Origin of the sequence: Amycolatopsis dongchuanensis, assembly GCF_039542405.1 — a bacterium.
GTDB lineage: Bacteria > Actinomycetota > Actinomycetes > Mycobacteriales > Pseudonocardiaceae > Amycolatopsis_E > Amycolatopsis_E sacchari.
Genome location: NZ_BAABIB010000116.1, coordinates 111176 through 154963, shown reverse-complemented (window position 1 = coordinate 154963; position 43788 = coordinate 111176). Strand labels below are relative to the sequence as shown.

General features: G+C 72.4%; 37 protein-coding genes (1 of these 37 running past the window's edge). 16 read left to right on the top strand and 21 right to left on the bottom strand.

The genetic code is table 11. The features are described from left to right. The first annotated feature begins 136 nt into the window (after positions 1 to 136). Positions 137 to 481, top strand: coding sequence for a YybH family protein (locus ABFX51_RS29900; protein ID WP_091504071.1), 345 nt, complete (start codon positions 137 to 139; stop codon positions 479 to 481). Between the two features lie 225 nt (positions 482 to 706). Then, on the top strand, positions 707 to 5998 hold the full coding sequence (locus ABFX51_RS29895) for an RHS repeat-associated core domain-containing protein (RefSeq protein WP_346055654.1): 5292 nt from the start codon (positions 707 to 709) through the stop codon (positions 5996 to 5998). Positions 5999 to 6318: 320 nt separating this feature from the next. Here the strand turns inward: ABFX51_RS29895 and ABFX51_RS29890 are convergent, their stop codons facing one another. From ABFX51_RS29890 to ABFX51_RS29870, 5 genes are all read right to left on the bottom strand, one after another. Further along, positions 6319 to 11565: an RHS repeat-associated core domain-containing protein gene (locus ABFX51_RS29890; protein ID WP_091504073.1), complete on the bottom strand. Its 5247-nt coding sequence runs from the start codon at positions 11563 to 11565 to the stop codon at positions 6319 to 6321. 138 nt (positions 11566 to 11703) lie between these two features. Beyond that, positions 11704 to 14091 carry an ATP-binding cassette domain-containing protein gene (locus ABFX51_RS29885; protein WP_091504074.1) on the bottom strand — a complete coding sequence of 796 codons (2388 nt, stop codon included), beginning with the start codon at positions 14089 to 14091 and terminating at the stop codon, positions 11704 to 11706. A gap of 2 nt (positions 14092 to 14093) precedes the next feature. Continuing rightward, entirely contained in the window at positions 14094 to 14504 is a 411-nt protein-coding gene (locus tag ABFX51_RS29880; protein ID WP_091504332.1) for a VOC family protein, read from the bottom strand. Positions 14505 to 14509: 5 nt separating this feature from the next. Further along, on the bottom strand, positions 14510 to 14944 hold the full coding sequence (locus tag ABFX51_RS29875) for a helix-turn-helix transcriptional regulator (RefSeq protein WP_245782854.1): 435 nt from the start codon (positions 14942 to 14944) through the stop codon (positions 14510 to 14512). A 36-nt stretch (positions 14945 to 14980) separates the two neighbouring features. Continuing rightward, on the bottom strand, positions 14981 to 15343 hold the full coding sequence (locus tag ABFX51_RS29870) for a hypothetical protein (protein WP_091504076.1): 363 nt from the start codon (positions 15341 to 15343) through the stop codon (positions 14981 to 14983). A 67-nt stretch (positions 15344 to 15410) separates the two neighbouring features. Here ABFX51_RS29870 and ABFX51_RS29865 point away from each other — a divergent pair, with 67 nt between their 5' ends. After that, positions 15411 to 16187, top strand: coding sequence for a glycerophosphodiester phosphodiesterase family protein (locus tag ABFX51_RS29865; protein ID WP_091504077.1), 777 nt, complete (start codon positions 15411 to 15413; stop codon positions 16185 to 16187). Here the strand turns inward: ABFX51_RS29865 and ABFX51_RS29860 are convergent. Then, positions 16184 to 17002, bottom strand: a complete 819-nt coding sequence (locus ABFX51_RS29860; RefSeq protein ID WP_091504078.1) for an NAD(P)H-binding protein — start codon at positions 17000 to 17002, stop codon at positions 16184 to 16186. The two genes, ABFX51_RS29865 and ABFX51_RS29860, sit on opposite strands and share 4 nt — an antisense overlap. Before the next feature lie 87 nt (positions 17003 to 17089). Here ABFX51_RS29860 and ABFX51_RS29855 point away from each other — a divergent pair, with 87 nt between their 5' ends. Continuing rightward, positions 17090 to 17470 (top strand): winged helix-turn-helix transcriptional regulator, encoded by a 381-nt coding sequence (locus ABFX51_RS29855; RefSeq protein ID WP_177228508.1) that lies wholly within the window; start codon positions 17090 to 17092, stop codon positions 17468 to 17470. Positions 17471 to 17474: 4 nt separating this feature from the next. On the opposite strand, the gene ABFX51_RS29850 is transcribed toward ABFX51_RS29855, so the two are convergent. Further along, complete coding sequence (locus ABFX51_RS29850; RefSeq protein WP_091504079.1) at positions 17475 to 18152, bottom strand: transglycosylase family protein; 678 nt, start codon at positions 18150 to 18152, stop codon at positions 17475 to 17477. A 212-nt stretch (positions 18153 to 18364) separates the two neighbouring features. On the opposite strand from ABFX51_RS29850, the gene ABFX51_RS29845 reads away from it, so the two are divergent. Beyond that, a complete protein-coding gene (locus ABFX51_RS29845) occupies positions 18365 to 19108 on the top strand; it encodes a thymidine kinase (protein ID WP_091504080.1) in 744 nt (247 codons plus the stop codon). Positions 19109 to 19356: 248 nt separating this feature from the next. After that, positions 19357 to 19704 carry an RNA polymerase-binding protein RbpA gene (locus tag ABFX51_RS29840; RefSeq protein WP_091504081.1) on the top strand — a complete coding sequence of 116 codons (348 nt, stop codon included), beginning with the start codon at positions 19357 to 19359 and terminating at the stop codon, positions 19702 to 19704. A gap of 78 nt (positions 19705 to 19782) precedes the next feature. Here ABFX51_RS29840 and ABFX51_RS29835 read toward each other — a convergent pair whose 3' ends face one another. Genes ABFX51_RS29835 through ABFX51_RS29825 form a run of 3 tightly spaced genes read right to left on the bottom strand, consistent with a single transcriptional unit; the run spans position 19783 to position 23786 of the window. Further along, positions 19783 to 20547: a polyprenol monophosphomannose synthase gene (locus tag ABFX51_RS29835; RefSeq protein WP_091504082.1), complete on the bottom strand. Its 765-nt coding sequence runs from the start codon at positions 20545 to 20547 to the stop codon at positions 19783 to 19785. Between the two features lie 25 nt (positions 20548 to 20572). Further along, positions 20573 to 22174, bottom strand: coding sequence for an apolipoprotein N-acyltransferase (lnt, locus tag ABFX51_RS29830; RefSeq protein WP_346055653.1), 1602 nt, complete (start codon positions 22172 to 22174; stop codon positions 20573 to 20575). 10 nt (positions 22175 to 22184) lie between these two features. After that, the gene (locus ABFX51_RS29825) at positions 22185 to 23786 is read right to left on the bottom strand and encodes an amidohydrolase (protein WP_346055652.1); all 1602 of its coding nucleotides are present in this window, start codon (positions 23784 to 23786) and stop codon (positions 22185 to 22187) included. A 98-nt stretch (positions 23787 to 23884) separates the two neighbouring features. Between ABFX51_RS29825 and ABFX51_RS29820 the strand changes: the two genes are divergently transcribed. The 3 genes from ABFX51_RS29820 to ABFX51_RS29810 are packed head-to-tail and all read left to right on the top strand — an operon-like array spanning position 23885 to position 27192. Then, the gene (locus ABFX51_RS29820) at positions 23885 to 25252 is read left to right on the top strand and encodes a KamA family radical SAM protein (protein WP_346055651.1); all 1368 of its coding nucleotides are present in this window, start codon (positions 23885 to 23887) and stop codon (positions 25250 to 25252) included. A gap of 24 nt (positions 25253 to 25276) precedes the next feature. Beyond that, positions 25277 to 26344, top strand: coding sequence for an FAD-dependent oxidoreductase (locus ABFX51_RS29815; RefSeq protein WP_346055650.1), 1068 nt, complete (start codon positions 25277 to 25279; stop codon positions 26342 to 26344). Between the two features lie 14 nt (positions 26345 to 26358). Further along, positions 26359 to 27192 (top strand): pentapeptide repeat-containing protein, encoded by an 834-nt coding sequence (locus ABFX51_RS29810; RefSeq protein ID WP_346055649.1) that lies wholly within the window; start codon positions 26359 to 26361, stop codon positions 27190 to 27192. On the opposite strand, the gene polX is transcribed toward ABFX51_RS29810, so the two are convergent. The 4 genes from polX to ABFX51_RS29790 are packed head-to-tail and all read right to left on the bottom strand — an operon-like array spanning position 27128 to position 31396. Next, entirely contained in the window at positions 27128 to 28861 is a 1734-nt protein-coding gene (gene polX / locus ABFX51_RS29805; protein WP_346055648.1) for a DNA polymerase/3'-5' exonuclease PolX, read from the bottom strand. The two genes, ABFX51_RS29810 and polX, sit on opposite strands and share 65 nt — an antisense overlap. Before the next feature lie 5 nt (positions 28862 to 28866). Beyond that, the gene (locus ABFX51_RS29800; RefSeq protein ID WP_346055647.1) at positions 28867 to 29994 is read right to left on the bottom strand and encodes a glycosyltransferase; all 1128 of its coding nucleotides are present in this window, start codon (positions 29992 to 29994) and stop codon (positions 28867 to 28869) included. Then, positions 29991 to 30911 (bottom strand): DMT family transporter, encoded by a 921-nt coding sequence (locus ABFX51_RS29795; RefSeq protein ID WP_346055646.1) that lies wholly within the window; start codon positions 30909 to 30911, stop codon positions 29991 to 29993. Before ABFX51_RS29795 ends, ABFX51_RS29800 begins: the two co-directional genes overlap by 4 nt. A 53-nt stretch (positions 30912 to 30964) precedes the next feature. Then, the gene (locus ABFX51_RS29790; protein ID WP_245782856.1) at positions 30965 to 31396 is read right to left on the bottom strand and encodes a hypothetical protein; all 432 of its coding nucleotides are present in this window, start codon (positions 31394 to 31396) and stop codon (positions 30965 to 30967) included. Between the two features lie 155 nt (positions 31397 to 31551). Between ABFX51_RS29790 and ABFX51_RS29785 the strand changes: the two genes are divergently transcribed. Genes ABFX51_RS29785 through ABFX51_RS29770 form a run of 4 tightly spaced genes read left to right on the top strand, consistent with a single transcriptional unit; the run spans position 31552 to position 36553 of the window. Then, positions 31552 to 34131 carry an FtsX-like permease family protein gene (locus ABFX51_RS29785; RefSeq protein ID WP_346055645.1) on the top strand — a complete coding sequence of 860 codons (2580 nt, stop codon included), beginning with the start codon at positions 31552 to 31554 and terminating at the stop codon, positions 34129 to 34131. Between the two features lie 52 nt (positions 34132 to 34183). Then, positions 34184 to 34801 (top strand): ABC transporter ATP-binding protein, encoded by a 618-nt coding sequence (locus ABFX51_RS29780; protein WP_346055657.1) that lies wholly within the window; start codon positions 34184 to 34186, stop codon positions 34799 to 34801. Continuing rightward, positions 34798 to 35451 carry an ABC transporter ATP-binding protein gene (locus ABFX51_RS29775; RefSeq protein WP_346055644.1) on the top strand — a complete coding sequence of 218 codons (654 nt, stop codon included), beginning with the start codon at positions 34798 to 34800 and terminating at the stop codon, positions 35449 to 35451. Before ABFX51_RS29780 ends, ABFX51_RS29775 begins: the two co-directional genes overlap by 4 nt. Before the next feature lie 22 nt (positions 35452 to 35473). Continuing rightward, complete coding sequence (locus tag ABFX51_RS29770; RefSeq protein WP_091504337.1) at positions 35474 to 36553, top strand: GDSL-type esterase/lipase family protein; 1080 nt, start codon at positions 35474 to 35476, stop codon at positions 36551 to 36553. On the opposite strand, the gene ABFX51_RS29765 is transcribed toward ABFX51_RS29770, so the two are convergent. The 6 genes from ABFX51_RS29765 to ABFX51_RS29740 are packed head-to-tail and all read right to left on the bottom strand — an operon-like array spanning position 36550 to position 39888. Beyond that, positions 36550 to 36975: a pyridoxamine 5'-phosphate oxidase family protein gene (locus ABFX51_RS29765; protein WP_091504092.1), complete on the bottom strand. Its 426-nt coding sequence runs from the start codon at positions 36973 to 36975 to the stop codon at positions 36550 to 36552. The two genes, ABFX51_RS29770 and ABFX51_RS29765, sit on opposite strands and share 4 nt — an antisense overlap. A 40-nt stretch (positions 36976 to 37015) precedes the next feature. Then, positions 37016 to 37315 (bottom strand): hypothetical protein, encoded by a 300-nt coding sequence (locus tag ABFX51_RS29760; protein WP_091504093.1) that lies wholly within the window; start codon positions 37313 to 37315, stop codon positions 37016 to 37018. Beyond that, positions 37302 to 37535, bottom strand: coding sequence for a hypothetical protein (locus ABFX51_RS29755; protein WP_091504094.1), 234 nt, complete (start codon positions 37533 to 37535; stop codon positions 37302 to 37304). The genes ABFX51_RS29760 and ABFX51_RS29755 overlap by 14 nt, the downstream gene beginning before the upstream one ends. 25 nt (positions 37536 to 37560) lie before the next feature. Next, entirely contained in the window at positions 37561 to 38028 is a 468-nt protein-coding gene (locus tag ABFX51_RS29750) for an Lrp/AsnC family transcriptional regulator (RefSeq protein WP_091504095.1), read from the bottom strand. Beyond that, positions 38025 to 39170, bottom strand: a complete 1146-nt coding sequence (locus ABFX51_RS29745) for a M24 family metallopeptidase (RefSeq protein ID WP_091504096.1) — start codon at positions 39168 to 39170, stop codon at positions 38025 to 38027. Before ABFX51_RS29745 ends, ABFX51_RS29750 begins: the two co-directional genes overlap by 4 nt. Before the next feature lie 10 nt (positions 39171 to 39180). Continuing rightward, positions 39181 to 39888 carry a TetR/AcrR family transcriptional regulator gene (locus ABFX51_RS29740; protein WP_091504097.1) on the bottom strand — a complete coding sequence of 236 codons (708 nt, stop codon included), beginning with the start codon at positions 39886 to 39888 and terminating at the stop codon, positions 39181 to 39183. Positions 39889 to 39978: 90 nt separating this feature from the next. Here ABFX51_RS29740 and ABFX51_RS29735 point away from each other — a divergent pair, with 90 nt between their 5' ends. From ABFX51_RS29735 to ABFX51_RS29725, 3 genes are read left to right on the top strand one after another with little or no spacing between them, the layout of a single operon-like run. Continuing rightward, positions 39979 to 40974 carry an aldo/keto reductase gene (locus tag ABFX51_RS29735; RefSeq protein WP_346055643.1) on the top strand — a complete coding sequence of 332 codons (996 nt, stop codon included), beginning with the start codon at positions 39979 to 39981 and terminating at the stop codon, positions 40972 to 40974. 41 nt (positions 40975 to 41015) lie between these two features. Continuing rightward, the gene (locus tag ABFX51_RS29730) at positions 41016 to 42146 is read left to right on the top strand and encodes a glycoside hydrolase family 3 N-terminal domain-containing protein (protein ID WP_346055642.1); all 1131 of its coding nucleotides are present in this window, start codon (positions 41016 to 41018) and stop codon (positions 42144 to 42146) included. A gap of 21 nt (positions 42147 to 42167) precedes the next feature. After that, positions 42168 to 43685 carry a CHAD domain-containing protein gene (locus tag ABFX51_RS29725; protein ID WP_346055641.1) on the top strand — a complete coding sequence of 506 codons (1518 nt, stop codon included), beginning with the start codon at positions 42168 to 42170 and terminating at the stop codon, positions 43683 to 43685. Here ABFX51_RS29725 and ABFX51_RS29720 read toward each other — a convergent pair. After that, a protein-coding gene (locus tag ABFX51_RS29720) for an MFS transporter (protein ID WP_346055640.1) crosses the window boundary here: on the bottom strand, positions 43621 to 43788 show its final stretch. Its footprint extends 1221 nt past the window's final position; the window shows 168 of its 1389 coding nt (coding positions 1222-1389); its start codon lies off the right edge, out of view — the gene reads right to left on this strand; the stop codon is at positions 43621 to 43623. The genes ABFX51_RS29725 and ABFX51_RS29720 overlap by 65 nt on opposite strands.

The following is a 43788-nucleotide window of genomic DNA, read 5'->3' as shown; positions in this document are numbered from 1 at the left end:
CCCGTCCCCTCACCTCAGGCCCTCACCCACGTCACCAACGTCACGACCCGCAACACCTAGCTCCATAACTCTTGCTTCTAGTCGCCAGCAGAACCAGCTCTTGGATTTCTGATTCGAGCCGTCGCACAGTGAGGACATGAACGCGAAAGAACCCGAAGACCTCGCCCGGTTGTTCGTCGAGCGGGCCAACGACCGCGACGCCGCAGGACTCGCCGAGCTGTACGCACCGGACGCCGTGCTGGCCTACCCGCCCGGCGCCACCACCGTGGGGCGGGACGCGATCCGGGCGGTGTTCGAGCAGATGCTGCTCCAGGACATCCGGTTCCGGCTGGAGGACCCGCTGCCCACCCTCCGCTACGGCGACCTCGCGCTGACGGCCACCCGCCCTGCCGACGGCACCGGCGGCCGGGTCCAGGTCGCCCGCCGCCAGCCCGACGGCACGTGGCTCCGCATCCTCGACCGGCCGGAGGCGGGGGACTGACCATGGCCACCTTCGTCCTCGTGCCCGGATGCCTGGTGGTTCGAACCTCGCCGACCAGCCCCGGAAGGCGCAGGCACCCTGCCGCCGCCCTGACCGCCCGGAAGGGCAATCGACCACGTCCTCGCGGGCAGCAACACGGCCGAGAGGCAACGGCGCTTCAGAACGAGCGGTCGGAGCGCTGATAACGTCCGGTGGACGCGAAGATCGAGAGGACGAGGTGTTCGCTTGAGCAACCCGCTGGTCGCACAGGAACAAAGCTCCACCAAGGCGTACTCCGGAGTGTCGCTGCTGGAGACCGCCTTCGACCTGGACAGTGCGATCAAGAGCGGGGACTGGGCCGCCGTCGCGCTCGGCGCGGTCGGCACCGCGCTCGACGCCCTCTCCATGGCCATGGACCCCTTCGGCGCGATCCTCGCCGCCGGGGTGGGCTGGCTGATGGAGCACGTCGGCCCGCTCAAGGAAGCGCTCGACGCGCTCGCCGGCAACCCCGACCGCATCAACGCCCACTCCGAGACGTGGGGCAACATCTCCAAGGAACTCGGCGAGATCAGCCAGGACCTCACCAGCCTGGTCGAGGCCGACCTCCAGGGGTGGACCGGCCCCGCCGCCGACACCTACCGCGCACTCGCCGCCGACACCGGCAACCTGCTGACCGCGGCCCAGAAGGGCGCCGACGGCGCTTCCTCCGGCATCAAGACCGCGGGCGAGGTCGTCGCCGCCGTGCGGTCACTGGTGCGCGACATCATCGCGGAACTCATCGGTCACCTGATCAGCTGGGCGCTGCAGGTGCTGTTCACCCTGGGCATCGCCTCGGCCTGGGTCGTGCCGCAGGTGATCGCCGAGGTCGCCAAGGTGGCGTCCAAGATCGCGGACCTGACCAAGCGGCTGGTCAAGGCGCTCAAGGCGCTGGGCGACCTGCTCAAGCAGGCCGGCAAGCTGTTCGGCGACGCCGGCAAGGCCTTCCGCAACCTCAAGGCCGGTGGCAGGTCCACCGCGGGCAAGCCGAGCGACCTCGGCGGCGCCACGAAGAGCGGCCCGAAGGACAACGGCTCCACCACGCCGTCGTCGAGCCCGAACACCGACCCCGGCGGCAACACGAGCCCGTCGTCCACCTCCCACGACGGCGCCGGCAACGGCACACCCCACGGCGACCCGGGGCCGGCCCCGAGGTCCGATCCCGGCAGCGACACCACGGGGTCCGGTGGCACGGGCGGCGGGGCCAAGGGCGGCGACGGCACCACCACGTCGTCCGCGACGAAGGGCGGCCAGGACGACGGCTCCCGCATCGCGAACAACAACTCGAATCCCGACGAGCACACGACGCCGAGCGTCAACCGCTGCCTCAACGGTGACCCGATCGACGTCGCCACCGGCGCGGTGCTGCTGGAACAGCAGGACGTCTCGCTGCCCGGCGCGCTGCCGCTCGTCGTCGCCCGCACGCACCTGTCCTCCTACCGCGCGGGCCGCCACTTCGGCCCCACCTGGGCGTCCACCCTGGACGAACGGATCGAGGTCGAGGACGACGGGCTGCACCTGGCGCTCGCCGACGGCACCCTGCTGCGGTACCCCGTCCCGCGCGGGATGGAGCCGGTGCTGCCCGAACGCGGCCCCTACCTGGCCCTGCGCCGCGTGCGGCACGGCTTCATCGTGGGCGACCCGCAGTCCGACCGGATGCGCTACTTCGCCGCCGCTCCCGGGCAGCCGACGCTGCCGCTGCGCGCCATCGTGGACGGCGCCGGCAACCGGATGGTGCTGCGGTACCGCGCCGGAGTGCCCGCGGCCATCGAGCACTCCGGCGGCTACCGCATCGAGATCGACACCGCCGACGGCCTCGTGACCGCCCTGCGCACCCCGGACTCGCCCGTTCCGCTGGCCGAGTACCGCTACGACTCCGCCCGCAGGCTCGTGGAGGTCACCGACGCGGCCGGCACCCCTCTGAAGTTCAGCTACGACGCCGACGGCAGGCTCCTGCGCTGGGAGGACGTCAACGGCCGCTGGTACCGCTACGGCTACGACTCCCAGGGCCGCTGCGTGCGCGCCCAGGGCACCGACGGCTACCTCGACACGGAACTGGCCTACGACTCCGAAAACCGCGTCACCACCGTCACCGACTCACTCGGCCACGTCACCCGCTACCGGCTGGACGAACGGCTGCGCGTCATCGGGCGGACCGATCCGCTCGGCCACAGCATCAGCATCGACCTCGACCGCTTCGGCCGCGTGCTCGCCGAAACCGACGAACTCGGCCACGTCACGCGCTGGGAGTACGACGAGGTCGGCAACCTCGTGTCGGTCACCCGGCCGGACGGCAGCCGCATGGTCGTCGAATACGACGCTCGCCGCCGGCCCACCGCGGTGACCGGGCCGGACGGCGCCGTGTGGCGCTACGAGTACGACGCGCGCGGCAGCCTCGTCCGCAGCGTCGATCCCACCGGGGCGGCCACCTCCTACACCTACGACCCGCACACCGGCACCATCGACTCGGTGACCGACGCACTCGGCGGCGTCACGAGGGTCCAGGCCAACGCCGCCGGCCTCCCGGTGGCCATCACGACCCCCGACGGCGCGGTCACCCGCTACGGCTACGACACGCTGGGCAACACCGCGAGCATCACCGATCCGCTCGGCGGCACCACCACGATGGTCCGCGACGCCGCGGGCAACCTCGTGCAGGCCCGCGACGCCGACGGCGTGGTCGAGCGCTTCACCACCACCGCGCGCGGCAACGCCGAGGAACGGACGGACGCGCGCGGCGGGGTCAGCCGCGTCGAGTTCGCCCAGTTCGACCTGCCCGTCACCGAGAAGCGGCCCGACGGCAGCACCCTGAAGTACGGCTACGACACCGAACTGCGGCTCACCTCGGTCACGAACGAACGCGGCCTGGTGTGGCGCTACGAGTACGACGCCGCAGGCCGCATGGTGGGGGAGACCGACTACAACGGCCGGGTCCTCCGCTACGAGTACGACGCCGTGGGCAGGCTCGTGCGCCGCACCAACGGCGCCGGGCAGACGATCACGCTGGAACGCGACAGCCTCGGGCGCGTCGTCCGGCGCAGCAGCGCGGACGAGGTCGCCGAGTTCGCCTACGACGCCGCCGACCGCATGGTGGTGGCCCGCAACGAGCACAGCGAAGTCCGGTTCACCTACGACGCGCTCGGCCGCGTGCTGTCGGAGTCGATCAACGGGCGCGTCGTGTACTCCCGCTACGACCGGCTCGGCCGCCGCACCAGCCGTCGCACCCCCTCGGGCGCGGAGTCGGTGTTCGGCTACGACACCGAGGGCCGTCCGACGGCACTCACCACCGCCGGACGCACCCTGCGCTTCACCTACGACGCCGCCGGCCGCGAGACCCTGCGCACGCTCGTCACCGCCGCCGGCCCGGTGGCCGAACTGCGGCAGACCTGGACCCCCACCGGCCAGCTGGCCGCGCAGACCGTGGTCCGCGGCACCGACACCGTGCAACGGCGCGAGTACGGTTACCTGCCCGACGGCTACCTCGGCACGGTGTCCGACCTGATCTCCGGGCCCCGCACGCTCGACGTGGACCCCAACGGCCGCGTCCGTGCCGTGCGCGGCGCACGCTGGCAGGAGAGCTACGACTACGACGTGACGGGTGCGCTCACCCGTGCGGGCTGGCCCGGTTCCCCGGAGGCGCACGGCCCGCGTTCCTACACCGGGACACTGCTCACCGCCGCCGGTGCCACCGCCTACACCCACGACGCCGAAGGCCGCGTCGTCGCCCGCGAACGGGGTGGGCGGCGCTGGACGTACGAGTGGAGCGCGGAGAACCGGCTGGTCGGGGTCCGCACCCCGGACGGCGCGGTCTGGCGCTACCGCTACGACGCTCTCGGCCGCCGCATCGCCAAGCAACGCCTGGACGACACCGGCACCGTCGTCGAGCAGGTCGAGTTCGCCTGGGACGGGCAGCTGCCCGCGGAACAGGTGCACAGCGGTCACGGCAAGCCGCTGGTCGCTACGGTGTGGGAGTGGGCGCCCGACAGCGAACTGCTGCTCACGCAGCTCGAACGGGTTCTCGGCGGCCCGGGGCCTGAACGGTTCCACGCCGTTGTCGCCGACCTCGTCGGCAGCCCGTCGGAGCTGCTCGACGAGACCGGCGCGCTGGCCGGGCACCAGCACACCGCGCTGTGGGGGCCGGTGATCTCGGCCGGGGGAGCGGCCGGTACTCCGTTGCGGTTCCCGGGCCAGTACCATGATCCCGAGACCGGGCTGCACTACAACCGGCACCGGTACTACGACCCGGAAACGGGTCGCTTCCTCTCGCACGACCCGCTGGGGCTGACGCCGGACCCGGACTCGCTGGCCTACGTCGGCAACCCGACCGCGATGATCGACCCGCTGGGGCTGGCCAAGGTCGCGCCGCCGTGCTCGGCGGGCGGTTCCGGGGGAGGGAAGAAGCCGGACCGGTTCCACCCGTACCAGAAGCCCGCCGACTCGGCCGCCGGGAAACCGGGGAAGAAGCGCAAGTACCCGGAAAGCACGTACGGCGACAAGGACGCCGAGCGGAAGCGCCTGGAGAACAAGTACAGCAGCAAGATCAACGGGAACAAGACGCACCAGTCGGAGCACGTGGCCGGCTACGACATCCTGGCCGACAACGGTGGCGCGAAGGGCTCGCGCGGGGACAAGGAAAACAAGCCGCTGGAGAACAACGCCTACGCCTACTTCGAGGACTGGGCCAACCACCGGTACCACCCGGGTACCGGCAAGGGTCCGGCCGCGCACGAGTCCGGGTGGTCCAAGGGCGGCGTCGAAGAGGGGCCGAACACGAGCCCCGGTGACCTGTCCTACCGGGAACGCCTGGGTTCCTACCGGCACGACCAGCGCACCGCGATCGAGAACAACGACCCGAGCACCGCGATCCAGCTCAACCAGCTCGGTTACGCGCACCAGCAGGCTTTCCAGACGCCGGAGACGCTGGACAAGTACACGCACCCGCACAGCTTCTCCGAGCGCGTCTACCACGGGGACGACCCCAACCACGTCCACTTCGCGGGGGACCCGGAGAAGAACCTGGACCCGCATCCGTTGTACGACAAGGAAAAGGCCGACTTCGCCAAGAGGGAGCAGGAGCGCAGGGACGCCATCGACGCCAACCCGAACCACCCGGACCGCGCGGCACTGGAGTACGAGCGGTTGCGGATGCGGATGGCCGACGACTCGTACCACAAGATGATCGACGACATGCGCGAGAGCGGCGAGGGCATCCGGTACAACCCGCGCCCGGGCCAGCCGGTCCCGACGGGCGGGCACGAGGTGCCGGTCAGCGGGGGCGGCAACCACGTGACCACGAGGCCGATCGACGACCTGGACGCGTTCGAACTGCACGAGGCGCGCAACGCGGCGCGCACGGGCCAGTGGCCCGGCGACGACGTCTGGCAGCGGTACTACAAGGACCCGACCCCGGAGGACTGGGCGAAGCTCGAGCGCGGCGACTTCGACCCGCCGCAGCTGTCGCCGATCTCGCCGGGGAGCCCGATGGACCTCGATTTCTCCTGAGGACGGCCTGAGCCGACGTGGCTCACGGGCTGGCGCGAGGCCGCTGGGTTAGTGACGTGCTCGAACCCAGCGGCCTCGTCCGTGACCCAGTCCAGGAGGCGGTGACTGAGGTTCGCGCCTGCGGCCCGGCGGCTCATCGTCCCCGGGGACGGGCCGATCATGCCTACTTAACATAATGTACATTATCGGCGCTTGGGGCGCGCCGCTGTGAGAGGGGTGGCCGAGCACGGTCACCAGTGCTCGGCCGCCGCTGTGCCGCACAGGCGATCGAACTGCGGCGTCCGATCGCGAACCCCATCAGACGCCGGACGCGAACCGCCTCAGTCCAGATCCATCCAGTCGCGGGTGGCCCGTTGCTCGGCGATCAGCCGCTCCTGGTGCTCGCGCATCTTCGCCGCCGCGTCCTTCGCGTCCGGGTCCTGGATCGGCGTGGGCTTGTCGTCGAACGTGCGGCCGAGCTCCCTGTCGAGGTAGGTGTCGCGCTTGTCGTTGAGGTACTTCTCCATCTGGTCCTTCGGGATGGGGCCGTCCCGCACCATGTCGCGGGCCGTGTGCATCCCGAGCGCGTCGTCCTTGGTGATCTCGGGTGTGAACCGGAAGCCGCCCTGGCCGTCGCTGAACTCGATCTTCTTCCCCACCATGTTGTCGACCATGTGGTGGTACGAGTCGTCGGCGACGTTGCCCTGCGTGGTGCCCTTGGTGGGCCGGAAGCTGTCGGACGTGGGCACTTCCTTGAGCTTGTCCGGGTCCTGGGAATCCCTCGCGTAGAGCTTCTCCGGCTCGTTGGGCGTGCTGCCGTCGGCCTTGTAGCTGGGGTTGTCCACCATCTCCGGCTTGTAGTGCTGGTGGGCGTAGGTCAGCTGGTTGAGCTGCACGGCGTCACCGGCGTTGCCCGGTGTGTTGTGCCCGGGGGCGTTGTTGCCCGCCAGGAGGTTCCGCTGCGACTCGCGGTACTCGTCGGCGTTCATGTTGGAGCCGTCACGGTCGGTCTTCGTACCGGTGCCGATGTTGGCGCGGTGCGAGTCGTAGGACTCCTGGTACGCGGGCGCGTTGTCCTCCAGGCGCCGCGCATGCTTCATGTTGGCCTTTTCGGCCGGGGTCGCGTCGTTGGGGCGCTTGCCGGCGTCCTTGTCCTTCTTGATCTGCTGGGCGTGCGCGTTGGCGCGCTGGAAGTCGTCACCGCCGATCGCCTTGTAGCCGATCGGGTGCTCGGACTCGTGGGTCTTGCCGCTGACGAGCCCGTCAGGGTCCTTCCAGTCCGGGTCGTTCTTGATGTCGTTCTGGAACTTCTGCCAGGTACGCGCCTGCTCGTTCTGCGTCTTGCCGTACGTCCCGTCGGACTTGTCCGGGTTGCCCCTCGGCTTCTTCGTCCCGAACGGGTTGATCTTCTGTACCGCGTTCTTGACCTTCTGCTTCGCGTTGCCGTACGGACTGGGCCTCGCCTGGGCCTTCTTGCACGGCGTCGTGGTGGCGGCCTTCGGCATCAGGCCCAGCGGGTCGACCAGCGCCGTCGGGTTGAGCACGTAGGCCTGCGAATCCGGTCCGGGGTCCAGCCCCAGCGGGTCGTGTGACAGGTAGCGGCCGACCTCGGGGTCGTAGTAGCGGTGCACGTTGTAGTGCAGCCCGGTCTCCGCGTCGAAGTACTGGCCGGGGAAACGCAGCGGCGTGGTGGCGCGGCCAGGGGCGGACACGACCTTGCCCCACAGCGTCGCCCGTAGGTGCCACGCGACGGCGCCGGACTCGTCGAGCAGTTCGGTCGGGGTGCCTACCAGATCGGTGATGATCGCGTGGAACCGCTCGTCCGTCGTGCCCAGCACGCGCTCGGTCTGGGTCAGCGCCCTTCCGGTGTCGGGGTCCCACTCCCACACCGTCGCCACCTGCGGGCGCCCGGGTCCACTGTGGACCTGTTCGGCGAGCGTATCGCCGTCCCACGCGAACAGGACCTGCTTCGCCACCCGGCCGTCGCGGGCCAGTCGCTGTTTGGCGACGCGGCGGCCCAGCGCGTCGTAGCGGTAACGCCAGCGCTCACCGTTGGGCGTGACGACGAACGTCAGCCGGCTGTCGGCATTCCACCCGAACTGCCAGTGCGGGCCGTCCGGGCCGGCGCCGCGGCGCGTGGCGCGGCCTTCGGGGTCGTAGGCGAAGCGCAGCCGCCCGGCGGACGCCAGCAGCGTGCCGCGGTACTCGCGCGGCGCCGGGCCCGGCTCCCCCGGTGTCTGCGCGTGCGAGATCACGCCGGAGAGGTGGTAGGCGTAGTTCTCCTGCCAGCCGGGGCCCGTCACCGCGCGGACGCGGCCCGTGCGGTCGACGTCGAGGGTGCGGGGGCCGGAGATCGCGTCGAACACCGACCTCAGGTAGCCGTCGGCGAGGTAGGCGTATTCGCGGCGCTGCAGCGTGCGGCTGCCCGCGACGACCGTCTGCGCGGTCAGCTCCCCCGCCGGGCTCCAGGCCTGGCGCAGTTCGGTGCCCGCGAAGCGGCGCACCCGTTCCCGGCCGGCGAGGTCGCGTTCGAAGCGGATGGTGCGGCCGCCGGTGTGCAGCGCGGTGAGCGACCCGGTGGGGTCGTACTCGAAGCGGGATTCGGCGCCGGACGGGGTGTGGCGCGCGATCCGCCGGCCCAGTGCGTCGTACGCCGACCGCACCGGCCTGCCGTTGATGGTCTCGGCGACCACGCGGCCGACCGCGTCGTGGGTGAAGGTGACCTCGGCGTCGGCGTTGCGCGCGGCGACCATCTTCCCGGCCACGTCGTAGGTGAACGTCGTGACGTCGTTCCCCGTCACGCGGCGGACCACCCGGCCCATCGCGTCGCGCTCCAGCACGGTGGTCTCCCCCGCGCCGTTGGTGCTCTCGACCAGCCGGCCCGCCGCGTCGTACCGGTAGCGCAGGGTGCGGCCGTTGAAGTCGGTCTCGCTGATCAGGTTCCCGGCGGGGTCGTAGTGGTAGCGCCACACGAAGCCCTGTTCGTTGGTCATCGCGACCAGGCGCAGCTCGGTGTCGTAGGTGTAGGTGACCCGCTCGCCGTTCGGGCCGGTTTCGGCGACCGGCAGGTCGAAGTGGGCGAACTCGACGCGGCTGGCGTTGCCGAGCGCGTCGATGCTCTCCTCGACGTTGCCGACCGGGGTGGACCGCCAGCGCAGGGCCGCGCCGTCCGGGCCGACCAGCTCGGCCAGTTCGTCCGGGGTCGCCCACGAGTAGCGGGTCACGCCGCCCAGCTCGTCGGTCATCGAGGTCGGGCGGCCGAGCGAGTCGTAGGTGTAGCGCGTGACCGCGCCGTTCTCGTCCGTCACGACCAGCGGCCGGCCCGCGGCGTCGGACTCGATGCGCCTGACGCCGCCGAGCGGGTCGGTGATCACGGCGACGTTGCCGCGCTCGTCGTAGGCGTAGGTGGTCCGTGCGCCGAGCGGGTCGACCACCGCGACGAGCTTGCCGCGCTCGTCGTAGGAGTAACGCCACGTCGCGCCGTCCGGCGTGATGAGGGCCGACGGCCTGCCGAGCTCGTTGTACTCGGTCAGGGTGCGGGTGCCGTCCGGGGCGGTCACGGCGACAACGCGGCCGGCCTCGTTCCGTTCGTAGCGGGTCCGCCCGCCCAGCGGGTCGGTGCGCGTGAGGAGGCGGTCGTGCCGGTCGTAGGAGAACGTCGTGGTGTTGCCGAGCGGGTCGGTCTCCGCGATCACGTTCAGCCGGGTGTCGAGCTGGTACCGGCGCACCGCCCCGAGCGAGTCGGTGACGGTGGTGACGAGGTTTTCCCGGTCGTAGTCGAGGGTGCAGTCGAGGTAGCCGTCCGTGCCGGCGGCCCGCACGACCCGGCCCTCGCCGTTGAACTGGTAGGTGTACCAGCGTCCGTTGACGTCCTCCCAGCGGACGATCCGGCCCTCGGCGTCGTAGGTGAACCAGGTCGGGGTGCCCGTGTCGTTGACGATCCTGGTGAGGCGGGCGCGCTCGTCGTAGGTGTAGCTGGCGAGGACGGTGCCTTCGGGGGTGCGCAGCGCCGTGATGAGGCCGTTCTCGTTGTCGAGCAGGAGCCTGGTGCCCGAGGAGTGCACGAGCTCGGCGGGGACGCCGTCCGCGCCGGGCAGGATGTCGATGCGGTTGCCGTCGCCGTCGATGATTGTGCGGAGCGGGTGGACGCCGTCCGGGGACGCCTCGAAGAACAGCGTCCGCTGCTCGTCGGGGTGCTCGACGAGGTAGCCGTCCTCGACCGCGCGCAGCGGACGGGCCGGCCCGCCGTCCGGGAGCACGGGCGATCCCATCGGGACGGGGTAGCGCTGGATGCTGCCGTCGGCGAGCGCGACGTGCAGCCCGTCTTCGGCGACCTCGAGCCGCTGGTCCACAGTGGACGCCCAGGAGGGGCCGAAGAAGCGCCCGGCGCGGTAGGAGGAGATGTGCGCGCGGGAGAACTCCAGCGGCAGGGCACCGTCGACCCGCAGATCGGTCTGGGTCAGCATCATCCAGCCGGTCGCGACGTCGATCGGGTCACCGCAGTCGGGGCGTTTCTCGACCGGTTTCTTGTTCTCGTTGAGGTTCTGGTTGTTTTCGCTGAGGCTCTTCGAGTTGTCGCCGTTTTTGCCGGTGCCGGCCGGGTTCGTGTTGCCGTTGCTCCCGGGGTTGCCCCGCGTGGTGTTGCCGTTGCCGTTCGACGCGCTGGAGGTGTCCGTGGCGTCGGTGTCGCCCTTGGAGCCGGAGCCGGTGCCCTCGCTGCTGCCGCCCTTCCCGCCCGGGGGTGGCGCGGAATCGGTGGTGCTGGACGGCGTTGTCGCGCCGCTCTTCGAGGTGCCGCCGAGGTCGCTGGGCTTGCCGGGGGTGGTCTTGCTGCCCGGCTTGAGGTTCCGGAACGCCTTGCCGGCGTTCCCGAACATCTCGCTCGCCTGCTTGAGCAGCTTCCCCAGCGCCTGCAACGCCTTGACGACCCGCTTGGTCAGGTCGGCGATCTTGGACGCGACCTTCGCGACGGCGGCGACGACCTGCGGCACGACCCACGCCGAGGCGATGCCGAGGGTGAACAGCACCTGCAGCGCCCAGCTGATCAGGTGCCCGATGAGCTCGGCGATGATGTCGCGCACCAGTGACCGCACCGCGGCGACGACCTCGCCCGCGGTCTTGATGCCCGAGGAAGCGCCGTCCGCGCCCTTCTCCGCCGCCTCCAGCAGGTTCCCGGTGTCCGCCGCCCGTGCGCGGTAGCTGTCGGCCGCCGGCCCGGTCCACGACTGGAGGTCGGCGTCGACGGCGTTCTTCAGCTCGGTCTGGATGTCCCCGAGCTCCTTGGCGACGTTGGCCCAGGTCTCGGAGTGCGCCGTGATCTTGTCGGGGTTGCCGGCGAGCGCGTCGAGCGCTTCCTTGAGCGGGCCGACGTGCTCCATCAGCCAGCCGACGCCTGCGGCGAGGATGGCGCCGAACGGGTCCATCGCCATGGACAGCGCGTCGAGTGCGGTGCCCACCGCGCCGAGCGCCACCGCGGCCCAGTCCCCGCTCTTGATCGCGTTGTCCAGGTCGAAGGCCGTCTCCAGTATCGAGACACCGGAGTAGGCCTTCGTCGAACTCTGCTCCTGCGCCACCAGCGGGTTGCTCACGCGACTACCACGTCCTCTTCTGTCCCCCCGGCCCTCGCCGGTCGCGCCATTCGACGACGAAAATCTCGCACCGTTGCGTCAGGGGGCCGATGTTGCCCGAAGAGGTCGGTGACACTGCCCGTTCGCCCCCCGGCGCCCTCACCCGACGTAGGCCGCCAGGTGCTCCCCCGTCAGCGTCGACCGGGCCGCCACCAGGTCGGCGGGCGTGCCTTCGAACACGACCTGCCCGCCGTCGTGACCGGCGCCGGGACCCAGGTCGATGATCCAGTCCGCGTGGGCCATCACCGCCTGGTGGTGCTCGATCACGATGACCGACTTGCCGGAGTCGACGAGCCGGTCGAGCAGGCCGAGCAGCTGCTCGACGTCGGCGAGGTGCAGACCGGTCGTCGGCTCGTCGAGGACGTAGATGCCGCCCTTCTCCCCCATCTGCGTGGCCAGCTTGAGCCGCTGCCGCTCGCCGCCGGACAGCGTCGTCAGCGGCTGCCCCAGTGTCAGGTAGCCGAGCCCCACGTCGGCCATGCGGGCCAGGATCTTGTGCGCCGCGGGGGTCTTCGCCTCGCCGTCGGCGAAGAACGCCTCGGCCTCGGAGACCGGCATCGCCAGGACCTCGCTGATGTCCTTGCCGCCGAACTTGTAGTCCAGCACCGAGGCCTGGAAGCGCTTGCCCTCGCACTCCTCACACGTGATCGCGACGCCCGCCATGATCCCGAGGTCGGTGTAGACCACCCCGGCGCCGTTGCAGTTGGGGCAGGCGCCCTCGGAGTTGGCGCTGAACAACGCGGGCTTGACGTTGTTGGCCTTGGCGAACGCCTTGCGGATCGGGTCCAGCAGACCGGTGTAGGTCGCGGGGTTGCTGCGCCGCGAACCCCGGATCGGCGTCTGGTCGACCACCACCACGCCCTCGCGCCCGGCCACCGACCCGTGGATCAGCGAGCTCTTGCCCGAGCCCGCCACCCCGGTCACGGCGACGAGCACCCCGAGCGGGATGTCCACGTCCACGTCACGCAGGTTGTGGGTGTTCGCGCCGCGCACCTCCAGCGCACCCGACGGCGTGCGCACCGCGGGCTTCAGCGAGGCGCGGTCGTCCAGGTGCCGCCCGGTGACGGTGTCACTGGCCCGCAGCCCCTCGACGGTGCCCTCGAAGCAGACGGTGCCGCCCGCGGTCCCCGCGCCGGGACCGAGGTCGACCACGTGGTCGGCGATCGCGATGGTCTCCGGTTTGTGCTCGACGACGAGCACCGTGTTGCCCTTGTCGCGCAGCTGCAGCAGCAGGTTGTTCATCCGCTGGATGTCGTGCGGGTGCAGGCCGATCGTCGGCTCGTCGAAGACGTAGGTGACGTCGGTCAGCGACGAGCCGAGGTGGCGGATCATCTTGGTGCGCTGGGCCTCGCCGCCCGACAGCGTGCCGGCGGGCCGGTCGAGCGAGAGGTAGCCCAGCCCGATCTCGACGAACGAGTCGAGGGTGTGCCGCAGCGACGCGAGCAGCGGCGCGACGCTCGGCTCGTCCAGCCCCTTCACCCACTCGGCGAGGTCGCTGATCTGCATCGCGCAGGCGTCGGCGATGCTGATGCCCTTGATCTTCGACGACCGCGCCTCGGCGCTCAGGCGGGTGCCTTCGCAGTCGGGGCAGGTGGCGAAGGTGACCGCGCGCTCGACGAACGCGCGGATGTGCGGCTGCAGCGAGTCGACGTCCTTGGACAGCATCGACTTCTGGATCCTGGGGACGAGGCCCTCGTAGGTGAGGTTGATGCCGTCGACCTTGATCTTGGTGGGTTCCTTGTAGAGCAGGTCGTGCCGCTGCCGCTTGGTGTACTTCTTGATCGGCTTGTCGGGGTCGAAGAACCCGCTGCCCTTGAAGATCCGGCCGTACCAGCCGTCCATGCTGTAGCCGGGGATCGTGATGGCGCCCTCGTTGAGGGACTTGTCCTCGTCGTAGAGCTGGGTCAGGTCGATGTCGTTGACCGAGCCGCGGCCTTCGCACCGCGGGCACATGCCGCCGACGATGCTGAAGCTGCGGCGTTCCTTGACGGTCTGCCCGCCCTTTTCGAAGGTGACCGCGCCCGCGCCGCTGACCGAGGCGACGTTGAAGGAGAACGCCTGGGGCGAGCCGATGTGCGGCTGCCCCAGGCGGCTGAACAGGATGCGCAGCATGGCGTTGGCGTCGGTCGCGGTGCCCACGGTGGACCGCGGGTCCGCGCCCATCCGCTGCTGGTCGACGATGATCGCGGTGGTGAGCCCGTCGAGCACGTCGACCTCGGGCCGCGCGAGCGTCGGCATGAAACCCTGCACGAAGGTGCTGTAGGTCTCGTTGATCAGCCGCTGTGACTCGGCGGCGATCGTGCCGAACACCAGTGAGCTCTTGCCCGAGCCGGACACGCCGGTGAAGACCGTCAGCCTGCGCTTCGGGAGTTCGACGCTCACGTCCTTGAGGTTGTTCTCGCGGGCGCCGTGCACCCGGATGAGGTCGTGGGTGTCGGCGACGTGCGGCTGGGCGGCGCGCGCGCCCGTTCTCGTGGCGGTGCTCATCGTCAGCGAAGCTCCTGGATTCGGATCATGTTGCCGGCGGGGTCGCGGAAGGCGCAGTCGCGGACGCCGTAGGGCTGGTCGACCGGTTCCTGCACCACCTCGGCGTCGGCGGCCTGCAGCCGCTCGAAGACGCTGTCGAGGTCCTTGGTGGCGAGGTTGATGCTGGCGTAGGTGCCCTTGGCCATCATCTCGGTGACGGTGCGGCGTTCGTCGTCGGTGATGCCGGGGGTGGCCTCCGGCGGGAACAGCACGATGGAGACGTCGGGCTGGGCGGGCGGGCCGACGGTGATCCAGTGCAGTCCGTTGTAGCCGACGTCGTTGCGCACCTCGAAACCGAGGATGTCGCGGTAGAACTTCGTGGCGGCTTCGGGGTCGTTCTGCGGCAGGTAGCTCGCGTGAATGGTGATGTCCATGGCGGTCACGCTAGCTTCGGGGCGCGCGCGGGCGCTTCTCGATTCCTGATCGGTCTGGTGACCTGCTTGGCGACGCACGCGGGCATCCCCTCGGTCTCCCCGGCGGCCTCGCGGCGGTAGGCGCTGGGCGACATCCCGACCAGTTCGGTGAAGCGGGTGCTGAAGGTGCCCAGCGAGGAACAGCCGACCTCGAAGCAGACCTCGGTGACGCTCAGGTCCCCCCGGCGGAGGAGGGCCATGGCGCGCTCGATGCGCCGCGTCATGAGGTAGGAGTACGGCGATTCGCCGTAGGCGCGCTTGAACTCGCGGCTGAGGTGCCCGGCTGACATGTGCACGCCGCGGGCGAGGGCCTCGACGTCCAGCGGCTGCGCGTACTCCCGGTCGATCCGGTCGCGCACACGGCGCAGCCGCGCGAGGTCCTGCAGGGAACTACTGGTCACGTGCGCGATCGTGCCATATCGGACAGCCGGAGGGGCTCACCGCAGGCGTTCCAGTTCCCGCGCCGAGGAGGCCAGTTCGAGTGCCATGCGGCGCAGTTCGTCGGCGGCGGCACCGTCGTCGGCGGCCGTGGCGACGTCCTCGGCGGCGCAGCGGAGCTGGAAGAGCCTGTCCTGCAACGCGGCGAGTTCGGCGTCGGAGAGCACGACGGCGTCCTCGGGCAGGCCGCTGCGCTGCAGTGCCGTGCGCCGCTCGTAGGCGCGCTGGCGGCAGGACTGGCCGCAGTAGCGCCGGCGGCGGCCCTTCGCCGTGGTCTGCTCGAGGCGCCGCCCGCACCAGCCGCAGTGCAGGGGTGCGGTGTTGCGGGGGATGCCAGCCAGCAGGTCGACGGTCTCGCTCACGTGCCAGACCCTAACCGGCCACCGGAAGCTCATGCCCCGGCCACGCCGATGCAGCACACTGGGACGGGTGCGCAGCGCTCACCCGTACCTCGCCGGCCCCTTCCCCCGGGCGTTCGTCCACCGCGGCTGGCACCTGGACGACCTCGACGGCATGGAGAACTCGCTGTCGTCGTTCCGGCGCGCGGTGGCCGAGGGCTTCCAGTACATCGAAACCGACGTGCACGCCACGTCCGACGGCGTGGTCGTCGTGCACCACGACGCGGTGCTGGACCGCACGACCGACGGCCGTGGCGCGATCGCCGCGCAGCCGTGGTCGGTGGTCAAGCGCGCGAAGATCGGCGGCCGCGAACCCGTGTCCCGGCTGGAGGACGTGCTCGAGGAGCTGCCCGAGGCGCGGTTCAACATCGACGTGAAGGCCAACAGCGCGGTCGTGCCGTTCGTCAGCGCCGTCGAGCGGCTCGGCGCGGCGGACCGGGTGGCGGCCGCGTCGTTCTCCGATGCCCGGCTCGCCCGCATCCGCAGGCTCGCCGGGCCGAAGCTGATCACCTCCATGGGGCCGCGTTCGGTGGCCGTGCTGTGGGCGAACGGCTGGGCGCCGTGGCTGCGGCTGGGCCGGTTGTGCCGGGGCGCGATGGCGCAGGTGCCGGTGCGGCAGGCCGCGCTGACGGTGGTCGACCGCTCGTTCCTGCGCAGCGCCGCGAAGGCCGGGGTCGAGGTGCACACGTGGACGATCGACGACCCGGCGGAGATGCGGCGGCTGCTGGACCTCGGGGTGGACGGCATCGTCAGCGACCGGCCCGACCTGCTGCGTGAGGTGCTGCGCGAACGCGGCGAGTGGCGTTAGCGGAACGCCTCCACGTTGGTGGCGGCCCAGTCGGCGAAGGCGCGTGGCGGCCGCCCGAGGAGGCGTTCGGCGTCCGCACTTACGGTCTGCTCGGCCTCGGACGGGCTGCCCAGAATCGCGAGCGTCGCCTCCACGACCGGTTCGGGCATGAACCGCAGCATGTGCTCCCGTGCCTCCTGCCTGCTCTGCTCGACGAAGCGCACCGGCTCGCCCAGTGCCTCGCCGATGGCCGCCGCCTGCTGACGGGGTGAGATCCGCGCCGGTCCGGTCAGCGTGTACACGGCGCCCGCGTGCCCGGGGTCGCGCAACGCCACAGCGGCGGCCGCGGCGATATCGGCCGGGTCGACCGCGGGCAGCGCGACATCGCCGAACGGGGCCACGACCGTCCGCTCAGTGCGGACCGAACCGGCCCACTGCAGTGCGTTGGAGGCGAAGTTCCCGGGCCGCAGGATCGTCCAGTCCAGGTCCGGCTGCCGGACCGCGTCCTCCAGGTGTGCGGGGTGACGGCCGGTGCCGACGCCCTGTGACGAGAGCAGGACCACCCGGCGGACTCCGGCGTTCCGCACCACGTCGACGACCTCGCCAAGGTCGCCGCGCGCCAGGAATTCGCCGGAGGTCAGCAGGAACACGGCGTCCGCGTCGTCGAGTGCGGGTTCGAGGGTGTGCGGCTCGGTCAGGTCGGCCTGGTGCGCCCGCACCCCCGCGGGCTGCGGCGCCGCGTTGCGGGACACGGCGGTCACCTGCTCCCCCGCCGCCAGCAGCGCGCGGACCAGCGGCCGTCCCACGTTCCCGGTTGCGCCTGTCACCACGATCATTCCGGTTTCCTCTCGTTCTCCCCTGGTGGTCGTGGCGACGCTACTGTCGTGGGGCTAGTAGGTACCTAGAGGAAAGTGAGGGCGTTCGTGACCGAGAACACGGTGAAGCCGGCACCGGAACAGGCCTGCCCGGTCTCGCCCGTGGTCGATCTCGTGTTCAGCCGGTGGACGACGCCGATCCTGTGGACGCTGCACGAATACGGGCGCCAGCGTTTCGTCGAGCTGGAACGCCGCATCGCCTCGATCACGCCCAAGGTGCTCACCCAGCGGTTGCGGCAGCTCGAGCGTGACGGGCTGGTGGTGCGCACCTACCACGCCGAGGTGCCACCGCGGGTGGAGTACGAGATCAGCGAGCTGGGCCGCAGCCTCGCCCCGCTGTTCGCGACGCTGGCGGAGTGGTCGGTGAACCTGGACGCGGTCGAGCGGGCCCGCGCGGACTACGACGCGAAGCAGCGGGTCCGGCGCTGACCGGTCAGCGGGGTGGTCTGCCGTTCCACGCGGCGTTCCACGTCTTCGGGCCGAGGCGGCCGGAGTCGTTGATGCCGTTGGCGCGCTGGAGGTCGAGCACGGCCTGCCTCGTCTTGTCGAGGTAGCAGCCGGTGCCGGTGAAGCCGTAGCCGAAGGCGTTCATGCGCAGCTGGAAGGTCTTGAGCGCGGGGGCGCAGTCACCGTAGGCGTAGACGACGCCGGGCCACGCCGGTTTGCCCGCGGGTGCCGGGGCAGGCGCCGGGCGGCCGCCGCCACCGATGTAGGCGGACTCGGCGTAGGTGGGGACGCGCTTGCTGCGGGCGTCGGCGTCGTTGCGCAGGCCGAGCATGCCCGCGCACTCCCACGGCTGCCAGCCGCGCATCCGGTACAGGTAGAGCGCGCGGTAGTCCTGTTCGGCCGGGCTGGCGAGGTCCGGCCTGCCCTGGCCGCCGACGCTGCGCCAGGTGGGCAGGTCGAACTGGTAGGCGCCGTAGTAGCCGTTGCCGGTGTTGGTGGCGTAGCGGTTGCTGGACTCGCACATGCGCAGCTTGAGCCAGGTCGAGGCGGCGGGGTCGGCGGAGGCGGTGCTGCTCGCGACCAGCTGGAGGCCTGCCGCGACGAGTGCGACGAGCAGGAGTCGCACGAGGATGCGGGGCGCCCGTCTGAGCCGGTGGGTGATCATGCGAGCACACTAAATTCGCTGCTCAGGAGTCACAACTTTCACAGGGAACCCAACAGCATCACACGCACCGACTGTTTACGCCCGCAGCGACACGCCGTTTTCATGCGAAAGGCCCGGTAGGAGCCCCGCGGCGCCGCGACGCGCGAGCCGGGGCGAGGTTGGGCCGCTCTCCCCCGATTCACCCGATCAAGGGAGCGCTAGGGTCGAGCGTCGTGACCTCGCTTTCCGACGAAGATCCCGACCCCACCGACGCGCTGTCCGCCGTGCCCGGCGCGGGCACGCGGCGCGCCCCCGACCGGGGGCTGCTGCGGTTCTGCTACGGGCCGATGGACTGCGGGAAGTCGACGCTGGCGCTGCAGATCGACCACAACCACGCGCGCCAGGGGCGGCGCGGGCTGCTGCTGGTGCGGCACGACCGGTCGGGCGCCCCGCAGATCACCAGCCGCATCGGCATCACCCGCCGGGCCATCGAGGTCGGCGCCGACACCGACGTGCGCCAGCTGGTCCGCCAGCAGTGGGTGGCGGGGCGGCACGTGGACTACCTCGTGGTGGACGAGGCGCAGTTCCTCTCCCCCGTGCAGGTGGAGCAGCTGGCGGAGCTCGCCGACGAGGTGCGCATCGACGTGTACTGCTTCGGCATCGCCACCGACTTCCGCAGCCGCCTGTTCCCCGGTGCGCGGCGCCTGTTCGAGCTCGCCGACGAGCTGCAGCCCGTGCAGGTGGACGTGTTGTGCTGGTGCGGCGCGCCGGGCCGGTTCAACGCCCGCGTGCGGGACGGCGAGGTGCTGCGCGAGGGCGACACCGTGGTGGTCGCCGATGTGGTTGAAAACGCAATCTCATCACCGGCGCAGACCGATTTCGCTACTTTGCGTTACCAGGTACTGTGCCGCCGCCACTTCCGTCTCGGGGACCTCGGGCCGGGCGCGGGACAGCGGGGGCAGCTGCGCCTGACGTGACGCCGGAGGTACCGCAATTACCGCCAAGCGATAGCCCGACTGGGGGATAATCGCAGAAAGAACGGCCAAACCGCGTCACTTAGCGAGGCGAACGGTGTCCCTGGGGTGGAAGCTGTTGTCGAGGGGTGAACACGCTCATCGTGAGCCACGACATGTTCCGCCGGGAATTCCCGGGCCGGACGAGTCGTTGCATAGGGTGAGCATCACCCTGGCTCTCAAGGACCGGAGCCGACTGAAAGGACGTCATCATGGCCGACCGTGTACTCCGTGGCAGCCGGCTGGGAGCGGTCAGCTACGAGACCGACCGGAACCACGACCTCGCGCCGCGCCGCACGGTGCGGTACGCCTGCCCGAAGAACCACGAGTTCGAGGTGCCCTTCTCCGACGACGCGGAGATCCCGACCGTGTGGGAGTGCCGCCTGCACGGCAGCGAGTCCGAGATCGTCAACGGCGGGCAGCCCGAGCAGAAGAAGGTCAAGCCGCCGCGCACGCACTGGGACATGCTGCTCGAGCGGCGGTCGATCCCGGAACTCGAGGATCTGCTGAACGAGCGTCTGGCCGAGCTCAAGGGCCGCCGGACCTCCCGCTCGGCGTAGCTGGCTGAACCAGCCCACCACGAAGAACGACAAGGCCCCCGCGTCCTCCCGCCGCGGGGGCCTTGTTCGTGTCCGGGGCTAGCGGCGGAAGAGACTCCGGAGCTGGTTCAGCCGGTGCTGGACGCCCCAGACACCGACGCGGATCATCGCCTCGCGGATGATCGAGCTGCTCATCTTCGACTCGCCGATCTCGCGTTCGGTGAAGGTGATCGGCACCTCGACGACCTCGAAGCCGGCCCGGAGGGTGCGCCAGGCGAGGTCGATCTGGAAGCAGTACCCGGTGGAGGCGATCTCGTCGAGCGCGAGCTTCTCCAGCACGGCCCGGCGGTACGCGCGGAAGCCGGAGGTGTACTCGGTGATCTTGCCGCCGAGTGCGATCCGGGAGTACAGGTTCGCGCCCCGGGAGAGGAACTCGCGGTGCTTGGGCCAGTTCACGACGCTGCCGCCGGGGACGTAGCGGGAGCCGAGCACCAGGTCGGCGTCCTCGAGCGCGGCGAGCATGCGCGGCAGGTCCTCGGGCGCGTGCGAGCCGTCGGCGTCCATCTCGACGATGGTGGCGTAGTCGCGCTCCAGGCCCCAGCGGAAGCCGGCGATGTAGGCGGCGCCGAGGCCGGCCTTTTCGGTGCGGTGCAGCACGTGGACGCGCTTGTCGTCCGCGGCGAGCTTGTCGGCGAGCTCCCCGGTGCCGTCGGGGCTGCCGTCGTCGACCACGAGCGCGTGCGCCTCCGGCAGGGCTTCGTGCAGCCTGCGCAGGATGGGCGTGAGGTTGTCACGCTCGTTGTAGGTGGGGATCACCACCAGGACGGGCTCGATCGGCTGTGCTGCCCGTGGCGCCTGCGCCATCCGTGTCCTCCCTCGGCGGGAGTCCTCATCCCGCCCCGGTCGCTCGCGTCGTGTTCTCGGCGCTTGCGCGCCTGGTGCGCAGCCGGACCACGACGCCGGCGAGCACCGCCACCAGTGCGGCGCCGACCAGGCCGTACTCCGTCCACGCACCGAGTCGATCCGACAGCGTAGTCGTGTCCCTCAGCGGCACGCGCCCGACCAGGGATGCGGCGGTGAATTCGCTGGTCGAGCGCTGGATCGAGCCGTCGGGCTCGACGATCGCCGAGACCCCGCTCGTGGCGGAGACCACGACCGCGCGGCTGTGCTCGACCGCCCGCAGGCGGGCCATCGCCAGCTGCTGGTAGCTCATCTCGCTCTCGCCGAACCACGCGTTGTTGGTCGGCAGCACGATCAGCTGGGCGCCCAGGTCCACGGCGTCGCGGGCGACGTGGTCGTAGGCGATCTCGTAGCAGATCGGGGTGGCGACCCTGGTACCCGCGATGTCGAGGACGGCGGGCGCGTCACCGGGCTGCATGTCGCTGGTGTCGTCGACGAACGGGGTGACCCACTGGGCGATGGCGCGCGCGGGCACGTACTCGGCGAAGGGCACCAGTTCCTGTTTGGAGTACCGCTCCCCCGGTCCGCTGCGCGGGTCCCAGACGATCTCGCTGTTCTGCACGCGCCCGCCGCCCGCGGGGCGGTAGATGGCGCCGATGAGGGTGGGCACGCCGAGGTCGGCGACGGCCTGGTCGACGCCGGGGTCCACGCCCGCCGCCATCTGCGTCGCGGTCTCGGGCCAGACCACCAGATCGGGTTTCGGCACCGCGCCCGAGTGGATTTCCGCGGCGAGGCGGTCGCTCTGTGCGAGGTGATTGGCCCTGATCGTGGCGGAGTCATCCATCAGGGCGAGCCCGGCGTTGGGTGCGTTGCCCTGCACGGTGCCGACGGTGAGGCTGCCGGTCTGGGCGCCGGTGCCGATGGTCGGCCACAGCGCGAGCCCGGCCACCACCGGCACGACGACACCGGCCGCGGGCAGCAGCGCCCGGCGCGGGGTGCGGAGCCGGGACACCAGTGCGGGCACGGCGAAGCCGGTCAGCACGACGGCGAACCCGACGAGCGGGGCGCCGCCGATGGACGCCAGCGGCGTGTAGGCGCCTTCGGGCTGGCTGAACGCGACGCGCCCCCACGGGAACCCGCCCAGCGGCCACCAGGTGCGCGGGGTTTCGGTGGCGATCACGACGAGGCTCATCCACACCGGACCGCCGGGCAGCCGGGCGGCGAGGGTGGCCAGCGCGCCGCCGATCCCGAGGTAGGCGGCCAGTGCGGCGGAGAGCCCGAGCCAGGGCCACGGCCCGAACTCGGTGCCGAGGAAGTCCTGCAGCCAGGTCAGCAGCGGGAGGTAGAGGGCGAGCCCGAACACGAAGCCGTAGCCCAGCCCGCCCCACAGCCGCCGCCCGCGCAGGGCGAAGCCGAGCCCGGCGAACGCGATCGGCGCGAGCCACCACAGCGGCCGGGGCGCGAAGCTGAGGTAGAACACGAACCCGGACGCCGCGGCGAGCGCGAGGCGCAGCAGCCAGGGCCGCCAGTTCCGGCGGCGGCGTGCGGGGGTGTCGTCGGTCGCCGTGGACTCCGGCGCGGTTACGGCCACGGCCCCAACTCTAGGCAGCCGAGGTGAACGCGTCGTAGAGGATCTCCCCGGCGCGCACGGTGCGCAGGCACGTGGGCAGCGGGCTGTCCGGGTCCAGCGGCGGCAGCGCGGGCACCCGGGAGCGCGGGTCGGTGGACCAGCGCTGCACGCGGGAATCCGGCGCGGCGACCACGAGGTCGGCGGCGTCCCAGATCGCGTAATGGGCGGGGGCGCCGGGCTGGAGCGTGCCGGTGAGGCCGTCGTTGACCCCGGCGGCGCGGTGGCCACCCCGGGTGTGGGCGTTGAACGCGGCGCGGGCGGACAGCCCGGCGCCCGGCGTGTGGTGGTGCACGGCGGCTCGGACGGTGGCCCACGGTTCCAGCGGGGTGACGGGGCTGTCGGAACCGAAGGCGAGCAGGACGCCCTTGGCGGCGAGGGTGGCGAACGGGTTCAGCCCGGCGGCCCGCTCGCCGAGGCGCGTGGCGTACATGCCGTCCGCACCGCCCCACAGCGCGTCGAACTGGGGTTGCATCGAGCCGGTGACGGCCCAGCCCGCGAGCAGTTCGGCCTGGGCGGCGTCGACCATCTCCAGGTGTTCCAGCCGGTGCTTGGCTCCGGCGAGGGCGCGCTGCCCGACGGTCTTCTCGGCGAGCTGGAAGCCGCGGACGACCTCGGCCACGCCCGCATCGCCGATGACGTGGAAACCGGCCTGCAGCCCGGCTTCGGTGCACGCGACGAGGTGTTCGGCGATGGCCTCCGCGTCGAGGTAGCGCGCTCCGGTCGAGTCGGGGCGGTCGGTGTAGGGCTCGTGCAGGGCGGCGGTGTGGGAACCGAGGGCACCGTCGACGAAGAGGTCCCCAGCCAGGCCGCGCAGGCCGTGGCGGCGGGCGAGGTCCACCGCGCCGGTTTCGCCCCAGTACGCCACGACTTCCGGGCGTCCCGGTTCCGCGGCGAGGGCGAGCAGGCCGGCGAGGTCGGCTTCGCCGGAGATGTCGGACCCGGCGCACTCGTGGACGCTGACGACGCCGCGTTCGGCGGCGTGGCGCAGGAAAGCGTCCTGCGCGCGGCGGCGGTGCTCGGCGGTGATCGCGGCCTGCATGGCGGTGCGCACGCGGTGGTGGGCTTCGCGGGTCAGCGGGCCTTCGGCGGACCAGCCGTCGACTTCGCGGGCCCCGGGGGCGAGGTCGACGAGGGCGGTGGAGACCAGTGCGGAGTGGACGTCGACGCGGCTGAGGTAGACGGGCGTGCCCGCGGCGGCGTCGTCGAGCTCCGCGCGGCTGGGCAGGCGCGGGTTGGTCCAGGCCGACTCGTCCCAGCCGTGGGCGATGAGCACCTCGCCGGGGCGGACGGCGGAGCGGACCGCGGCGAGCAGGTCGGCGGCGTCGTGCACGCCGGTGAGGTCGAGGCCGGTCAGGTGCAGGCCGGTGGCGGTGGCGTGCACGTGGGCGTCGACGAAGGCGGGCGCGACGAAGGCGCCGTCGAGGTCGACGACCTCCGCGCCGGGGTGCAGTGCGCGGCCGGGGCCGTCCTGCCCGACCCAGACCACGGTGTTCCCGGTGACCGCCATGGCGGTCGCGTCGGGCGAACTCGGCGAGTGGATGCGCCCGCCGACCAGAAGCGTCGTGTCGTTCACGGTGTCGAGTTTGCCTGATGTGATGCGGCAGAAATATTTACGCCCTATTGTCGTCTTGACCGGAGATTTTCACGCCGATCTGCCGACGAGGAGCACAGATGACTGCGATCCAGGATGCTGTCTCACCTGCCGACACCTACGGCCAGCCGTATGCCTACGAGCGCCGCGAGCTGAGCGAACCGGACTGGCGCCGGTTCCCCGGCTGGCGGGACGTCACCGAGGCGCAGTGGCGGGACGCGCAGTGGCAGCGGGTGCACTGCCTGCGCAACATCCGGCAGCTGCGGGCGGTGCTGGGTGACCTGGTCGGCGAGGAGTTCTACGCCGATCTGGAGGCCGACCAGCGCGAGCTGGCGACGATGTCGATGCTGCTGCCGCCGCAGATGCTCAACACGATGGATGTCGGCTCCACGGAGGCGTTCTACGCCGACCCCGTCCGGCGCTACATGCTGCCGGTGCGCAGCGACCGCGACCCCGAGTGGCCGAGCCACCCGCACTCGGCCCGCGATTCCCTGCACGAGGCGGAGATGTGGGTCGTGGAGGGGCTGACGCACCGCTACCCCACCAAGGTGCTGGCCGAGCTGCTGTCCACCTGCCCGCAGTACTGCGGGCACTGCACGCGGATGGACCTCGTGGGCAACTCCACGGAGCAGGTCGCCAAGCACAAGCTCGCGCTCAAGCCCGTCGACCGGCAGGACGCGATGATCGACTACCTCCGGCGCACGCCCGGCGTGCGGGACGTGGTGGTCTCCGGCGGCGACGTCGCGAACGTGCCGTGGCACCAGCTGGAGTCGTTCCTGATGCGGCTGCTGGACATCGAGACGGTGCGGGACATCCGCCTGGCGACCAAGGCCCTGGCGGGGATGCCGCAGCACTGGCTGCAGCCGAAGGTCGTCGAGGGACTCGCGCGCGTCGCGGGCACGGCGCACCGGCGGGGCGTGAACCTGGCGATCCACACGCACGTCAACCACGCGCAGTCGGTCACGCCGCTGGTCGCGGAGGCGGCGCGGACGGCGCTGGACGTCGGGGTGCGGGACGTGCGCAACCAGGGCGTGCTGATGCGGGGCGTGAACGACACCCCCGCCGCGTTGCTGGACCTGTGTTTCGCGTTGCAGGGCGAGGCGAACATCCTGCCGTACTACTTCTACCTGTGCGACATGATCCCCAACGCCGAGCACTGGCGGGTCGCCGTCTGGGAGGCGCAGGAGCTGCAGCACGCGATCATGGGCTACCTGCCCGGCTACGCGACGCCGCGCATCGTGTGCGACGTGCCCTACGTCGGCAAGCGGTGGGTGCACCAGCTCGCCGACTACGACCGCGAGCGCGGCATCTCCTACTGGACCAAGAACTACCGCACCGGCATCGAGCACGACGACCCGGAGGCGCTGGAGCGCCGCTACCCCTACTACGACCCGATCCAGACGCTGCCCGAGGCCGGGCAGCGGTGGTGGCGCGAGGGGCGGGGCTGAGGCACCGCCCTATCCTCGGCACCGATGGGACGGATCCTGATCATCGGTGGCGGTGTCGCGGGCGCCGCGGCGGCCCTCGCGGTGCGCAAGGCGGGGTGGGATCCTGTGGTGTACGAACGGCATCCGGACAACGCCGAGGACCTCGGCGCGTTCCTGACGCTGGCCGCCAACGGGCACGCCGCGCTCGACCAGCTCGACGCGGCGGAGGCGGTCGGCCGGGCCGGGTTCGTGCTGCACACCCTGGAGTTCGCCGGGCGCACCAAGGCGCTGGAGCGCACGCGGTGCCTGCGGCGCGGCGAGCTGTGCCGGGTGCTGCAGGGCGAGGTCGTCCGCCGCGGGATCCCCGTGCACCACGGGCGGCGGCTGATCGACGCCACAGAGGACTCCTCGGGGGTGACCGCTCGCTTCGCCGATGGGGAGACCGTGCGCGGGGACCTGCTGCTCGGCGCGGACGGCTTGCACTCGAGGGTGCGGGAGCTGCTCAACCCTGGCGTCGCGCCGCGCTACGCCGGGCAGCGGGTGTTCTACGGCTACAGCAGGCTCGCCGAGCCACCGGCCGAGCCGGGGCGGATCGTGATGGTGCGAGGCGGCGCGGCCTTCGGCTACGCCGTCTCCCCCGGCAGCGAGGTGTACTGGTTCGCCCGCGTGACCGGCGACCCGCTGCCGGAAGCCACCGTGCCGGACCCCGCGTGGCTGCTCGCCCTGCTGCGACCGGACGGCACCGAGTGCGCGGGCATCGTCGAGGCCACCCAGGGTCCCCTGCTGGCCACGAACGCCCGTGACCTGGCGGACGTGCCGCGCTGGCGTGGCGAGCGGATTCTGCTGCTCGGCGACGCCGCGCACGCCGCCTCACCCGCGACCGGCCAGGGCGCCTCGATGGCGCTGGAGGACGCCGTGGTGCTCGGCAAAGCCCTGCGGGACACCGGTTTCCCGCTGGAGGCCTATGAGCGGCTGCGGCGACCGCGGGTGGAGTACAACACCGCGGCGAGCGCGCGGATGAGCGCGGGGCTGCCCGTGGCGGGGACTCCGCCGGTGGACGAGGAGGAGCTGGCGCGGCAGCTGGACTGGGCCACCGCGCTGGCATCGCCGTGAGGGACAATGGCGGGATGTCCCTGGTCGCCGACTGTTCCTCCTGTTTCGGGCTGTGCTGCGTGGCGCTGCCCTTCGCCGCCTCCGCCGACTTCGCCCTCGACAAGGACGCGGGCACGCCGTGCCCCAACCTGCGGGAGGACTTCCGCTGCGGCATCCACGACCGGCTGCGGGACCGGGGCTTCACGGGCTGCACCGTGTTCGACTGCTTCGGCGCCGGGCAGCAGGTCTCGCAGGTCACCTTCGGCGGCCGGGACTGGCGGGACGACCCGGCGACCGCGCGGTCGATGTTCGCGGTGTTCCCGGTCATGCGGGGGCTGCACGAGCTGCTGTGGTACCTCACCGAGGCGCTCGCGCTGCCCGCGGCCGCGCCGCTGCACCCCGAACTGCGACAGGCGCTGGCCGACACCGAGCGCCTGACCCAGCTGCCGCCGGACGAGCTGGCCGCGGTCGACGTGCCCGCGGTCCGGCAACAGGTCAACGAGCTGCTGGTGCGTGCCGCCGACCGGGCCCGGGCGAGCGTGCCGGGCCGTCGCCGCAACCACCGCGGCGCCGACCTGATCGGCGCGAAGCTGCGGGGCGCCGACCTCCGTGGCGCGTCACTGCGCGGTGCCCTGCTGATCGGCGCCGACCTGCGGAAGGCGGATCTGCGCTCGGCGGACGTGACGGGCGCGGACTTCCGCGGGGCCGACCTGCGGGGCGCGGACCTGACCGGCTGCCTGTTCCTGACGCAGGCGCAGCTGACCGCGGCCCGGGGTGACGCGTCGACGCGGTTGTCGGCGCCGCTCACGCCTCCCGCGCACTGGGCTTCTTCAGGAAGGCGCGCAGCCGCGTCAGCGGCCAGGTGTTGATCACCTCGTCGGGGGTGAGCCAGCCGCGTTGCGCGGTGCCCACCCCGTAGCGGATCTGCGCGAGGTTCCGCACGGAATGCGCGTCGCTGTCGATCGCGAACTTCACGCCGTACCGGCGGGCCCGCAGGATGTGCTCGTCGCGCGCGTCGAGCCGGTCGGCGAAGGAGTTGACCTCCAGCGCGGTCCCGGTGCGGGCGCAGGCGCGGAACACCTCGTCGAAGTCGGCGTCGATCGGCGGGCGGTGCCCGATCTGCCGCCCGGTGAGGTGCCCGAGGATGTGCACGTGCGGGTTCTCGCAGGCCCGCACGAGCCGGCGGGTGGTGTCCGCGCGGGACTGGGTGAACGCGGAGTGCACCGAGGCCACGCACACGTCGAACCCGGCCAGGAACTCCGGCGGCCAGTCCACGCCGCCGTCGGGGTCGATGTTGAGCTCGGTGCCGTGCAGCACCCGCATGCCGCGGTAGGCGCGGTCCAGCGCCCGCACCCGCTCGCGCTGCGCGAGCATCTTCTCGTCGGTCATGCGCTGCATGACGAGGTTGGGCGCGTGGTCGGTGACCGCGTAGTAGGCGTAGCCGCGGGCGGCGGCCGCCTCCAGCATCTCCTCCAGCGACGCGACCCCGTCGGTGAGGTCGGTGTGGGTGTGCAGGTCGCCCCGCAGGTCCTGCTCCCCCACCAGCTCCGGCAGTTCGCCCCGCAGCGCGGCGTCGACCTCGCCGCGGTCCTCCCGCAGCGGCGGCGGGATCCAGGGCAGGCCGAGCCGCGCGTAGACCTCCTCCTCGGTCTTGGACACGATCAGCGCGCCGGACTCGGCGTCGAACAGCCCGTACTCGGAGAGCTTGAGCTTGGCGCGCACGGCCATCTCGCGGATGCGGACGTTGTGGGCCTGCGAGCCAGTGAAGTACTGCAGCGCCGCGCCCCACGAGTCGGGCGGCACCACGCGCAGGTCGATCTGGAAGCCCTTCGCGGTGCGGATCGAGGTCTTCTTGGGCCCGCTCGCGATGACCTCGGCGACCAGGTCGAGCTCGCGGAACGCGGCCATGATCGGCTCGGGGTCGTCCGACGCGACGAGGATGTCCAGATCTCCCACGGTTTCCCGGAACCGCCGCAGGGAACCGGCGTAGGTGCAGCGGACGCAGCCGGGCAGGGCGGACAGCCGTGCGACGACGTGCTCGGCCAGCTCGGTGGCGACGTCGAGGAGCATCCGCCCGCCGGAGGCCCGCAGCAGCTCCACGCCGTGCAGGATGTTCTCCTCGGTCTTGGGGCCGAATCCCTTGAGGTCGCGCAGCCGCTCGGACTGGATCGCGTCGACCAGTTCGTCGACCGAGGAGATGCCCAGGTCGTGGTAGAGCAGCGCGGCCTTCTTGGGGCCCAGCGTGGGGATCTCGGTCAGCGCCCGCACGCCCGCCGGGATGCGCGCCCTGGCCTCCTCGATCGCGGCGACGCGGCCCGAGGTGAGGTATTCGGCGATCTTCTCGGCGATGGACTTGCCCACCCCGGGGATCGCCCGCAGCTCCGTCACGCCGAGCCCGGCGATGTCGTCGCGGTGTCCCGCGATGGCGCGGGCGGCCTTTTCGTAGGCGCGTTGCTTGAACGCCTCCCCGCCGGTGAGCGCGAGCAGGTCGGCGTACTCGCGCAGCAGCGCCTCGACCTCGTCGTTGGCCCTGGCCATGCCCGTCAGCGTAGTTCGCGCGCGGGGCGCACACCGGTCAGCGCGAGCAGCCCGTCTTCGAGGGTGCCGGTGCTGTCGCAGTGCCGCGTGGCGGCCTCCGCCATCGCCTTCCAGCGCTGCGGTTCGGCGATGAGGGTCCGCACGGCGTCACCGAGTTCGGCGTCGGTTTCGCACACGATGGCCAGCCCCGCGTCGGCCATCAGCTGGGCGTTGGCGCGGCCGTGCGCGGCGATCGGGCGGTGCATGAGCACCGGGCGCCCGCACGCGAGGGCTTCCAGCCCGGTCGCGCCACCGGCGTTGGTGACCACGACGTCGGAGGCGATGGTGTACGCGGGCATCTCGTCGGTCCAGCCGAGCACGCGCAGCCGGGGATCGGCCTCGGCCAGCGGCGCCAGCCGCCGCTGCAGCGCGGTGTTGCGCCCGCACACCACGACCGGCACCACCTCCGGGTGCGCGGCCAGCAGCGCGCGGGCCGCGTCCTCGACGTCACCGAACCCGAGCGAGCCGCAGGACACCAGCGCGACGAACGCCCCGGGCGGCAGCCCCAGCCGTTCCCGGGCGGTGTCGCGGTCACCGGGGCGGAACGTGGCGCGCACCGGGGGCGCGGAAACCTCCACAGTGGACTCCGGCACGCACGCCAAGGCGGGCGGTACGGCCTGCGCGTGCATCACGAACGTCAGGTCCAGCGAGCCGTAGACCCAGAACGGGTGCGGGGCGAAGTCGGAGATCCACGCACCCGTCGGCATGGGCAGCCGGTCGTGGCGGCGCAGCCACTCCAGCCCGGCCGAGCCCAGCGGGTACGTCGAGAGCACCAGATCGGGTGCGTAGTCCTCGACGCGGCCCGCCAGGCGCCTGCCGCACCACGCCCCCACGAACCGCTTGGACGCGGTGGCGAACCACCGGTGCCGCCACAGCGAGCGGTAGAAGTACTCGTACAGCCACGGGGTGCGCTGCACGTTGGACACGTAGATCCAGCGGAACAGCGGCCCCACCCCGCTGCCCATGACGTCGAGCGTGTCCAGCCAGGCCACGTCCGCGTCCGGCCACAGCCGGTGCACGGCGTCCTCCAGCGCCCGGCCGGTCGCGTTGTGGCCTTCCCCCATGGCGGCCGAGACGACCAGCACCCTGTTCATGCGGTCCCTTCCGGAGCGTCTTGCGGAGCGTCGGACTGGGCGGCGGCGAGGTGCTCGGCCCGGCTGGCCAGCATCGCGATGCCCACGAGGATGACGATGCCTGCCAGGCCCTGCCCGGCCAGTGCGGCGGGATCGGCGTTCGCGGTCTCCCCCAGCCACCACACGCCGATCGCGACCCCGACGAGCGGGTCGAGCGCCGTGATCACCGCCAGCGCCGGGGTGAGGAACCGGCCCTGCTGGAACGTGTTCTGGCTGAGCAGGAAGCCCAGCGGGCCGACCACGCACACCAGGTACAGCGCCCAGTTGCGGAACGGCTCGTCCAGCCCCGCCCGCGCCTGGCCCGCCACGACCTTCATCAGGCCCGCGGTCACGCCGTAGAGGACCCCGGTGGCCACGGCGAGGCCGAGCACCCGCGCGGAGTGGTGGGTCAGCAGCGACACGCCGAGCGCGACGACCGTCAGCGTGCCCAGCGCGATCGCCAGCGGCAGCGGGTGCGAGGACGGCGAGAAGCCCTGGGAGTCCCCGCTGGGGCGGGCGACGAGGAGGAACGCGGCGAGCCCGGCGATGCACACCAGCGCCCCGCCGACCATCACGCGGTCCAGCGGCCGGCGTTCCAGGCGGGCGGAGAACACGCCCGCGAACATCAGGGAGGTGATCAGCAGGGGCTGCACGACCAGCAGGGGTGCGAAGGCGAGCGCGACCAGCTGCAGCGCCAGCCCGAGGCCGGTGGCGACCATGCCGATGAGCCACAGCGGCCGGTGGGCCAGCCCCCGCAGCAGTCCGGGGTCGAGGATCCGGCCGACCTCGACCTCCTTCGTCGCCCGCGCCTGCGCCGCGCTGGCCAGGCCCATGCTCGCCGCGCCGACGACGGCAGCGGGCACCGCCAGCAGCAGTGAGGTGCCGTCAGCCGACACCATGCCCCCTCCACAAGGACTGGCAGAGTCGTTGCGCTGCCGACCTTACCGGGATTTCAGCCGCGGGAAACCCGGGAAACGCAGGCGAGCAGCTGCCGGCCGCGGGCCAGGCAGTCGGCGCAGATCACGGCGTCGCCGGGGACGCACCGCATCCGCGGCAGCGGGCGGCGCCGCCACGGCAGGGCACGGCGGGAGTCGCGGTCGCAGAACTCGCAGGGCACACCGGGCGCGGTGACCAGGCGGGCGAGGTTCAGCTCACCGAGGAACCGTTCCTGCCCGTCCTGGCAGAGCAGGCTCCCCACCTCCAGGCAGTCGGGGCACACGGGGCCGCGCGGGCCGGGGGCGCGGTGCAGCCCCTCGGCGCCGGGCCTGCCGCAGAACCGGCAGGGCGCCGTGCGGCCGTTGACCAGGTACTCCGTGCTCTCGGCGCGCTCCCCGGGCTCAACGGTTTCGGTGACCCGGGTGAGGTCGATGGTTTCGGCAGTCATGCCCCGCGTGTCCTTCCCCGATGCTCGCCCTGCACTCCCTACCGGGGTGTTCCACCGCCACCGCCAGGCAAAACACCCCTGCTCTCCAGTCACGCTCCGCAACGATTCGGCGGGTTTTCCCGACCGGAAACACTTCCGGGGTAGCGTTTCGCGTCATGCGAGAACCGAGGGGGGTCTCCCTGCCGTGGTCGCGCGCACCTCGCGCGGCGTTGTCGAGCAAGCTCACCCTCGTCGTGGCCGCGGTGACCGCCCTGCTGTCGTGCTTCCTAGCGACCTCGGCGGTGCTGATCGGCTCGGCGGCGGGCGGGGCGGCACTGGACTACCAGGCCGCTACGGCGTGTCCCGACGCCTACGGCCCGGTGTTCTCCCGGGCCGGGCTGCGGGCCGACCAGGCCCCGGCGGTGCTCGACGCGGTGCGGCGGCAGGCCGCGGCCCACGGTTTCCCGCAGCCGGTCGCCTCGATGTACAGCGGTGTGCTCTTCCCCGTCGACTTCGGTCCCGCGGCCGCCCGCAAGGTCGTGCTCGGCTACCGCGACGGCGGGCTCGACCAGGTGCGGCGGCTGCAGGACGGCGGCCGCCCGGGGCTGTGGGTCGGCGACGACCTGACGCGGTTCAGCCCGGTGCGGCCTGGTGACCCGGTGGACGTCCAGGGCGTGGCCCTGCCCGCGGTCGCCGGGGTGTACCACGCGCTGTCGGTGCCGCCGCCGCGCTGGTGGTGCTCGCAGCAGAACAACGCCACGGTCTACCTCTACGCGAACGACCCGCTCAACACGATCGTGTTCGCCAGCGACGAGGCCACCTTCCGGCAGACGGCCGGCACGCTGGGCCTGCCCACGCTCGCGAACTTCTACGTCTCCTTCTACCTCGACCCGCCGCGAACCCCGGCACAGGCACGGGAGTACCTCGACCGCTCGCGTGCGCTGATCGCCGCCGTGGACGCGGATCTGCGGCAGCAGGGTCTGACCGACCCGGTGGCGATGCAGACGCCGTTCGCGCGGTCCGTGGAGATCGCCGAGCAGGCGCAGTCCAACGTGCTGGTGTCGATCCTGCCGCTGGCCGCGATCAGCGTGCTGGTCGGCTGCGGCGGGGTCGCGACCGTGGCGTTGCAGTGGTACCAGCGGCGCCGCCCGCAGGTGCGGCTGCTCGCGGCCCGTGGCGCGAGCCCGCCCGCGCTGGGCGGGCTCGCCGTGGCCGAGCTGGGCCTGCCCGTGGTGCTCGGCGGGATCGCGGGCATCGTGCTCGCCCGGTTCGGGCTGCCGCTCTACGCCCCGCCCGGCACGATCGCCGTCGGCTGGCAGGCCGCGGCGTTCGGGATCGCGCTGGGGGTGCTGCTGGTGGCGCTGGTCCTGCTCGGCGCGGTGGTCGCGCTGCGGGCGCACCGCGAGTTCCAGGTGGGCACCAGGCCGGGACGCGGGCTGAGCAGGCGCGTGCTGGCGCTGCTGCCGTGGGAGCTGGTCACCGCGGGCCTGGCGGTGCTGGGCTGGAGCAGGCTCGCCGACTACGGCGCGTCCTCGCGGCTGGGCACCCCGCTGCCGCAGATCAACCCGCTCGCGCTGACGTACCCGGTGTTCGTGGTGCTCACCGCCGGGCTCGTCGCCGCCCGCGTCGTGTGGTTGCTGCTGCGGGCCTCGCACCGCGTGCGCTGGTGGTCCAAACCGCCGCTGCAGCTGGCGATCCGCCGCCTCGCCGGGGCCCGCGCGCCCGTGACGGGCGTGCTCGTGATCGGGGTGCTCGCCATCGGCACGCTCGCCGCGGGCAGCGGCATCGCGCAGGGCCAGCGCGCCGCGCTCGACACCAAGTCCGGCATCCTCGTCGGTGCCACGAGCCGGGTGGACACCGAAACCAAGGTGGGGCTGGGCCAGACGCCGCTGCCGGAGGCGGTGCGCGACACGAGCACGGTCACCGGGCGCACGACGGGGACCGGCAGCGTCGTGCTCGTCGTCGACCCCGCCACCTTCGCCGGTGCCGCCTACCTCGGGCCGCTGCGCGAGCGCATCACCGAGCTGTTGCCGCGGCTGAACCAGCCCGCCGGCGGCGGCCTGCCCGCACTGCGGATCGGGCACGCCCCGACGGCGCTGCCCGGGCTTCCGCCCGCGGTGCCCATCGCCGACCTGCCGTGGTTCCCCTTGCTGGGCAACAGTCCCGGCTATGTCGTGTCCCGTACGGCGCTGACCCCCGCGCAGCTGGCCGCGATCCCCCAGTGGACCGTGCTGTCGCGGACGCCGCTGGACCAGCTCTCCGCCGCGCTGTCGGCCGCCGACCTGGTGCAGGTCAACCGGACCAGCCAGGAGGGGGCGCTGGACGCGCTGCCGTTCTACGTCGTGGAGTGGACCTTCTCGTTCGTCACCGTGCTGGGCGGCGTCCTCGGCGTGGTCGCGGTGCTGGCGCTGCTGGTGGCCGTCGAGGTGCGGCGGCGGCAGAACGCGCTGGCGGGCGCGCTCGTGCTGCGCATGGGCATGCGGGTGCGGACGTTGTTCGGCAGCCACCTGATCGAACTCGGTCTGCTCGCGGGACTCGCCGCGGTCGCGGGTGTCGCGTGTGGACTCGCGGTGGCCGGGCTCGCGGTGCCGCGGTTCGACCCGGTGCGCTGGCTGGCGCCGCGATCCGCGCTGCCCGACCAGATCCTGTTCGTGCTCGCCGTGGCCGGGGCCGGACTGGCCGTCGTGCTGCTGGCGGGCTGGCTCGCGGTGCGCAGCGTCCGCACCGCCAGGACCGCGGAGCTGCTGCGTGGCTGACAGCGTTTTCCAGTTGGACCGGGTCGGGGTGGACTACCCGACCCCGGCCGGGATGGTGACCGGCCTGCACGAGGTGACCCTGGACGTCCCCCGCGCGGGCATCACGGTGTTCGCGGGACCGTCCGGCTCGGGCAAGTCGACGCTGCTGCGCGTGCTGGGCCTGTTCGAACGGCCCGCCCGCGGCGTGCTGCGCTTCGACGGCGTCGACACCGGGCCGCTGCGGCATTCCGCGCGGCGCGCGCTGCGGCGGGAGCAGCTGGGCCTGGTGTTCCAGAACCCGGTGGAGAACCTGCTGGACTACCTCAGCGTCGGCGACAACCTGCGTGCCGCGGCGCAGTCGGCGCGCCGCACGTGCGAGCCGGAGGAGATCCTGGCGCAGCTGGGGCTGGGCGGCACCGGGGACTGGCACATCTCGGCGCTGTCGGGCGGGCAGCAGCAGCGGCTGGCGTTCGGCTGCGCCCTGGCCCGCGGTTCCTCGGTGATCCTCGCCGACGAACCGACCTCGCAGCTGGACGAGGCGTCGGCCGACCTCGTGCTGGACACCCTGCGCTACCTCGCCGAGCGGGAGTTCGCGGTGCTCGTCGCCTCGCACGACGACCGGCTCGTCGCCCTGGGCGACCGGGTGGCGCGGCTGCGGGACGGACGACTGGAAGGGATCGAGCGGCGATGACCACCCCCGTGTTGCGCGCACTCGGCCTGCGCCGCCGCTTCCGCCACCCCAGCGGCGACGTCGAAGTCCTGCGGGGCCTGGAACTTTCGGTCGACGCCGGGGAACTCGTGACCGTCTCCGGGCGCTCCGGCTCCGGCAAAAGCGCGCTGCTGGCACTGCTCGGCGGGTTCGACGAGCCGGACGCCGGGCGCGTCCTGCTGGCGGGCGAACCGATCGACGGCGCCCCGCCGTGGCACACCTGCGCCGTGCTGCCGCAGGCGCTCGGGCTGGCGCAGGAACTCACCGTCGCCGAGAACGTCGCGCTGCCGCTGCGGTTGCGCCCCAGTGGCGACGACGTCGAGCGGCGGGTCGGCGAGCTGCTGGAGCTCCTCGGCGTGGCGCACCTGGCCGACCGCTACCCCGGCGAGGTGTCCTTCGGGCAGCAGCAGCGGGTCGCGCTGGCCCGCGCGGTCTCCGGACGGCCGAAGGTGCTGCTGACCGACGAGCCCACCGCGCACCTCGACGCTGCGAGCACCCCCGCGGTGCTGGGGCTCCTGCGCCGGTGCGCGGCCGAGGGCGCCGCGGTCATCGTCGCCACCCACGACGACGCGGTGCACGCCATCGCCGACCGGCGGGTGCGGCTGGCCGACGGCGTCCTCTCCACGGTGTGATCACTCCGTAGACTGCCGGGTGATGCGACGGTATCGGTGGTGGATCGGCGGGGGCGTTCTGCTGTTCGTGGTGGTGCTCGCCGGGATCTTCGTGTTTTCCGGGCCGGGCACGCCACCGGGGCCGGTCAAGCGCCCCGGGCCGCCCGGCACCGGTCCGCTGACCATCGTCTCGCTCGGCGACAGCACCCTGTCCGGGGAGGGTGCGGGCGACTACACCCCCGACACCAACGGCACGAACGGCGACTGGTGCCACCGCTCCCCCCACGCCGCCGTGTTCCAGACCGACGTGCCCGGCATCGTGGAGAAGCGCAACCTCGCCTGCTCCGGCGCGCCCGCCGCGCAGGTCGCGCTCGGGGACGTCAAGCAGTGGACCGAACCGTCGCAGGCCGGGCAGCTGGCGAACCTCGTGCGTGACCACCGGGTGGCGGTCGTGGTGGTCGCCGTCGGCGCCAACGACGACCCGCACTTCTCGGCGTTGATCTCGCAGTGCTTCCAGGCGTGGTTCCTCTCCGGCAACGGCCCGTGCAGCACCTCGATCAGGGCGGACTGGCAGCGGCGCATCGACGCCATGGTGCCCAAGGTCGTCTCGGCGCTGGCGGACGTCAAGACCGTGCTCGCGCGCGCCGGGTACCAGCCGGAGGACTACCAGCTGGTGCTGCAGTCCTACGCCGCGCCGATCGGCCCGGACATCCCGCCGGACCTGCAGAACCTCAACGGCTGCCCGTTCCGCACCGAGGACCTGCGGTGGGTGCGGGACGAAGGCGTGCTCACCCTGTCCGCCGGGCTCGCCAAGGCCGCGACGCAGGCCGGCGCGCGCTTCCTGGACCTCTCGCGGGCGGGCCGCGGGCACGAGGCGTGCAGCGGCGGGGCCGACCCGGGCAAGGAATGGTTCAGCAGGCTCACGCTCCGGCTCAACGACCTCACCGACGCCGACCGCGCCGGCCACGCGCTGCAGGAGTCCTTCCACCCCAACGCGAACGGCCACGCCGAGATCGGCCGCTGCCTCACGGAGTTCCTCGCGACCGCGTTGCCCTCGGCGGCGTGCCTGGCCGGCAGCGACGGCGATCTGCACGCCGCCGCCACCGTGCCCGCCGCCGGCTAGAACGACCCGAGGTCCGCCGACAGCCAGTGCTCCGGCCGCATCGAGATGATCACCGATTCGCCGAGCTCGGTGCGTTCGTACTCGACGAAGGCGTCCACCTTGTCCGGCGGCAGGTAGCGGGCGGCCATCTCGCGCGACCGTTCCAGCGAGCCGGGCTCGATGCCGGTGACGGGCCCTTCGACCGACACGTACCGCACGGTCGGCTCGACCCGCTCCACCATGATGCTGAACCGGCCGGCGGCGCGGATCGCCCGCGTCTTCCGGGAATCCGGGCCGGTGGAGATCCACAGCTCGCCGCCCGGCGTGTACTGGTACCAGATGGGGACGGTCAGCGGCGCCCGGTCGGGCTGCCACGCCACCGCCAGCGCGCCCACGTGGGGCTCGGCCAGGAATCGCTCTCGTTCTTCCACAGACAACGCCATGCCGCGACGCTACCGCTTCCCACCGACAGTTCCGGCGGGTTCACAGGTCGAGCGCCGCGCGCAGCGCCGCGTCGATCTCGTCCTGCACGGCGGGCTCGATCTCGGCGACCCGCTCGGTGAGCCAGCCCCGGTACAGCCGGGTGAGGAACAGGGTCGAGACCCAGAACCGCGAGTCCAGCGCGACGCCGAGGATGTCCTGCGGGTCCTGTTCGAGCAGTTCGGTGCCCAGCAGCCACGGGCGTTCGGACTCGTTGACGCCGTCGGAGGACAGGATCAGCACGGTGCGCTCGCGCGCGGGCTGCGTCGGCGGACGGTACGTCCAGACCTCACCCCTCCGCACGCAGCTCCTTCTCCGCGGCGGCGACCTCGGCCTCGTCGGTGACCGCGAGGCCCTCGGCCTCCGCGGACGGGCGGGCCGCCCGGTACCCGGTGCGCACCGCCTCGCGGCGCGCCGCCTTCGACAGCCACGACGACAACGACACCCCGTGCGCCTTCGCGGCGCGCTCCGCGTACTCGACCGCGGACGCGTCCAGCGACAGGGTCACCTTCCGAGTTGCCATACCTTTTATCGTACCGCTGCTACGGCTACGGCGACAGCATCGGCGTCCGGCCCTCGAACGGCGTGGAGAGCACGACCGTCGTGCGGGTGGACACCTTCGCCGCCTCGCGGATGCGCCGCAGCAGGTCTTCCAGCGCCCGGGGCGAGGCGACCCGCACCAGCAGGATGTAGGACTCGTCCCCGGCGACCGAGTAGCAGGACTCGATCTCGGTGATGTGCTCCAGCCGCTGCGGGTAGTCGTCCGGGGCGGCGGGGTCGTTCGGGGTGAGCGAGATCAGCGCGGTCAGCGGCAGCCCGATCAGCTCGCCGTCCAGCTGCGCGGCGTACCCGCGGATCACGCCACGCTGTTCCAGCCGCCGCACCCGCTGGTGCACGGCCGACACCGACAGCCCCACCCGCTCGGCGAGATCGGTGAAGCTGCACCGGCCGTCGACGGCCAGCTCCCGCGCGATCGCCTGGTCCAGGGGCTCCAGCGGCCCGGGGGTGGCGCTCATGCGCCGAGCACGACGAGTTCGTGCGGCTGGTTGTTCAGCGACTCGACACCGCCCTCGGTGACCACGACGATGTCCTCGATCCGCGCACCCCAGCGCCCCGGCTGGTAGATGCCCGGTTCGACGCTGAACGCCATGCCCGGCTCCAGCGGCAGCGTGTTCCCGCCGACGATGTAGGGCTCCTCGTGCACGTCCAGCCCGATGCCGTGGCCGGTGCGGTGGATGAAGAACTCGCCGTACCCGGCGTCGGTGATCACCGAGCGGGCCGCGGCGTCGACGTCCTGCGCGGTGACGCCCGGCCGGACGGCCTCGACCGCCGCCCGCTGCGCGCGCTGCAGCACCGCGTACGTCTCCGCCACGTCCGCGTCACGCGGCTCGCCGACGGCGTAGGTGCGGGTGGAGTCGGAGTTGTAGCCCTCGGGCAGCGGGCCGCCGATGTCGACCACCACGACGTCCCCGCGTTCGATGACGCGGTCGGACACGTCGTGGTGCGGGCTGGCGCCGTTGGGGCCGGAGCCGACGATCACGAAGTCCGCGAGCGCGTGCCCCTCCTCGACGATCGCGGCGGCGATGTCGGCGCCCACCTCGGCTTCCGTGCGGCCGGGCCGCAGCCACTCGCCGACGCGGGCGTGCACCCGGTCGATCGCCGCACCCGCGCGGCGCAGGGCGTCGATCTCGGCGGCGTCCTTGCGCATCCGCAGCTCGCGGACGACCGGCCCGGCGAGGGTCTGCTCCGCGTCGCCCAGCGCATCGCGGAACGCGAGCACGTGCAGCGCCAAGGTGTTGTCGCTGACGGCGACGCGGCCCGGCTTGCCGAGGCGGTCGGCGATCATCCGGTACGGGTCCTCCCCGTCCACCCACGTCACGACCTCGACACCCAGGTCCTCGGCGGGGACGTGGGCGTAGCCGGGGGCTTCGAGCTTGGGCACCACGAGCGCGGGGACGCCGTCACCCGCGGGCAGGACGAGCGCGGTCAGCCGTTCGAAGGAGCCGCCGGCCTCACCGAGTAGGTAGCGCAGGTCCGAGCCGGGCGCGATGAGCAGGGCGTCGGTCTCGGCGGCGTCGGCGGCCTGGCGCGCGCGGTCCAGGCGGGCACGCAGGATCGTCGGGTCCAGTGGCGGGCTCTGCGGAGATCGGCGCGACATGGGGCAGACATTACCGCCGGAGTGCGGCGGTGTCGGCGAGCCGGGTCAGCCATTCGGTCAGCAGCGCGTGCTCGGCCGGGCTGAGGCTTTCCGGTGGCTGCGCGCGCAGGGTTTCGACGAGCGCGCTGGCCAGTGCCGGGGTGCCGCCGGGCGCGGAGGGTGCGGCGTCGGTGGTGATCGTGCGCAGCACCATCTCGCGGGTCACCTCGGACAGCTGCGGGTCCCGCTGTTCGGGCGGGGTGGTGTTGAGGGTGAACACGACGCCCATGCCGGCGGAGTGCACCAGCCGCGCGGCGCGCTCGACGCTCATCGCCAGGCGCCCGGCCTCGGCGACGCGGCCCACCATGTGCCGCAGGATCGCCTCCGCCTCCCGCGCGGCGGGCGAGAGCCGGTTGCGGCTGTACATGAGCTCGTAGAACGCGGGCCGGGCCACGCCGAACTCGACGTGGAGGTCCCAGCCGCGGCGGAGGTCGGCCACCGGGTCGTCGGTGTGCCCCATCGCGTTCTTGTCGGCGAGGTAGGACTCGAATCCGTAGCTCGCGACGGCGTCGAGCAGGCCCTCCTTGTCCCCGAACAGGCGGTACAGCGTCGGGGCCTGGACCCCGGCCGCCGCGCTTACCGCACGCGTGGACAGGGCATCCCTGCCGTCGGTGGCCAGCAGGTCGGCGGCCACCCGCAGGATGCGGTCGCGCGTGGAGGGTGCTTCGGTCGAACTCATGTTGGCAATGATAACAGCATCACAGTAGCCGCGTTACGTTACCGGTGATATGGTTGCAATGTTAGCAACGGAAACACCTCTGGAGTTGTCATGGACATCCGCGAACTCGGCCAGCACGGTCCCGCCGTGTCCGCACTGGGCCTCGGCCTGATGGGCATGTCGGACCTCTACGGCCCCGCCGACGAGGCCGAGTCGGTCGCCACCATCCACGCCGCGCTCGAGGCCGGGGTCACCCTGTTCGACACCGGTGACTTCTACGGCATGGGCCACAACGAGCTGCTGCTGCGCGACGCCCTGCGCGGCCGCAACCGCGACAACGCCGTCATCAGCGTGAAGTTCGGGGCGCTGCGGGACCCCGACGGCGGCTGGTCGGGCTACGACGGGCGGCCGGCGGCGGTGAAGAACTTCGCCGCCTACAGCCTGCGCCGCCTGGGCACCGACCACATCGACATCTACCGGCCCTCCCGCGTCGACCCCGCCGTGCCGATCGAGGAGACCGTCGGCGCGATCGCCGACCTGGTCAAGGCCGGGCACGTCCGCCACATCGGGCTGTCCGAGGTCAACGCCGAGACCCTGCGGCGCGCGGCCGCCGTGCACCCGATCTCCGACCTGCAGATCGAGTACTCCCTGCTCTCGCGCGGTATCGAGGACGAGATCCTGCCCACGGCCCGCGAGCTGGGCATCGGGATCACCGCCTACGGCGTGCTGTCCCGCGGTCTGCTGTCCGGCCGGTGGCAGGCCGACCGGGCGCTGGGCGCCGGTGACTTCCGCGGCATCAGCCCGCGCTTCCAGGCGGGCAACCTCGAACGCAACCTGCGGCTCGTGGAGGCGCTGCGGGCGGTCGCCGAGCGCACGGGCGCCACCGTCGCGCAGCTGGCCATCGCGTGGGTCGCCGCGCAGGGCGAGGACATCGTCCCGCTCGTCGGCGCGCGCACCCGGGAGCGGCTGGCCGAGTCGCTGGGGGCGACCGGGTTCCCGCTGACCGCCGATGACCTCGCGGAGATCGAGCGGGCCGTGCCCGCCGGGGCCGCCGCGGGTGACCGGTACGCGGCGCCGATGATGGCCGAGCTCGACAGCGAGCGGTGACCTAGACTCGCCGGGGTGCCCGCACCCGATCACAGGAGACCATGAAGTCCCGCATCCTCACCACCGTCCTGGCCGTCACGCTGCTCGCCGGGTGCGCGGGTGAAGCGCCGCCCCCGGCCGCCGTCCCACCAGCCCCGCAAGCGAAGCCCTCGGCTCCGCCGGTCACGAGCACCACGCCCGCGGCGTGTGCCGAGGTCGTGGCGCAGCTGTCCGACCGGCAGCGGCTGGCGCAGCTGCTGGTCGTGGGTGTGGACCCCGGCGATCCGGCGGCGGCGGTGCGGCTCGTGCGTGACGAGCAGGTCGGCGGGGTGTTCGTCGGCGGCAACCCCACCGCCCTGCTGCGCGACGGCGCGCTCGACCGGGTCCAGCAGGCCGCGCGGTTCGGCGTGTCGGTCGCGGTGGACGAGGAGGGCGGCCGCGTCCAGCGCATCGACCAGCTCGACGGGCCCATCCCCAGTGCCCGGCAGATGGCGCGCACGATGAGCGTCGCGCAGGTGCGGGCGCTGGGCGGGGAACGCGGGCGTCAGCTGCGGGCCCGGGGCGTGACGGTGGACTACGCGCCGAGCCTGGACGTCAGCTCGCAGCCCGACGACGGCCCGATCGGCGACCGCTCCTACAGCGCCGACCGGGCGGTGGTGCGCGACTACGGGATCGCGTTCGCGGAGGGCCTGCGTGACGCCGGGGTGACCCCGGTGTTCAAGCACTTCCCCGGGCACGGCCACGCGCAGGGCGACTCGCACAGCGGCGGCGTCACCACCCCGCCGCTGGCGGAGCTGCGTGCGGCGGACCTGAGGCCCTACGAGGCGGTCGCCGGCTTCGCGGGCGGCGCGGTCATGGTCGGGCACCTCACCGTGCCGGGCCTGACCGACGGGCAGCCGGCCTCCCTGTCCCCCGCGGCGTACCGGCTGCTGCGCACCGACTACCACTTCACCGGCCCGGTGCTCACCGACGACCTCGGCGCGATGAAGGCGATCACCAGCACCTACCGGCTGCCCGACGCGGTGCTGCACGCCCTGCTCGCGGGAGCCGACCAGGCGCTGTGGTCCTCGGGCGGCGACGTGGGCCCCGTGCTCGACCGGCTGCAGCAGGCGCTGGCGTCGGGTGAGCTGCCGGCCGCGCGGGTGACCGACGCGCTGTCCCGGGTCCTGCGCGCGAAGCACTCGTGCGGGTGAAGATCACCCTTATACTGCCTTGTGCCGTACGTCGTGACACTGGGCTGGCGGGGCCGCCCCACCCGCGGTGAACCCGCGGAACTGCTGAAGGCGCTCGGCCCGCTGTCCCCGCGTTTCCAGCCGCGGCTCGGCGCCCGCCGCGTCCACACCGCGTCCTATCTGGACACCGCGGACTGGCGGTTGCGGCGGGGCGGCCTCGAACTCACCCACGAAGGCGCGTCCGGGCCCGGGTCGCTCGTGCTCGCGCCGCACTCGGTCAAGCTCACCGAACCGCCCGTGTGGCCGGCGCGGATCGAGGCACTGCCCGGCGGCGAGCTGCGTGACGCGATCGCCACGGCGGTGGGCGTGCGGGCGCTCGCGCCGAAGATCCGCAGCCGCACCGTGGTGCGGGAGATCGTGCTGTGCGACGGCGAAGGCGAGGAGACCGCACGCCTGAGGTGGGCCGAGGCCGGGACCCTGCACCCGGTCCGGAAGCCGCCGCTGGTGCGGGTCACGGTGCTGGCCGCGCCGGGCCGTCGCCGCGACGCCAAGTGGGTGGCGCGCACGCTCCTGTCCGGTGAGGACTTCGAGCCCGCCGACGCCGTCGGCTACGACCAGCTGCTCGACGCGTGCGGCCTGCCGGGCGAGACCGGGCGGTACGCCATCACCCCGGGAATGCCCGCCGACGCCGCGGTCGCGACCGCGCTGCTCGGGTTCGCCGAGGCGATCACCAGCAACGTCGAGGGCACCGTCGACGACGTCGACCCGGAGTTCCTGCACGACCTGCGGGTCGCGGTGCGGCGCACCCGGTCCCTGCTCAAGGTCGCCGGCGACGTCCTGCCCGGCAACCTCGCCGCCCGCTTCGCGCCCCGGTTCGCCGAGCTGGGCGAGCTCACCACCCCCACCCGCGACCTCGACGTCTACCTCCTGGAGTTCGACGCGCTCGCGGACAGCCTGGTCGCGGGTGCCCCCGAGGACCTCGCCCCGTTCGCCGAACACCTGCGGCGCCGCCGCGACGCCGAGCGCAAGATCCTGGTGCGCGGGCTGCGCGCGCAGCGCTTCGCCCGCCTGATGGAGTCGTGGCGGGCCGCGTTGTCCGGGGTGGTCGCCGCGCCGGACCGGCACTCCACAGTGGACGATCTCACGGCGGAACGCTTGCGGCGCATCACGAAACGCGTGATCCGCCGCGCGGCCGCGATCACTCCCGAGTCTCCTGCCGAGGACGTGCACGCGCTGCGCAAGCGCGCGAAGGAGCTGCGGTACGCGCTGGAGGTGTTCCAGCCGGTGCGGCCCGCGGACCGCGGCGCGCTCAAAGAGCTGAAACGGCTGCAGGACGTGCTCGGCGCGTTCCAGGACGGCGAGGTGCAGAGCACGAAACTGCGCGCCTACGCCCAGGAGCTGCTCGACGCCGGCCTCGCGAGTGCGCCGACGCTGCTGGCGATGGGTGAGCTGCTGGGCGGGTTCGCCCGGCGGGAGCGTGCCGCCCGCGCCGAGCTCACCGGGGCGCTGGCACGGTTTCTCGCGCAGACGCGGCCCGTCGCGTCAGCATCGGGTAGGTGAGGGCGAACACCGCCACCAGCAGCCCGGCCGCCACGCCGAGCGCGAGCCGCGTGCCGCCCGCGGGCGTGCCGGCGTGGAAGAACGCCGCACCCAGTACCGCCAC

Excerpts from the sequence above, each read along its gene's own strand:
- ABFX51_RS29900 (WP_091504071.1), top strand. The coding sequence starts at position 137 with ATGAACGCGAAAGAACCCGAAGACCTCGCCCGGTTGTTCGTCGAGCGG.
- ABFX51_RS29885 (WP_091504074.1), bottom strand. The coding sequence starts at position 14,091 with ATGAGCACCGCCACGAGAACGGGCGCGCGCGCCGCCCAGCCGCACGTC.
- ABFX51_RS29880 (WP_091504332.1), bottom strand. The coding sequence starts at position 14,504 with ATGGACATCACCATTCACGCGAGCTACCTGCCGCAGAACGACCCCGAA.
- ABFX51_RS29860 (WP_091504078.1), bottom strand. The coding sequence starts at position 17,002 with ATGATCGTGGTGACAGGCGCAACCGGGAACGTGGGACGGCCGCTGGTC.
- ABFX51_RS29850 (WP_091504079.1), bottom strand. The coding sequence starts at position 18,152 with ATGATCACCCACCGGCTCAGACGGGCGCCCCGCATCCTCGTGCGACTC.
- ABFX51_RS29840 (WP_091504081.1), top strand. The coding sequence starts at position 19,357 with ATGGCCGACCGTGTACTCCGTGGCAGCCGGCTGGGAGCGGTCAGCTAC.
- ABFX51_RS29835 (WP_091504082.1), bottom strand. The coding sequence starts at position 20,547 with ATGGCGCAGGCGCCACGGGCAGCACAGCCGATCGAGCCCGTCCTGGTG.
- ABFX51_RS29820 (WP_346055651.1), top strand. The coding sequence starts at position 23,885 with ATGACTGCGATCCAGGATGCTGTCTCACCTGCCGACACCTACGGCCAG.
- ABFX51_RS29815 (WP_346055650.1), top strand. The coding sequence starts at position 25,277 with ATGGGACGGATCCTGATCATCGGTGGCGGTGTCGCGGGCGCCGCGGCG.
- ABFX51_RS29810 (WP_346055649.1), top strand. The coding sequence starts at position 26,359 with ATGTCCCTGGTCGCCGACTGTTCCTCCTGTTTCGGGCTGTGCTGCGTG.
- polX (WP_346055648.1), bottom strand. The coding sequence starts at position 28,861 with ATGGCCAGGGCCAACGACGAGGTCGAGGCGCTGCTGCGCGAGTACGCC.
- ABFX51_RS29800 (WP_346055647.1), bottom strand. The coding sequence starts at position 29,994 with ATGAACAGGGTGCTGGTCGTCTCGGCCGCCATGGGGGAAGGCCACAAC.
- ABFX51_RS29795 (WP_346055646.1), bottom strand. The coding sequence starts at position 30,911 with ATGGTGTCGGCTGACGGCACCTCACTGCTGCTGGCGGTGCCCGCTGCC.
- ABFX51_RS29790 (WP_245782856.1), bottom strand. The coding sequence starts at position 31,396 with ATGACTGCCGAAACCATCGACCTCACCCGGGTCACCGAAACCGTTGAG.
- ABFX51_RS29785 (WP_346055645.1), top strand. The coding sequence starts at position 31,552 with ATGCGAGAACCGAGGGGGGTCTCCCTGCCGTGGTCGCGCGCACCTCGC.
- ABFX51_RS29780 (WP_346055657.1), top strand. The coding sequence starts at position 34,184 with ATGGTGACCGGCCTGCACGAGGTGACCCTGGACGTCCCCCGCGCGGGC.
- ABFX51_RS29775 (WP_346055644.1), top strand. The coding sequence starts at position 34,798 with ATGACCACCCCCGTGTTGCGCGCACTCGGCCTGCGCCGCCGCTTCCGC.
- ABFX51_RS29770 (WP_091504337.1), top strand. The coding sequence starts at position 35,474 with ATGCGACGGTATCGGTGGTGGATCGGCGGGGGCGTTCTGCTGTTCGTG.
- ABFX51_RS29765 (WP_091504092.1), bottom strand. The coding sequence starts at position 36,975 with ATGGCGTTGTCTGTGGAAGAACGAGAGCGATTCCTGGCCGAGCCCCAC.
- ABFX51_RS29755 (WP_091504094.1), bottom strand. The coding sequence starts at position 37,535 with ATGGCAACTCGGAAGGTGACCCTGTCGCTGGACGCGTCCGCGGTCGAG.
- ABFX51_RS29750 (WP_091504095.1), bottom strand. The coding sequence starts at position 38,028 with ATGAGCGCCACCCCCGGGCCGCTGGAGCCCCTGGACCAGGCGATCGCG.
- ABFX51_RS29745 (WP_091504096.1), bottom strand. The coding sequence starts at position 39,170 with ATGTCGCGCCGATCTCCGCAGAGCCCGCCACTGGACCCGACGATCCTG.
- ABFX51_RS29740 (WP_091504097.1), bottom strand. The coding sequence starts at position 39,888 with ATGAGTTCGACCGAAGCACCCTCCACGCGCGACCGCATCCTGCGGGTG.
- ABFX51_RS29735 (WP_346055643.1), top strand. The coding sequence starts at position 39,979 with ATGGACATCCGCGAACTCGGCCAGCACGGTCCCGCCGTGTCCGCACTG.
- ABFX51_RS29730 (WP_346055642.1), top strand. The coding sequence starts at position 41,016 with ATGAAGTCCCGCATCCTCACCACCGTCCTGGCCGTCACGCTGCTCGCC.